A 57,671-nucleotide genomic window follows, 5' to 3' on the forward strand; every position below is an offset into this window, starting at 1 on the left:
CCCCCCAGGTCCGCCACCGCCTCCAGGTGCCCCGCTGCCAGAGGACCCCGACACTGCAGAGGATGGGCGATCGTTGTCGAAGAACGACTGGCCCCTGTCGTCGCCATGCGTTGCTCCGTTCTGTCCGCCTGAACGCGCAATGGCCGTCGAAGTCAGCGATGTCGACAGCAGCAGCGTCATGACGGGCGGTGTCACGGCCGCGAATCTTCCGCAAGTTTTCAGGAACGCCCGCCGGTCGTCATCTTCATTGCCACCTTGGGTCACGATGCGCCCCTCGATTTAAATCGCTTTCATTCATTCGTATTATATATTAAATAGACTTTCAACCAAAACTTTTGTTTGAAAGGTGGAGATTGCGACTGCGCCACCGGCAAATTGCCAGCATTTCCATGGCCTCGGGTTTGCTACCCCCCGGCGCCGGAGCCCCAATCTGGAGTCTCAAATAACATTAATATGCATATATCTGATTTAACTTGGTTAAGGGCAGCGCACCACGGATGATGGCCATGCCACTGCAATTTCACCGGCCCATCGAAAACATGGAGATCTGGAGCGCGAGCGGCGATGGCTTCTCGTTTGTGATCAGCCTGGAGAGCCCTACCGGTCCAGGCTTTCACGGACGCTCCGGGTACTTGGCGAGTTGGCGACCACTCTACGAGAACAATGGCGCGATCAAGATCAGCGGGTCGCCCTTCCGAACATTGGCTGAGGCCGAAGGAGCCTGCCGCAACATGGCCGAGCATCTGCGCGCCGCAACCGATGCTCACCGCCCAGCATGATGCGATGTCCAGCTAACGCGTACGTTCCGGAAGGACATTGCCGCGCTTGACGTCCTCGTCGTTTCGAACCGCCGAATCCTGCTGTAGTAGGCCGGAAGGGGCGAGTTCACGTGCGGCCGCATGTTGCCCGTTTTGCGAAATTGCAAATGCCGCGAGAACTGTTCGATTGCTGATATCGAGCTTCTGGAAGATGTGGTGAAGGTGGACTTTGATCGTACCATCGGTAATGTTCAGGAAACGCCCAATCTCCTTGTTCGACAGCCCCTCCGATACAAGTCTCATGATCTGCCGCTCCCGGTCGGTCAGCTGCGTCGGAGCCTTTTCCTCACCGGTGTGAGACTCCCCACGGACCTCGCCACCTGTGCACGGCGACCGCGATGCTGGTCCCTGGCGTTCCGCAACCCTCCTCAGGGTCGCGACCAGCATCTCCGGCTCAGCATCTCTCGTGAGGACGAGGCAGGCGCGGCCCGCGGCCAGCGTCTGCAACCGTTGATCGCCGGCCTTTTCAGCGAAGAAAATGACCCGGGTACCTTGGCCAGCGGTGTTTGCGATAGCCAGAATGTCCGGTCGACTGATACTGGGCATTGCAATATCGACCAGTGCAATGTCGGGCACCAGAAGTCGGATGGCCCCAATGCAGCTTGCAGTATCGCCGCAGGCGGCCACGATCGCAAAATCGCGCTGCGCCGCAAGGACGCTGCTGATCCCCTGCAACACGATCGGGTGCCGATCCGCGATGACGACTCTGATGCGGCGCATGCTTCCCCTGCCTATTCCTGATACCCCGCGCGGCAGTTTTTATTCCTGCATTCACCTCAAGACACGCGGGAAGCACAACCAATCCGTCTGCCAAAACGCCGCACTGTCAATTCGTCACGGCGCATCGGCAACGCATGATGGCCACACCACTGTAACTCGCTTTGAGAATGCGTGCAGCACCGTAGGATTCCGGTCCTCCATGGAAAATCCGAAGCAGCGAATTCATCTACAAAACAGCGCCTTCTCAGCTGGCTACGATCTGCAAAACTCTCCCGCAGATCTGGCGGTCCAGTATGTGGCTGCCTTGTCAGGATTGGTTAACCGCGATCAAGCTCATCGCCGACCACTTATTACGAACGATATATAGTCACATTCATGATTCAAATCTAACATTCGACAAACTTGACCGGAGCGAGGCAGCTGAAAAGCCTCGACCCATAACACGAAGAGGAGGCCAAAAAGTAATACTATTCATCCAACATCAATATGAGGAATGGAAGTTTTTCAACCATTAATCAGACGTCTCGAACGACAACGGCTCTGCTTCGGCAGTAGCACCGATGAAAACCTGGTCAGCAAAGTTCGGGCGACATTTTCGCCAACCCGGCAAACTTCAATCTGGGGTCACGGGTCATCGCTGGTAATGAGTAGGTGGTCATATGTATTCTTCGGCTGTTTTGCGGCAAACGCATGAATCTCTGATCGTTCAATTCACCGAATTGCAGAATTTACGTAGTCGCGTGTCGATGGCCGAGCAGCGCCTGCTCGGCCCGATGCGAAGGGTCCGCCGGCGGAGACCGGCCGGGAGGCGACCGGCCGGTCGAAGGCACAGGCCCGGCTGGTAGCGCCAGAAGCACCGCACTGCACACTAGAGTCCTGTGCGCGGGCCGATCAGGCTTGCCCGACGGGGCTTTGACCTGATAAGCCCCCCTCCTATTTCAAATCGGAAGTAGTGGGGACGGCTTCCATGGGGAACGACGAGTGGGCATCCACGGCCACAGCCGAGCTGTGGCGGCTTTACGATGAGGTGACGGCTGTTCTTAGTCGGAGAATGATTGCGGAAAAAGCCAAGCTCGAAGAGCGGCTTCGCAGGATCGAGGGAACTTCCGGGACCCCCAACGAGGAACGCGCGCGCCGCCCCTACCCGCCAGTGCTGCCGAAGTATCAAAATCCGAAAAACCCGTCCGAGACCTGGTCCGGTCGTGGCAAGCAACCCCGCTGGCTGAAGGCGCAGCTCCGAGCCGGCAAGAAGCTGAACGATTTGTTGATCAACCGTTCATCCAGCCACAAGCGCCGCCGCACCGGTTGAGCCCCGCGACGGTCGCGACGCCGTAGACACCGCTATGGCGCGGCTGTCCACAGCAACATCTAGCGATCGCGATCCTCTTTATTGTTCGGACTGCCGTCACCGCCGCCGTTGCCGTAGCCGTTGTTGCCATGCACAATATGACCGCCTGAACTGGCTATCGCGGTTGACGTAAGAGAGGTGGACAGCAACAGCGTCATGGCAGGAGGGGTGACGGCGGCAAATTTTCCGCAGCTCTTCAAGAACTCACGACGATCTTCGCCGTCGGTATCGAGATGGGTCATGGGATTATCCTGCAAGAGCCAGCCCTCAATTAAATTGGTACGTCAAACTAGCGGAAGATCAACTTAAATTTGTTAATGCAGTAATTTATTCCTCAGCTTGCCCGTTGATACTTGCCAATAGATCGGCGGCGACCGGAGTTGCGGCGAAAATGAAAATTTGGGCCGGGCGCGGATTGCATTTATTTCGACGTTGAGGGCTGCTGAAGGCGCGCAGGACAGCCAAACGCCTTGGCACCTGTAGGAATATCCATGTTGACCAGTGAATTTGCACCTATGATCGCGCGGTCGCCGATCGTTACACCCATTTGGATCACGGAATTAGGGCCCACATATACTCCATTGCCAATCCAGGTGGGTGCGTAATCGATCGGGTCCCTGCCGAGCGAAATAGAACGATTTACGGTGTTATGTGTGTAGATCTGGACGCCAGCGGAGATGGAGCACCAGTCCCCTATCTGCAAATCTCCCCCCGAGCCATCGAGGATACATCCTGGTCCAATCCAGGTATCTCGTCCGACCTTGACAGACCCCAGAACGAGCACGTTGTCGTACATCGTGGTGCCCTCGCCGAAGCCATACGCTGCGGCGTTATCGTCGCGCTCGGTGAGAAGGTCTCCGACTGGCACCCTCCGATCGAATTGCTTCCTCTTGCGAACTGCGAGAGCCCGCAACAACTCGCGCGCAAATGCGAGCCATTGATCCACACGGTCATCAGACATTCTGGGATCTCGTAGCATCGGAAGCACCACTTGGTTTGAATTGCCAACTGCCCAACATCGGCAATCCTGACGTACGGCTAATTTGATAAGCGACTTTGGAATGCAATTACAACTTCCTCCCGATGCGCCGCGCCAAATGCAGGTATCGGAGGGCGATACAGCTTCGGCACGACGTTCGTCGTCAGGCCGACATTATTTCAACCATTTCAATGGCCTACACTTCTTCGCTCCCGCCACACTTGCACAACCGCGACGAATGGACAGTGAGATCCGCTGTCCGCAGTTGACGCAGCCTTGGCATTTTACCATTCGCGAACGCCCTTCCGTCCAGACCGGCGAACCTGCCTGTTCAATATCGAAGCCCCAAGGTCGCGGCTCGAAGCGGTCGCCGCCGTGGCTGCGCCAAACCGGCCTCAGCTCTAACATCTCGGCGTTGGCAACGAACAAGACTACGTTGTAATCCTTCAGGTTAATTGGGTTCGTTCTGCGCATTTCGAGCTCCCCTCCTGTTGCCGGAGCGCACAAACACCCGGGGCCGTGTGGCATTGCGCGCACGCGCGCATTGGCGCGAACCGATCGGCATGAAAACCGGTCCGGACGCCGATCACTGGGCCTGTTCCGCGTGACCAACCGCCTTGGCCGACTTGCGCGGTCTTGGCCCGCGTCCAGCGGGGCGGCATTGCACAGCCCCCTACCGGCTTGCGTCGGAGAGACGACGTCGCAGCAACCTGTCGCGCCGTGCCTGCGCACGCCGCAGATACCGCTCGACCATTTTGAGGTCGTGAACAAGACCGACACAGGCGTCTCCTCGCCCTGACGCCACCGGGCCTGAAGCTGGATCAGAGCCGCACGCGGTTGCGCACAGTTGAGCCAGCAGTGCATTGGCCACCGCACGCCCTCGCCTGACCGCAAGTTCGGCCTGCCCAATCGATCGCGCTTGCAGCAAATCGATCCAGCCGAAGGTTGCCTCCATGATCGCGCGGGCGAGTTGCTCGGCGCGAGCGAGCCGATCAGCATCGAGCGCCGCTTGCGCGGCGACGCCATGGCGGCGTGCATTCCGGCTCGCGCGCGCCTTTCCCGACGGGGATCTCGGGCCGGTGCTGAGTTTCGCATGGCGCGATTGGCGGCGCGTTGACGTTCACTGGTCATCACTTGGCGGCTGCTCCAAACTCGAACCTTCGAGGGTTCCTGTGTTACAATTGTCCCGTGCCAGCCGAAGCACTTGATCCTGCGCCTGCATCCGGAGATGTAACGCGATGGCCAACAGCGCCTTGTCGCGGCGCGCGGCCTTCGGTGCTTGCAACGCTCGAGCTGGATCATGGTCGGCAAGGAATTGAGCAGCGCTTCAGATTCAATGTCGAATTCGGTCAGGCCGGCTTGCTGGAGGATGACAGCAACTTCGGCCTTGGCGTCCGGCTCCCCACGTGACCAGCGCTCCACCAGGGTCACGTTATCGGCGTCGCACATCGCGGCTGGTGCTGCACACGCTGCGCATAGAGTGCCTCCCGCTGGCGCGTTGCGAGGAAATGGGACGCCGCTCGGCGTAACCTTGGCATCTGCAGGCTGCCATCGGTGAGATCTTCGGCGTACATGTCTTTGACGCGATCGCGCGGCCTGATGGCGGCCTTGATCTGACGATGGTTCCTGTCGAACTCATCGCGCCGCAGCGGCGCTCCAGAGATTTCAAAGTTTGTTTCGCGAGCCCGTCGTGTCATCGTTGCTTCCCAAGGCACAAATGTTGAGTTACTTTGCACGGGCTCGTGGAGCCTTCGCCCGATGGAAGCGGCTCCGCTCTTCCAGAGTGATGCTCCGTTCGTCGGCCTTCAATTTAATCAATCGATCGAGCGCCCAATCGAACATCGCATCACATTCACGTTCGAGGTCAAGCTCGCGAGCGAGGACAGAGGTGAAAATCCCGAGGGTGATGGCGCGGGAATAATCGGTTCTGGTGAGGACAAACCCCAAGAAGACCACACCAAAAATCGCCATTGTGGACGCGATTGTCCCACCCAATCCCCGCCCCGGTGATGAGGGCCTAATCAAGAGAGTACATGCGGCGCTTAGGACGAAAGACGCCATAAGACAGCCAAATGGAAGCGACTGGGCAGGAGGAAGCCGCCAAAATGCCATCCCGTAGGTCAGTACTGGAAATAGCAAAAGCAGCACGACACACATGGCATACCACACCACCGGATAGTGCCACTGTCCGCGCCGATGAGGTTTTCCTTTGGATCGCGTTTGATTGAGAAAGTCGAAGTGTGGACCCACATCCTTTTCCGACGGTGGAATCAGCCACACCCTTCGCAATCCCTCAGTCTCCACCTCAGTGGATCCCCGGAACTCCATTTAATTCTCCCTAACGCTTTAGCTCGTACAAGCGTGCCGCGCCGCAATCTAAATTCATTGATTTCGAGCTCATGCCCCTAGCCGCCCAACCACGGCCCACAGCCTGTCCCTGCCGGGGCTCTGGACCCGAACCCAGCGATAGGGCGTCCGCCACCACGGCTTGATCTGCGGGGTGAGATTGTCGAGAACCACATCGCCGCTCCTGGTCCGCACGAGAAGCACCAAATGGTGCTCTCCGGAGCCGACCACGACTTCGCTCAATAGCAGGACCCGCGCCGGCCAGCCCCGCTGAAGCAGCTCGTGGCGCTTGCTGACTGCGTAATCATTGCAATCGCCGCCAGCGGGGTTGATGATCCAGGTCTCGCCAGCGAGTCCGAGCTCGTTGCGAACCGGCGCTATCGCCGAATTGACCGTGCGATTGATTTCCCTCAGGTCCGCCCATCGCTTCTCAATCAACCGCACCGGCCCGCCGCGGAAGAAGCGCCGCGGGCGACACTCGGTCTCATAGCGCTGGCAAAACACCGTGTAGCTGAAGGGCGGAAGCGTCGGGCGCCCCAGCTCGATATGTGCAAGAGCCGCCTGCGGAGCCGTCGGCATGGTCAACAACGCCGCTCGCCCGCACGGAGCGCCTCCTATCATGACAGCTATGGCTGCCGCGACGACTGGCCCGGAGGTTCGTTGCATCTGCCGATCCCCCGCGAACGCCAAGCTGAGGCCCGGATTCACTGCCCAGCGCGGCGGCCCCAGCCGCGGGGACGATTATCTCTCATATTATAATATTTAATCCTATTTCGATTTAATTCGACCTGCAAGAATAAATAACAATTAAATCGATGCAAAAGTCGCTTGCAAGGACTCGTCGCGCCAGCGGCCCTGCCGAGGGAGAGACGGGAAGAATGAATGGAGCGGGAGGTTGATCGGCGCGGGTGTCCCGGTGGAGTGGCCCGTCAAGCGCCGCACGGAACGTGCTTCGCGCATCCAGGGTCGGGCAACAATTTAGCGCCCCACCATGATTTGTTGATTTAATCATCCACCGAGGTCGTCAAACGGTGCTTCCTCGAGCAGGACAGTTTCATATGCCAGGTGAGCTACTCGTCATCCCTGGGGGCTGAGGCTTCAATACTTGTCTTCGTCGCGGCGATGACCAGTACGTCAGGCGAATGGACGTCTGTCCACGGACAACAGGCATCCGCTGCGGTCGATCCGTCCAAAGCCGCGCGATCTATTGCAGTTGATCAGGAGGTGGGTCGATCTCACCGCGCTCGCCCCACCAAATCTCTTGCGCCGACCAGACATTACCAGAACGCCGCGGTCGAGCCTTCAAACCAGACCGCAGGCTTGGCTTGTGACGCGCACTCGTCGGCCAGCTACGCCCGCTGCGGATGCTTCCAGCCGCCCAGCCGTGCCTTCCTTCAGAGGCTAATCGCAACGCTGGCGCCCACGGATAGGGCGCCAGCCCGAATTCGCGCAGTCGAGCGGTACTATCTTCCTGCGAAGAGTCAGCGCTCCTTGAATGCGCGCTCCGCCTGATCGTGCAGCGGCTTGAGCAGGTAGGATAGTGCTGTGCGACCTGCCGTCTTGATGAAAACCTCGACCGGCATGCCGGGCAACAGCTTGGCCGACCCGAGTTTCGCCAGCTCTTCCGGCTTCAGCAGGACGCGGCCCGTGTAGTAGCTCGTGCCGGCGCGCTGATCCTGGGTGATGTCGGCCGAGACCATGCTGACCTCCCCGTCGATTTCGGGCGTGGTCTTCTGGTTGAACGCCGCGAAGCGCATTGTCGCGGTCTGCCCCATATAGACCTGGTCGATGTCGCGCGGTGCGATCTTGACCTCAACCGCAAGCGAGTCCGCATCGGGCACGATCAGCATGATCTGCTCGCCGGGAGAGATCACACCTCCAACGGTGTGCACGCTCAGCTCGTGGACGCGGCCGGTTTGCGGCGCCCTGATATCGATCCGATTCAATTGATCGACCGCTGCAGTTTTGCGCTCGCTCAGCTCGGAGAGCTTCGATCGCGTTTCGATCAGATCCTTGCCCACTTCCGTCCGCAGGTCCTGGTCGATCTGAATGATCTGGAGTCCGATTTCGGCGATCTTGCCCTTCGACTGAGCAATCATTCCTGCCAGCTGGCTGCGCTCGCCTTCGAGACGAGCGGAATCACGCTCGAGGGAATTGAGCCGCGTGATCGGCACCAGATTTTTTTGCCAGAGACTGCGCACGCCCTCCAGCTCCTGCCGGATAAATTCGACTTCCTTCTGCTTGGCCTCGGTCTGCCCCGTAAGGCCTTTGATCTCGTTTTCCAGCTGCGCGCTTTTCTCCTGCAGCTGCGCTTTTTGGCCGCTCCGCGCCTGACGACGCAGCTCGAAGAGCTTTCGCTCCGCAGTAATCGCACGGCTCGCCTCGGAGTTACTCTCCTTGGCGCGGTCGAGCAGCACCTTGGGAAAGACAGCCTGCTCGGCGCCATCGCGCTCGGCCTCCAGACGAGCCTGCCGCGCGAACAGCTCATCGAGGCTGTTGGTAACGATGGTGGCATTCGCGAGCGTCTGCGTCTCGTCGAGGCGGATCAAAATATCCCCTGCATTAACCCGCGCGCCCTCCCGCACGCGCAACTCTCCCACGATCCCGCCAGTGGAGTGCTGAACCTTCTTGACGCTCGAATCCACCACGACCACGCCTTGGGCGATCACCGCGCCCGACAGTTGGGTCGTTGTCGCCCAGCCGCCGACCCCAAAGGTTACCAAACCAAACATGATCATACCCACGATCATGTAACGCTGGATGGATTGCATCGCCGGCGTCACCTGGCCATTCATCGGCCACCTCCTTGAGCTTCCGCGACGACCTTGAGCGGTGTGGGATTTCGCAACACTCTCTTGAGGACCTCCTCTCTCTTTCCGAAGGACTGCACCTTGCCTTCCCCGAGGCACAAGACATGGTCCACACCTTCCAACGCCTTCGGACGATGCGCAACAACGGCAACAATTCCGCCTCGACGGCGCACGTTCAAGATCGCTTCGGTCAAGGCGTCCTCGCCCTCGGCATCGAGATTGGAAGAGGGTTCATCAAGTACGACCAGGAACGGCTTGCCGTAAAAGGCGCGCGCGAGCCCGATACGCTGCCGCTGCCCTGCCGACAGCGCTAACCCTCCTTCGCCGATCTTCGTGCCGTAGCCGTCTGGAAGCGAGAGGATGAGATCGTGCGCGCCAGCGGCATGCGAAGCTTCCAGAACTGCGGCGGCCGTTGCCTGCGGATCGAACCGTGCAATGTTCATTGCAATGCTGCCGTCGAACAATTCGACGTCCTGAGGCAGATAACCGATGTGCTTGCCGAGGGCGTCCGAAGACCAGTGATCGAGCGAAGCGTTGTCGAGCCGGATCCTGCCTCGAATGCACGGCCACACTCCCACCAGCGCGCGTGCCAACGTCGATTTGCCGGACCCGCTCGGACCGATGATTCCGACGGCTTGCCCGCTCCGCAGCTGGAACGAAACTTCACTGACGGTGGGCCTCTCCGAGTTCGGGGCACCAATATAGAGGTGCTCGGCAGTGAGAGTTTCAACGGGCGCAGGCAATGCCAACCGCTCCTCCTCGCGAGGCAGAAGCTTCAGCAAGTGATCAAGCCTTTGCCCCGATTGCCGCGCGGCGACGAATCCTTTCCAATTCGCGATGGCCATTTCGACGGGCGCCAGTGCTCGCGCGGTGAGGATCGAACCGGCAATGATGATGCCGGCCGTGGATTCCTGATTGATAACGAGGACGGCGCCCACGGCAAGAACCAGCGATTGCAAGATCGCCCGGAAGAGCTTGGAGGCGCCACCGAGTCCGTTTGCGACATCGCTTGCCTGCTCATGGGCCGCGAGGTACTTCGCGTTGACATCCCGCCAACGTAAGCCCGCCTGTTGCCGCATGCCCATGGCCTGCAGGACCTCGGCATTTCGCCGCCCTTCGAGCGCCAGTGCGGTCCGCGAGACGGCGAGACGCGAGGTTGCCTTTGCCGGCCCTCGCGTACGTGTTTCCGTAAGGATCGTAATGCCGACCAGGACCAGCGCGCCGGCCAGCGCAGTCACGCCAATCCAGAAGTGAAACAGGAAGCAGATGCCGAGATAGATCGGCATCCAGGGGAGATCGAAGAGCGCAGTCGGCCCTCCACTCGACAGGAAGCTGCGGACCTGATCGAGATCCCGCACCGGCTGCAAACCATCGCCATCCGCTCTGGTCTTCAAAGGCAAGCGAACAAGCGAGTCGAATATGCGAATGCTGAGCTTTTCATCGAAATACCGGCCGACCCGGGAGCTGATCCTGCTCCTGACGAGATCGAGCCCGCCCTGGAACAGGTAAAGAACCGTGGCCAGAACCATCAAGGCGATTAGCGTCGGTATGCTGCGTCCGGGCAGCACCCGATCATAGACTTGCAGCATGAAGAACGAGCCGGTGAGCATAAGGAGATTGCTCATGCCGCTGAAGGCGGCGAGAGCCCAGAAAATCCGGCGGCAAGACCGCAGGAATGCCGACATCTCTGACTGCGACTCGTCATAGTGATTCACCGGCCGGGGTCGACCAGCGAATATCCGTTGCCGCAGGGCTTCGATCGGACGCTTTGCCCAGCCAATCAGTTGCGGTGTCCCAAAATCGGCGTCTTCCGCCCACTGCCGTCCAGCCGCCCAGAGCTCTGATATGTGAAGAAGTGGAATCCGTACGAGATTCGCGGGCGGGGGGAATACCCCCCGCCGTCCAAAGTCAATCATGGTAGCCGCCCTTAAACCATGCCTTTGTCGGAAGATCCGCAAGAGATCCCCAAGGCCATTGTTGAGTACTACTCGGTGTGGATGCCCATACCTTACGCGAAGTGGAAGTCCTGGTTGGTCAACGATCCGACCTTCATGTTCTTCAGCGTGAGCGTGTCGCCCCCCGTCGCGATGACGACGTCCTGACCCGATTGGGTCGCATGGGAAAGAACACTCGCAAAGCTGTCGAACACGCTCTTGCTGAACTGGATCGTGTCGTGAGCAGGTCCGCTGGCAGTGAAGTCCTTAATGACATCGTTGCCGAAATTCGCAGCAAACGAGAACGTGTCGGCCTTGGTGGTGCCAACGAAGGCGTCATTTCCTGACGTGCTCGTCTGTACGTTGCTGCTCGTCGAGCTCGAAGTCGCAGCGAGGGAAGTGGTGCTCGTGGACGACGTAGCAACGCTCGATGTACCGACCTGCCCATCGCCGTTGAGATCCTGATGGAAGCTCGTCTCGAGCGATTTAAGGCCGGAGTTCGTACCCGACACGGTGCCGCCCGACGTGGAACCGGTCAGGCTGCTTACGTGCGAAACGTAGTTGCCGTTGCTGTCGGTGTTCCACGCCGTATAAAGGCCGGTGCTCGCTTCCTTCCAGACGACCTGATAGCCCGTGGTGGTCTTTTCCGCGGCAATGGGAGCCCAGGTGTGATCTGACCCATCTATGAAATCCACGCCGCCTTGCTTCAGCGTGGGGCCCGTCCCGGTGCTGCCGTTGAGGTAGAACTTGTCGCCACCCTCGACGAGACGTGTCGCTCCAGCCGACTCGATCACCGTGCCAGCAGTGGGCGATGTCGGAGACGTCGGTGTGGACGTGCTGGAACCGATCTGTCCGTCACCGTTCAGATCCTGGTGGAAGGTCGTTTCGAGCGACTTGAGGGCAGAGCTCGTACCAGACACGGTGCCGCCCGACGTGGAGTCGGTCAGGGCGCCGACATGGGAAACGTAGTTGCCGTTATTGTCGGTATTCCAGGCCGTGTACTGACCGGTGCTCGCCTCCTTCCAGACGATCTGGTAGCCCGTCGCCGTCTGCTCCGCACCGATCGGCGCCCAGGTGTGGTCTGAGCCATCTATAAAGTCTACACCGTGATTCTTCAGTGTGGGGCCTGTCCCGGTGCTGGTGTTGAGGTAGAATTTGTCACCACTCTCAACGAGGCGTGTCGCACCGGCCGACTCGATCACCGTGCCAGCAGTAGGCGACGTCGGGCTGGTGGGAGACGTCGGAGCGGTGGGGGACGTCGAGGTGATGCTGGCCGTGACCACGGAGGACGCCGCGCTGGTGTTGCCTGCCACGTCCGTGGCCTTCGCCGTCAGGCTGTGCGCACCGACCGCAAGGGCAGCGGACGTATAGGCCCACACACCGCTGCTGTTTGCCGTCGCGGTCCCGATCTGGGTCGTGCCGTCGAACACCTTTACGGCGCTGCCCGTTTCGGCATTGCCCGACATCACCACCTGATTGGCGCTGTTCACCTTGTTGCCGGCAATGGTCGGCGCAGTCGGCGCCTTGGTATCGACGGTGACCACCACCGCAGCCGACGTCGCGCCGGTCTGACCCGATGAATTGGTCGCCGTTGCGGTGAGCGTATGCTTGGCGTCCGTCAGGACTTTTGTGATGTAGTCCCAATTCCCGCTCGAATCCGCAGTGGTCGAACCGATTTGGGTCGTACCGTCATAGACTTTGACCGCGCTGCCGGCAGCCGCCTTACCCTTCAGCTCGAGAGTGTTGTCGTTCGTGATGCGATCGCCAGCGGTGCCGCTATCGTTCGAGATGGAGTCGATAGTGGGCGCAGTCGGCCCGGTCGGCGATGTCGGTGATGTCGGTGATGTCGGTGATGTCGGTGATGTCGGTGATGTCGGCGCATTTGCGTCCTGAAGGACGGCACCAGTCTTCATGTTGACGTTGTGGATATAGATCGACTTCGAACTGGAGTCGTTGGGACCGCCCCGGACGCCGCCGAATGCCAGTCCCGAAGACGAGCTGGACGGATCGAAGTAGTTGTCGTGGACGGTGAACGTATTCTGGATATCTGCCACCGTGACGCCAGTGAAGGCGTTGACGCTGCCAGTGAATACATTGTTGCCGATTTCGCCGGAAACAATCTCGCCCGGGCTGCTGCCGATGTCAGGCTCCACCATGAAGCCCTGGCTCGCCCCGCCGTTCTGGGTCGTGGTGTTGTACATGATGGTGGCGGCAAACGGCCCATCCATGAACTCGGTGTAGTCGCCGTGCGCACCGGATGCCATTCCGGCGTTCTGAATCAGATTGTACTCAACGATAAGGCCGGCCGACTTGCCGCCATTGTGCATTTGAATCATGTCGCCGCCGGCATTCTTGAGCCAAGAATACTCCACGGTCAGGGTACCTGAACCACGATTTTCAATGAGCCCGCTGACGCTGCCGTTGTTGTTGCCGTCAAGCGTGGAGTACATGACCGTCAAATTCGACGACGAATCCGTCGCCAAGATGGGCTTGAGGCCATTGGCCCCGACCTGGAAGTTGGAATTCAGAATCTTTGTATTTGCGCTCTGGACGACAACGCCCCAGCCACCGTTGAGCGAGAAATCATAGCCGTCGAGCGTAACCTCGCTGCCCGTCACCGTGATGGTGTGGTTCGCCGTATTCACCGATACCCCGGCCATCGAGATTGTCGCCGGATTTTTCAGCGCTAATCCCTGAGGTGTCCCGGCGTAGTAATCCACGCCCGCGACATTCCATCCGGGCCGGTTCGCACCGTAGGAATCGAGCAAGTTCGGAAGCTGCGGCGTTCCAGTTGGAGCATTTGCGAAGCCGTCGTTAATTGCCATCTACCCTGTTCTCCTGATTTAATATCCGATAGGGATGCGCTCAACCATGAAGGTCCCCCAAGCGACATGCCATCTTTAAAAGCCGAGCATCTCGGCCGCGGCGACTTTTGGTCGAGTACGGCGGACTTTTTTTGGACTACATCTAGGCCGTGCTGGGGTGATGTTTGGCTCAGACCGCCATACTCACGCGTTTATTGAATTAAACCCGGTACCGCGACGCAATCCACAGACAAGAACAGCATCATTACCGAGCGCAGAAAACGAAGCGGCCAAATTTGCCAGAGATAGATTGACACTAAGAGGTCCTAGAGAATTTGCATTGCCAATTAATAATCCGGCTCGACATAACCGTCTTAATCGAGGGACATAACCAGAACCATCCAAACAGTAAATCGAAGTAAGGCATTGCGCCAAGCAATGCCACAATATTTTGCCGAGTCTAACCAATCCAGCGAAGCTCTTTGCGGTGGAAGGTTAAAGAACTTTGGTCGCTCCGATCCAGGCCGCGCGGGCTCAGACCCAGCTCTTCGTGCGAGGAGCGCGTATTGCAGTGCCTCTGCCGCTCGATCAACGCGTTTTCCCAAATCCCGGCTCGCGCAAGACTGACAGCCACAAGCCGCCCCTGGAGACCGAAGCTGGAAATCTGCAGCGCCTAGCTGGACTGAGGTAATCGCACAGAAGCGTCGGGTTTCCCGGACTTTCCGTGCGCGCCGTCTATTAGGCCGATGAGCGCAATCTTTGCGGCCAAAGGAGCGCCAATAGCGGCATACCTGGCGGCGTGCAGCAATCCCCATCCAAAGTGAAGCACCCACCGGCGTCCGGCCCATCGGCGTGCGAAGAGGATGCTGTTGCGCGCAGACAGATAGACCGAAAGGAATGACTGCTTTCTGGGATCAATCGCAGAACCGATGGCGGTGCCGCCAACGTGACGTATGATCGCCCGTTCCGCGAAGCCAATCCTGTGCTTACCGCGGCGACGACCCCAGTCTATATCCTCCATATAGAGGAAATAATCTTCGGCCATTAGTCCGACGTCCTCGATAAACGCTCGCGTGACTAACACGCAGGCGCCACTAATCGAATCGATCCGTGAAAGCACCTCAGCTGTGGGAGAAGTGCCGGCCGCCAAATTTCTGCCAACTGCGAGAACCCGGCCTGTCACGGGCGACCATCGAAGCCCGTAGTTGATGATTTTGTCGGGCGCATGATCGAAAACCAGGGTGCCGCCAATCATTCCGAAACCCTGATCTGCTTTGGACATGAACTCCGTCAGGCAGTTATCGTGGACCTCGGTATCGGGATTAAGAACGAGCACAGCTTCCCAGCCCCCCGTGTCGAGCAGGCGTTCGAGCCAGGCATTTATTCCGCCGCCATAACCGAGATTATCTGTCGCGAGTCCAAGTCGAACAATAACTGCCCGGTTCGGAAATCGACATTTGAAGACAGAGCCAAACCGTCCGCCGGGGGCGTCTACGGCATCATCTGCATCTTGAATGCACGGCAGCATCCGCTCCTGATCAATAAGCGCAGCCGCCAACGTTTCGAACGCGTCTTTCCCTCCATTTTCGCAAACAAAGATTTCAAACTCCTGCCAATCGGACGCTGCGAGCGACCTCAAGCAACGCTGAATGTCATCAGGATTGCGATACGCGACAATCAGTACGACAAGCTTTGTGCGATCAGAGGCCATAGCCAAGACATTCCTTGATCTGCTGACGGCGCTGACTGGCGACCTCAGCCCAGACGAAATGCTCTGCACGCTGGGCAGCGGCTTCCGACATTGCTCGTCGAAGCTTGAAGTTGCCAGCCAGCGAACGAATAGTCTCGACCCAACGGGGCGCATCGTAGGGATCGAGCACAAAACCTTCATGGCCGTCTCGCACGAACCGCCCCGCCCCCATCTCCGTCGTGACGACCGGAAGTCCAGCGCCGCTCGCTTCGTATATGACCAAGGGACTACCCTCCTCCAATGAAGGAAATAGGAAGAGATCGGCCGATCGATAAAGCGCGCCAACATCTCTAACATAGTCCAAGAGGATCACGTCATCCCTGGCAAGAAGACTGGCGCACTTCTCCCTAATGGTAGGCTCCATCTCCCCCGCAAGCACGAGCCTACCCTTCACCCCGCTCCTTGCCCAATAATCCAGAAGCAGATGGGCCCCTTTCCGCACGCAAATGGCGCCGACGAACACCGCCGTGACGCCTGCGCTCGGCTCAAGCAACGGCTTCTTTCCGAAAAGCCGTGCCGGCTCCCAGCCGTAACTCGCGTTCAAGAACTTGGATCGTGGCACGCCGTTCTCCAGCAACGAGGCCTCGACCAGCGGGCTGGGACAAAACACGTGATCCACCGCCTGCAGGACTTGAGCCTCACGATCGACCTTCTCGGCCGTGATCCCATGCGCCGGCGCCACTCCAAGCCGCTCGTACGCATGATCAAGGATCCGCTTTGCAGTCCCGGTGTGGCAATTGAACTGTTCACGAAACACAGTGACTCCGCGTCGTTTCAGTTCCTTGATCGTGTCCAGGCTTGCATCCGGCCAAAGATAAGCTGCCGACCTCTTGGATTGAAACTTGTCGATATGAGAGAGAAATACGCCCTCGATCGTACGGCCGACCCAACGTCGCACGCACCCGTACGGGACGTATCGCGCCCAATCCGGCAGCACCTCTATGAGTCGTACCGGTGGCAACGCCCACTGCGCCCGCGGCGTCACGATCGTGACATCGAAATTCTCGCTCGCCATGCCCTTTGCGAGGGAACTGCACGTATAGCCAACTCCCATCCCGTTGAGTGGCAGCGGCATCATCACGCCTAGCGAGATGCTCATTGCGGCGTCGCGCTCAGAAGCTTGATTCCGCCTCTGCTGAACGCGTCCAGGTTCTTCCGCAAGAACTCGGGGAAGTACATCCTCCGGCACATGCTTGTTCCGGTGCGATCCAGGCAGCTTCGCAATCATGACGGAGGCGCCCGATAGAATGGTTGACTGCTAACCCCGGTACGCCACCTTCGCTTAATTCCAGCAAGCCATGATCTCCCCAGCAAACTCTGGGCCAGACGATTCAACTTGCCGATGGAGGTGCGCAGGAGGTTGATGCAGACCGCCTTGAATCGCGGGGCAAAGATATAAACCGTCGACTCCTGCCTCGATAGGTTGGCCAGCAATTCCTTGTAAGTTGCATCGCCGATACCAAAGTCGACCAGCCGCACCGGCCGGCCCGAAGACGCCTGTAGTTCTTCCAATATGCTTAGAATGAGGTGGAGGCCGGGGCCGTACTTCGCGTAGGCCGGATCGTAGGAAACATACTCGCTGAGAAAGACCCCATTGCGCAGCGAGCCGATCCAGAGAGCGACCGGTTGGCCGTCGAGGTAAAGAATGTATCCTTGCAGCCAGCCCTTGCTTGCTTCGAAACAGAGCCGCGATCGGATGACGGGCGTTTCCGAGAAGCCTACGCCCAGCCCCCGTTGATAGGATTTGGCTGCGATGGTCTCCGCGTCCCGCATCAACTGATCCAAGTCGGCAGGTGAACCAAATCGCTCGATCCTGCTTTCCGCAAAATCACAAGCAATACTTTCGGCGCGTTTGCGCTGGTTGTATCGCCCCTTCTTCGGAAGGCCAGCCAGGAACGAACCAGCTTTCTCCGGAATTTCGCACAACCGATGAGCTAGTGGGTTGATCAAGTGATCGGCGCACAACCAGGACGGAAGACCGCGGGCATATTTGACGAGCGGAGAATTGACGTCCGGAGAATGGAATGAGGCCGCATCGGCCTCCCCGGCCGCCAGCGAATTCATGATGCTCTCGAGCAGCATCCGTGCGTTTTGCTCGGAGATTTCTCCCAACCAGCCGCCGTGCACAATCTGCAGGACTCCTAACTCAGGAACTGGAAGAGCAAAATACCCCAGCTTGACCGGCACCTGACTCGCCTCCAATCGACCGACGAGAAGTGCGATGGGAAGCCCTCCATAGTAGAGGACTACAACGTGCGGCCGCTGAACCTGCGGATATATGTCCAGGATAAATTGGAAGAAGTCGATATCTGCGTCTCGAGGGGGATTGCACGAGTTCCAGAACTCCCGAAGCGACTCGATCTCGGAACGTGTTCTGACAACCCTGATCTGGTGGCGCGCAGTGATTTCGTTCATGGTGTTGACTTGATGAACACTCCCTCGGCTCTCATTCCCGACCCTACACGCCACCGATGGAGTCAGGCCGCTACACGAGCTCGGGCGATCAGCGACGGGATATCCCACTTGTCTTGACATCCTGCACAATGGCGCCCGTGAGCATGTTCACGTTGCGCAGATAAATCGACTTGGCGCTGTTGTCGTTGGGGCCGCCGCGGATGGGACCACCAAAAGCCAGTCCCGACGAGGTCCTCGATGGATCGTAATAATTATCGCGCACGATAAACGTGTTCACGATATCGGCGACCGTGACACCAGTGAATGCGTTGACGGCGCCGGTGAACGTGTTGTTGCCGATCTCGCCCGAGATGATCCTGCCGGGGTTGGAGCCAATATCGGGCTCCACCATGAACCCCTGACTCGCTCCTCCACTCTGGGCGGTGGTATTGTACTCGATCGTCACCGTAAACGGCCCGTCAATGAACTCCGTGTAGTCGCCGTGGGCGCCAGGCGCCATACCGGCATTCTGAATGAGATTGTACTGAAGAACGAGGCCTGCCTCCCGGCCACCATTGTGCATTTGAACCATGTCGCCGCCGGCGTTCTTCAGCCAGCAATACTGCACCGTCAGCGTACCTGAACCACGATGTTCAATGAGGCCGCTGACGTTGGGGTCGTTGTGACCATCAATCGTACAGTTGGCGACCCTCACATTGGATGACGATGGCGCCGCAAGGATGGGCTGGTTACGATGGGCGCCGACAAAGAAATTGCAGTTTTGGATCTTTGTATTGTCTCCTTGGACAACGACGCCCCAGCCACCATCGAGAGAGAAGTCATAACCGTCCAGCGTAATGCCGCTTGCCGTTATGGTGATGAGGTGCATCTTGCGATCGACAGTCACCCCGGCCCTCGAGATTGCAGCAGGATCCTTGGGTTCGATCGCCGCTGGATGTCCCACGCAATAGTCGACCCCCGCAACAGGCCAAGAAGGACGAGCGCGATATCGGCTTAGCAGCGATGGATATTGAACATCGCAATGGGGCGCACCGGAGGCCCCATCGCTCTTCTCGCTGTATGCGCGCGGCGCGCCCGTGTCCTCGAGCGCTCCTGCGAGGGAGCAAGCGGTGTGTAGTGCCACCACGGCGGCGGATGAGAAGGCAATCAAGCCCCTAACGGCGATTGTCAAAGGTAACTGCATGGATACCTACCATCGACGCGTAGTCGCCGGAACGTAGACCGGAGGACCATGCCAAGCAGAATACAGCTGGCCGAGGTGTCGCGTTCCCAGAAAATGCTCGTAGAGCGAAGCCCGTATTCCGATATATGCCCCCCAAAGCATCCACATGGTGTTCCAATAGTGCACGGTTAGTCCGACCAGCACGAACGTTATGACCGCAAACGTAAAGCCCGACCGCATCCTGTCCATATACTCATCGAGCGTCGGGCCAACGGTCGTTCGTCCAAACCCGACAAAGAAGGAGGTCACATTGGCCAGCAGCAAGAAGACAACGATCGGAATGCCAAACCGGAGCGCGATGACCAGCCAAACGGCGTCCACCGAAGCGTTGTCGAAGAACTCCAGGCCTTCGCCAATATCGCCAAATCCAAAGCCTATCCAAGGAGCAAAACCGATGTTGTAGAATGCTCGATCCCATGTGGCCTTACGAAAATAGCCCGTCGAGGGATCGAGGGTGAGGTGCGCGATGATCCAGGAAGTCGGATTGTTTGTGGTCAGGTAGATGAACGCGAGCACGGCTCCGATGACCGCTGCGAACGCTTTCCATCGCCATGGCGAGGATTTCAGGAGCCGATCATAGCTGTAGACCGACAAGACCACCATGAACATCAGCATGGGGGCTGAAGACATCGCCAAGAAGCATCCGACGAAAGCAACTCCAACCCAGCAAATCTGAGACATGCGGTGTCTTTCCGCGTACAAAAATATCGCTCCGGCAGCAGTGCAGAATGTCCCATAGGAGATCGCGTGCGGAAAGACCGACGCTCCTCTCATCAGGCCGTTTCTGTACTCCGGCTCGCTATTCAGCCCGAGAAAGCTGTTGACGATGAGCTTTCCCGACATATGGTCGACCATCGCAACTGCGACGATGACCACGACTGCGACCTTCAAGCCGCTGATGAACTCGGCGACCGCCAGGTGCCCGAAGAAGTATGCGCGCGCGACGAAATAGCCGCCCAGGAGTTCGAGCGCCACTGCACCTGCCGACGACAATTCGGCCGAACGGTTGTCTGCTGATACGACCAGCATCCATGCTGACGCCAGCAAGACGAACAGATCGCAGACGACGAACCGCCGTCCCCTCTGCAGCAACAAGAACAAGGCCGGAATCAAGAGCAGAGCGATGATGAGCCGTTCAGGATTGAACTTCGCGCCCGCGAGCAGAAAACTCATATCGCCGGGTAATACTACCCCAAGAACGAACAACCAGGTCGCGAATTTATGCGCGCGTTGCGAAGCCGCACCGGCACTCGCAACTATCCAAGGCTCCTGCTCCACCGGGCCCTTGTCTACCGTAACGTTGGGGAGGCGGTTCCTCAACGAATGTCTCCCCACCTGTTGGACCGGTCGGCTCGCAGCCTGCCCCGGGACGCTCTTCGCCATGCCGACGCCGTCGAATGAAAGATGATCAGCGCCTGAACATTCTCGGAATCTGCCAGACGATGGGCGGGATGAAAGGCTTGATGATCTCGAGGGTCGTTCGGTTTCTGACCTCGCCCGGCCGCATTTTGAAAATCGTCGTGTGGTCTTCGGACATTTCGTCTTCCGGTCGACCATTAGTGTAATAGTAGAGCGCGATCGATCTGCGATACTTTCCTTTGGGACTCGTTAGGGGATCAGGATGTCCGTGATAGGCAGTATCGGTCGTTGAAAATACAACGATTCGATTTGCGATCGGCAGATATGCTTTTTGCCTTGCCTTGACGTCCTTATCCCACAGCTCAAGGGCGCCGCCCCACTCCTGCTTCCAATCGTGGTTCAGATAGACCAGCAGATTGAGCCGGCGGTCCAGCCTGAGCTTCTTGTGCTTGTTGAAGTCGGCGTGAATGGCGAGCCGACCTCCGCGCGGAATCATGTGCAACCCGCCGCCAACGAGGTAAGGATCGGGAATAAGGCCCTCGATGCCCGTGAGGCGCTCCAAAAACTCCAGAAAGAGCCGCGAATTCAGCGAGCTGACGAATTGCTGAATGTAAGGAGGAAAGTCTTCAAAGCGGTCAAGTCCGAGCTTCTGCTCTTCATACGCGCCGGCATCGAGAAAGGTCCGATTCCACGAGCTCTCGAATTCGCCGGGAAACTCCGCGGCGACTTTTTCAATGACCTCGTCATCAAAAAAGGTATCAATTCCGATGTGGGAAAAGGGCTGGTTGTCCCGATACTGCTCGGCCCATGCGTCGGCATGGCGACGCATTTTATCCAACGGAAGGAAGGACTTGGTATCGAGACATTGAGACTCCGCAGACCGCGGCAGCACAGCTGTGGCAACCATTTCTACCTCTTTCCCCGTTCAGCGGGGTAAATGACGTCACTCGAATGCCGCTCTCTCGAGTGGCCGGCCGCATTATTAAATCACAATACATTATGATATTATATGCATCAAGCTAATTAAATAAACCTAATCAGGAACGTTAATGGCCCACCTGAGGAGACACCGGGCTTGCCCCGAGAAGGCGGAATGAATCACGCCGGCGTCAGGCAGCCAATCTCCGACAAAGAAGCAGCCAGCATCCGGTCCAACCCCAATTCCTTAGATATTGCACAGGGGTCCGAGGCCCGCTGCGTCGAATAAGTTGACCTCCGGAATATCGCCTTATGTCGCATGCGCAGGCGACGCATCGGCAGGACGAGCGGATTGCGGGTGATCGTGCCGCACGTGGTCTGGACGGGAAGGCGATCCCGCCATTTCCGCACCATGTAGCGATAGGCTCGAACGTAGTCGCGCCCTAACGATAGCTGTGCCTTGGCGTTGTGGATCAACGGCAGGTCCAGACCGTAACAGGACCTGCCCAGCCTCTCGGCTTCGAGCACGATGTCTGCCCCGTAGAGGTGAAACTCCGGCAGCAAGGGATCGAAGGACACGCCCGAGTCCCGGCGGACAATGATCGCCAATTCATCCACGCTGACCACGCGTACAGGTACCTTCAATTCCCCCCCATGAATCCCTCCAGTTTCGGGAAATAACGGGGCTAGCGAGGCATCCCACGTACGACCAACCACGTCCCCTGCCGCAGTGACGCTGCTCATTCCAGCCACGGCCCACCGGCTGTCTTGCTGCGTGAGCCGTCGGATTTCCCAATCCAGCCGCTCAAACCAGTATTCGGGCAAGAACACGTCGCAATGGGCAAAGATGAGGATATCCTCCTTCGCACTTGCGATCGCCCGGGCATAAGCACTGGAAGCGCTAGGGTGATTCCATAAGACCGTGAGCTTTACGTCGCCCCTGGCAATCGCCGGCGAGCGCCGAAGGTCACGATCGAGGATTTCGGCATCACTCGATCGAGCACAGGTATAGACGTGGAAGCCAGCGACCGGAAACATTGCGAGATCACCATACAATAACAATTAAATAGGCAACTACATTAACTCGGGACAAATCGCAATCAAGCCTTCAACGAATAAAATAAAGTCATTTGCTCGGCGCAGATCCTAGCCCTTTCGCTAATGGAGTCAGCATCGCGCTCTGACAGCTTGGCGGCAGTGGACGGCGAGCGAAACTGCCGCCAAATCCCCTAAACGGTAGCGGGATGCAGAATGCCGACGGGCCGGGCATGGTGCTGCTGTTGCTCCATTCTCATTTCGCGCAAGTTAGGTGAACTCTTCACTCGGAGCCGCGGCACTTTTCCGTCTCATCGCATCTTGGATGAGCGACGCGATCGCTCGCCCCCCTTGCTTTGGGGTATGGCACGTCTCAAATTTTCGTTTCGCCGCGCGTCCCATTTGTTCGCGCAGCGCAGGCGACGAGAGGAATTCGATCACTTTCCTGCTCATTTCCCCAACATCAAATTCGGCCACGCTGAAACCGGCGTCCGGTTCGACAAATCTGCGCGCCGCGCCACTTGCATCGAAGCAGATCGTGGGCGTGTTGCGCCGCGCTGCCTCCAGAACCACAAGGCCAAACGCCTCCTCGCGCGACGTGAGAAGAAAAACGTCGGATGCGGCAAAATATGTATCGACGTCGGCCTTTCGCCCGACGAAGCGCACCTGCGCGCCCGGCGCTTCGCTCTTGAGCCTGCGCTGCATGGTTTTGACTTTGTCCGGGGCGCCGCCCACCCACACGAATTGGACATTTCGCCCACTGACGCCGCCGGCGACTTGGCGAGCGACCTCTATGAAAAGGTCCGTGCCCTTGCGCGCCTCGATCGAGCCGCAACCGCACACGATGCTTACGTCAGGCGAAATGTCCAATTCGTGCGCGAGCCTGAGGCGCGCTTCCTCCGCATCGGGGGAAGCCCCTTCGAGCTCGGGAATGAACGGCTCGACGACCTCGATCCGGTGCGGTGCTATGTCGAAATTCTCGATCAGGCAATCCCTCACGGCGTCGGACACCGCAATGTATCGGGGGCGCCGCCGCTCAAGCGCCGCGAGATTGGTCAATCCGACGCTTCGGATGGCTCCAGCAAGCTCGTGGACGTGACAGAGGACCTCGCAATCCCCGATGGGCAATCGTTCGAGCAACCGCCCAGAAGCGATCGAATTGACATAGACGAGACCGAAGCGGTCCTTGGAAAGATCCTTTTGCAGGCGCGCCAGATGATTTGACTGCGCGAAATGATGCGCATCGAAGCGCCTCATCGCACGATAAAGCAGATCGCCGGGTTCGACGGAGTCGACCTTGCCAAGCATGGCGAATTCCCTGCTGAGGTCGCCCGGGCTCGCAGTCACAGTACGGAAGGAAATGGAATCGTTGCGCCGGAGCCAGCGCTGTATGTTGAGGAGCATGATTGGCGCCCCCGTCCGCGACGCCTCATGGCTGAGGAAGAGAACCTTGTTCGTCATAACCTATCTCTGGCGCTCCCTGTCCGCGCGTAAAACGGGAATGGCGGCTGACTTCTGCAACACCTTTCGCCGTCGCGCCTTCGACTTGCCCATCAAGGACAGGAGTCTTTGGCGTCCCTCCGGCCCAGGCATCCGCAGAAGCCGCCAGGCCGGTGGAAGGTAGCGCATTCGCGAGTCTAGGCTCATGGCCCAGCGCAGAAGCGTCAAGCCGCTTTCGATGCGCCCTTGTCGGATATAACTGATCCCGGTGTCGAAGGCCTGATCGGCGAGCGAGTGCGCCACCTGCCGCTGCAACAACGATATGTCCGGGCGTCGATCGCGACAGGTCTCGAAGAAGCTGTCGAACGCCGCTTTCCTCTGTCCATACTCCGCCAGCATTTCCGCGAGATAGGCGTTCGACATAGCGGAGTCGTGCTTCCGATAGATCGCCTGCACGGCCTCGATTTTGGCGACTTCCGCATGCGCGCCAAACCGGAGCCACATCTCCAGATCGCCGCTGTGAGGAAGTGACGGTCTATAGCCGCCTACAGCCTTCTGGACAGTTGTTCGCGCGATCGCTGTCGCCGTGGCCACGAAGTCGGACGCGGTCCGGCACATCTCCGCGACCAGATCTTGCTTGGTCCATCGCAAGTCTTGGACAAAGTTGACGAACGGCCGAGGAGTGTCCCGACGCCACACCAGGCATTCGCCAAAGGTCAATCCTACTTCCGGACACGAATCCATGATTTTCGCCGCACGTTCGAGCGCTCCCGGCGCGAGGAGATCATCAGCGGAAAGCAGCAGAAAGTAGTCGCCGTTCGCCCAGTCGATTCCCTCGTTGTACGTTGCGATATGTCCCTTGTTACTTGCATGCGCCACAACTCGTACACGCGAATCTCTGTCCGCGAGGCCGCGCGCGATTTCGACCGAAGAATCTGAAGACGCGTCATCGATGATGAGGATACGAACGTCGGCGACGGATTGATCAAGCACGCTTCGTACGCAGTCCGTCAGGAAGCGTCCGTAATTGTAGCAGGGGACAACGACGTCAAACTTAGCCATCGCTTTGATTTCTCTCGTCGTGGCGACCTCTCAAGAATAAGAGGCGACTGCGGCGACCGTCGCCTCACATGTAGCGGCGTTCAACCCGGACTAGCTTGCTACTCTTTCCTGATCATCGGCGTTCGTCTGCGCGTAGAGGGAAGGGGAGTCGCGTACAGCGACCAAGTGTCTGCCGAATGTCAGCCTCGCAATAGCTATCCATGGGCCAGTTCCGCTTTAAGGCACTCTGCGACGCAAAGCTGCTCTGCCTGGCTCATCTGCGCGTAGATCGGCAGCAGGATCGAACGATTCTGGGAGAGTTCTGACTGGCTAAGGTCATGACGCTGCGCCGCCGTCGCATAAGGCAGCTCCCGATGCGAGCACATGATGCCCCGACGGGTGGCGATTCCCTGATCCAGCAGCGATTGCATCGTCGCCCTCTGATCGATGCGATCAGGCAAGCGTACACAGTAGCTCTGCCAGTTGGATCGCGCCCACCCCGGCTCCAAAGGTAACCGCAGCCCCTCTATATTCCCAAGCAGTTCGGCGTAACGGGATGCCAGCCTGCGCCGCCGCGCGATCAGCTGCGGAAGCCGCTCGAGCTGTTTGCGCCCGATCGCAGCCTGCATATCCGTCATTCGATAATTGTAGCCGAGAAGGACGTACTCCTCGAAAATGACGCGCTGCGACCCGTGACGTACAATATCTGGAACGCTCATGCCGTGTTGCCGCAGCAGCCTGAACTTGCGATCAAGCTCGGCATCCGCGGTGGTGAGCATTCCACCCTCGCCTGTCGTGATTACCTTTCGCGGATGAAAGGAAAAGCAGGCAATGTCTCCATGCGGCTTGCCGATCGGCTCCCATTCGCCGTTCATCCGGATCTGCGATCCGGCGGCACAGGCCGCGTCCTCAATCACCGCGATGCCGTGGCGTCGCGCCACCGCGATGAGCGCTGCCATATCACACGGCATGCCCATCTGATGGACCGCGATGATCGCGCGCGTGCGCTCGGTGATGGCTTCGGCCAGCCGAGCGCAATCCAAATTGTAGGTCTCCGGGTCGATATCGACGAAAACCGGAGTGGCGCCCTGGTATCGGATGACGTTCGCGGTCGCAATGAAGGAGTGGCTAACCGTGATCACCTCGTCGCCGGTGCCGATACCCAAAGCTGCCAAAGCAAGCTGCAGGGCAGTCGTACAATTGGCGACGGCACAGGCGTGCGGCGCGCCAACAAGTGCGGCGAACTCACCCTCAAACGCGGCCACCTCCGGGCCTTGCGACACCCAGCCCGACAGCACGACCGCGCGCGCAGCATCGGCTTCTTCATCCGCAAGCAGCGGCGCCGCGATCGGAATCACGATGCCGCCGCCTGCCGCTGGGAGCCGGAAGCAAGTTCGCGTTCGGATCGCCACCATTTCACGAGCTCGGCGAGCCCCTGTTCCAGCGAAACCGTGGTGCGGAACCCCAGCAAACGCTCTGCTTTGCCAGTTGATGCCAGCCGTCGAGGCACCGGATTAACGGAGCGTTCCGGCGCGAATTCGGGTGCCAGGCCGCGGCGTCCCATCACGGAGGCAAGCACAGTAGCCAGCTCCGTCAGGCTGGTTTCCGTGCCGCTCCCGACGTTGAACACCTCATCAGTGATCTTTGCCCTGGCCGCAAGGATATTGGCACGCGCGATGTCGCGGACGTGGACGAAATCCATGGTTTGATGACCGTCACCAAAAATGATCGGAGGTAATCCGGCTTCCAGCCGCTCCATCCAGCGGATCAAGACCTCGGTATACCGGCCGTGGATGTCCATCCGGCCGCCGTAGACGTTGAAATATCTAAGCGCGACGTAGTCGATGCCGTACGCATCGTTGAAGGTACGCAGCAGAGCCTCGTTAAAGGCCTTAGCGGCTCCATAGAGAGTTCGGTTGTTGTACGCATTCTGGCGCTCGGTGGTGGGAAATTCCTCTGCCATGCCGTATACGGATGCCGACGACGCCGCGATGATCTTCTCAACATCGTGCTTGATGCACAACTCCAACAGGTCGTAGGTGGCGTCCACCATGACCTCCTTGGCAAGGCGTGGTTCGGCCGCACAATGAGTGATTCGGAGCGCCGCCTGGTGAAATACAATATCAGCAGCCTTGATCAACGCTTCCATCAGCTTGCGATCGCGTATGTCGCCATGAACCACTCTCACCGGGCCACGTCCGAGCGCGCGCCCGAGATTTTCCGCCCGGCCTCTTATCATGTTGTCGATGGCAACGATCTCGATGCAGCCCTCATCGCAGAGCAGATCAACGATGTGGGAGCCGATGAAACCTGCGCCGCCGGTGACCAGAACGCGTTTTCCCTTGAGATCAATCAAGACGCTCTCCTGCTGTGGGACCATGTCATGTCGCTTTGTGGATGCTCTGCCCGGCCGCCGGCCACACGGCCGGGCCGCAGTGCCGCCGCGTTCCTCAGTGTGGAGACAACCTCGACCACTTGTTCCGGCAGCAACTCCGGATAAATGGGAAGAGAGAGGAAATCGTTCGCTAGCATCTCAGTGACGGGAAGATCACCGGCACGATAGCCGAGTTCCGCATAGGCCGTCTGCTGATGCACCGGAACGGGATAGTGGATCCCGGCCGCGACGCCCGCGTCACGCAACAGCGCCAGCGCTTCATCGCGCCACGGCAATCTGACCGCATAGACGTGATACACGTGACGGGCATAGTGGGGCGGCTGGGGACGCGCGAATGGCAGATCAGACAGCAGTGCATTGTATCGCTCAGCGAGCGACCGACGCGCTTCCGTCCAGCGCTCAATGTAGTCAAGCTTGACGTTCAGTATCGCGCTCTGAATTTCGTCCATGCGATAGTTGTATCCGGGAATGACGTGATTGTATTTCGTCTCCTGCCCCCAATCCCGCAGCAGTGACACGCGGCGTGCCAAGTCAGGCCGATCGGTTACGACGGCCCCACCCTCGCCAAACGCTCCAAGATTCTTGCCGGGGTAAAAGCTGAAGCACCCCAAATCGCCAATCGAGCCTGCGCGACGTCCGCGATATTCCGCGCCATGCGCCTGCGCGGCGTCCTCGATGACGACCAGACCGTGACGACGCGCGATCTCCATGATGGGATCCATGTTGGCCATCAGCCCGTGGAGATGGACCGGCAGGATGGCTTTGGTTCGCGGTGTTATCGCAGCTTCGATCGAGCCGGGATCCATCGTCCATGTTACCGGGTCAACGTCGACAAACACCGGCCTGGCTCCGCTGTAGAGGATCGCTGCGGTTGTCGCGACGAAGGTCATGGATACCGTGATGACTTCGTCACCGGTTCCGACGCCCGCCGCCAGCAAGGCAAGATGAAGTGCCGAGGTTCCGCTGTTCACCGCGCGGCAATGGGCGGTCCGGCAATATTCCGCGAAGCGACCCTCAAAGGCAGTGAGCTCTGGGCCGAGCACAAAGTGCCCGCTGCCGACGACTCTCGCGACCGCGGCGTCGATTTCCGGCTTGATCTGGCTATATTGGGCTTTCAGATCCAGGAAGGGTATCAAGGCTCAAGTCCTCTATTGGACCAACATTATAATACATTAACCCGCATTATTGTATTTAATCAATCATTAAATCTTACCGTTTATGTGGGAATTTAAAATGGTTTACGAAGCGCCTCTGCTGAGCCGCGATCGCCCAAGACCGCCGTTTCAGCCGCAGACAATACCCGAGCGGGCACTCCCGCGACGACAGCGCCAGGCGGAACGTCCCTCGTCACCACCGCACCCGCGCCTACGGAGGCCCCCTCTCCGATCGTCACTCCGCACAGAACCGTAGAGTTCGAGCCGATCGAAGCTCCCCTACCGACGCGAGTGCGCTGCAGCGTCCAGTCCGACGCTTGCTGAGGACGACCATCCGCCGTCGTTGCCTTCGGGTGTTTGTCGTTCGTGAACATCACCCCATGGCCAACGAAGACCTCGTCCTCAATCGTGACGCCCTCGCAGATGAAGCTATGCGAAGAAATTTTGCAGCGCGCACCGATCGTGGCGCCCGCCTGGATTTCGACGAAAGTCCCGATTCTGGTCTCGTCGCCGACCGTGCAGCCATAAAGATTGACCAGTTCCGCATGGAAGATCCTGACATCGCGGCCGAGCTGTACGTCATTCGTAATCGGCATCTTCGTCTCCAGAATAGCCGCAAGGCTTTACAGGGCCGAACGCGACAGTCGCCACCTTGGCGTAATGCGAGCGAGACCCGCTACCGCCTGATGAAGCTGATAGAGCAAGGGGTGCCCAGTCAGTAGCAGCCCCAGCCACCAGCAAAGCGCCGCAGCACACGATGCCAAAGCGAGCCCGGTGAGGGACGTCAGCAATCCAGCTTCCGTCAACGCCGCACAGAGGGCGACGCCGAAGGCAGTTGCCGCCGTAACGAGTCCGCTCTTCATCAGCGCCCGCACTAGATCCTTTAGCCCGAAGCGTAGGTGCCGTCCGATAAAATAAATCGCGACCGCGGCCTGAAAAGGCAGCGTCAAAAGTGCGGATCCGGCGACAGCTTGCACACCGCAGAAGGATGCTCCTAGAATTATAAGAAGCGACGGGGGTAGCGAGATGCAAGAGGAGATCAACGCATCCCGGACACTTCCAACGGCTACGAGTACCGGATAACTTAAGCACGCCGCAAAAACTGCCATGTTCGCGATGCACAGTAGGCGCACGAGCGGCACGATATCCAGCCAGGTCGGGCCGAGCCAGATCGCAATGATCGGCCGGGCCATCAAGGCCACGAATATCAGGAATGGCCATTGCGCGACGGAAAGCAGTTGGATCGCCTCAAGGTAAATGGCCTTCAAGTCCTCCCCGGCTTGACGCCTTGCGACAATCGCCGGCATGATGACGGGGTTCAGGACCTGCGTGACAAGCCTGTCAAAAATCTGCGTCAAATTGATCGCGCGGCTGTACAGACCGACGGACCCAAAGTCGATAATTCTGGCCAGAAATAGCTGGGGCGCCAAATTGTAGAAGACATTCACGACGCTCACCCCACTGGAATAAACGCCAAAGCTGACGATGTCGCGGTAGGCGAAAAGCGAAGGACGTAGCGCGCTGGGGTCTCGATGGCCTACCAGGAGCGCCAGGGTCAGGATCACGTTTCCTGCCAGACCACCCCAGATCGGGGCCATATAGCTCAATCCTGCTATCGCAAGTCCGATCGAGACCAGAGCGACCGCCACACCAGACACAAAGTTGCATAAAGCCAACGTTCCGAACTTCATGTCCCGTCGCAGCAAGGCAGAAATCGTCCCGGAGATCGGCAGTAGCAGAAAATTCAGAGCCGAAACCTCGATGGCTCCCTTGAGGCTATCCTGCGCGAACAACTGCGATAGACCGTCAGCGAGGACGAACAGAAGAGCGGCAATTACGCCCGAAATGCCGAACGTGATGGTGAAGGCCGAGCGCACGTCGTCGAGCGACAAATCGCGCTTCTGAATCAGATAATTTCCGCCTCCGAACTCCTGAAAGGAGGCAGCAATGACCACCGCGATGGCGTTGACGACCGCATAGACCCCGAATTCCGCTGGCGACAACAAACGGGAAAGGACCGCGGTAGCCACAAAGAATAGGACAAGGCTGCCATAGCGGTCGGCCGCCGAAAACAGAATGGAACGTTGGACCGAATTCATCGCGAAGCCGTCGCCCTTCGGCGGTTAGCAATGCCCGCCGGCATCACGATTTAGACCGTGGCCCGGGCGCGCTCCCGGACCTGATGCGGTTGCTTGAGGAGGACTGGTTTCCCCTGCGCGGCTATCGAGCGCGACGCCGCCTCCAGCACCTCAATCACCTGCAATGCGGACAGGCCGCTGGAAATTGGCCGCACGCCATTGTGGACGCAATCGATGAAGTGCTCGACCTCGGTCTGCAGCGCCTCTTTCGTGGAAATGTGAGGAGCCCACATGTCGCCAGCTCGATATCCAATACGGAATTCATGGGCATTTTCAGTCGGAGTATCAAGAGTTATCCCCCTGTCATAGACCTTGATCTTTTCGGTCGGCTCGACATCGTCGTAGACGATCATCTTCTTGCTGCCGCCAATGAACGTCTGGCGCACCTTGACCGGCGACAACCAATTGACGCTCACGTGCGCCACGCAGGCGCTGGCGAAGAACAACGTGATATGCGCCATGTTTTCCGGAGAACCGGCGATGTGACACGAGCCCGTTGCCGACACCGCAACCGGCTCCTCGTCGAGAATATAGTGGATGATCGAAATATCGTGCACCGCCAGATCCCAGATCACATTCACGTCCTTCTGGAACAGGCCGAGGCTCGAGCGCGTGCTGTCATAGTAGTAGATGTCTCCGATCTCCTTCTTCGATAGGAGCTCTCGGATCTTCTGGACCGCCGGCGTGTAGAGAAAGGTGTGATCGACCATCAGCGTCAATCCGCGCCGGTCGGCCTCGTCAATCAGGCGCCGAACCCTATCCGCACTTTGCGCAAGCGGCTTCTCGACCAACACATGCTTGCCGGCCTTAAGTGCAGCCATTGCCAGCTCATAGTGAGTGTGCACTGGTGTAGCGATGGCGATCGCATCGACGGCTGGGTCTTTCAGCAGGTCCTCATAGCAGGACGTCGTCTCCACCCCTGGATAAAGCCGCTTGCTCGCAGCAAGCTTGCTCGAATCGAGATCGCTCACGCACACGACCCGCGCCGATGAATTGCCTGAAAAACTACGAACAAGGTTCGGCCCCCAATAGCCGTACCCCACTACGCCGATTCCCAATTGGCTGCTGTGCATGCTTTCCTCGAATTCCTTCCGCGAATTTCACTCACTGTCGCCTGTCGAGCGAGCGGCAGCATTATGTCCGCGCCGGCATATCCTGCCAGATGCCTCGCGTATCGATCACGTCGAGGTGCCGGCGCTCTGCTAACGGCACCATCTTGAATTCGTCGTGATCGACGAGAAGAATCGCGATCTCGCAACTGCGCAGGGCTTCGTCGATATTCACGAATGCGACACGATGATCGGCCAATTGAGGAGGCAGACGGCGCAGATTCGGCTCAACAATCTTGATCCGTTCACCGTATTTTGCCGCGAGATGCGTGGCTATCTCCATGGCGGGGCTCTCACGCACGTCGTCGACATTGGCCTTGAAGGTAAGTCCACAACAAGCAATGTTCGCATAGGGGTGATCGTCGATCAGTGCCTCTGTACGCTCGATGATCATCTGCGTTTTGGCTTTATTCACCTCCCGGCTTGTTCGCATCACGCGCGCGAGGTCCGGCGCAGAGTCGATGATGAACCAGGGGTCGACCGCAATGCAGTGCCCACCCACTCCAGGTCCGGGCCGCAATACGTTTACGCGAGGGTGGCGGTTGGCGATATCGATCACCTCCCAGACGTTGATGTCGAACCTGTCGCAAATCAGCGAGAGCTCGTTGGCAAATGCTATGTTGGTATCGCGAAAGGCATTTTCCGTCAGCTTGACCAGTTCGGCCGCGCGCGCCGTAGTACCGACGCAAGCGCCGCGAACGAACATTTTGTAGAACCGCTGAGCACGCCGCGTGCAGGTTGGCGTAATCCCGCCGATGCACCGGTCGTTGTTGATAAGCTCGGTCAAGATCCGTCCCGGCAGCACGCGTTCGGGACAGTATGCGACGTAAATCGCGCCATCTTCCTTGCCGTTGACGCCGATGTGCAATTCCGGCCTGCGTTCAAGGATCCGCTTTGCGATGGCTTCAGTAGTACCAATCGGCGATGTCGATTCAAGAATGACAAGATTGCCTGGCGCGAGAAGATCTACGATTGAGTCGACTGCGGCATTCACGCTTGACAAGTCCGGACGGCTGTCGTGATCAATCGGCGTCGGCACTGCGATGATGAACACGTCCGCCGGCTGAGGCTTTCTGGCAGTCGTGAGGGCACCACTCGACACGACCTTGGAAACTAGGCCATCCAAGTCGGGCTCGGCGATGTGAATTCTGCCAGAAGCAACGGTGTCAACGATGCGTTCATTCGTATCGATACCGACCACCTGCAGCCCTCGGCTCGCAACCAGCGCCGCGGTCGGCAGACCGATATAGCCAAGTCCCAGGACATTGATTTTTTGTAATTCATGCATCGAGAAGGACCTTCACGATTCGCTCGCTCGCGTGCCCGTCACCAAACGGATTGTGCGAACGCGACATGGCAGCATAGGTCTGATCATCGTCGAGCAAGCGAAATGTCTCCGCAACGATCCTCTCGTAGTTCGCACCGACCAAACGTGCCGTCCCCGCTTCCACTCCCTCAGGACGCTCGGTCGTGTCGCGCATCACCAGAACCGGCTTTCCGAAAGTGGGGGCTTCCTCCTGTACGCCGCCTGAATCTGTCAGGACCAGATAAGAGAGCGAGAGCAGGCTCACGAAATCCGTGTATTCCTGAGGAGAAATAAGTACGACTCGCGGGTGGTCTGAAAACCGAGACGCAAACAGGTCACGGACATTCGGATTCGGATGCACAGGGAGCACAACAGCCACGTCCTCCCGTTGCAGGATGGTCTCCAGCGCGTTCACGATGTTAAGGACGCCGCCGCCGAAGTTTTCCCTGCGATGGCAGGTCACCAGGATGATGCGCCGATTGCCGTGACGCTTCTTGATGCCATCCCAACGGCACGACAGTCCCGGATCGGATTCGACCATGGCTTTCGCGAGGATGAGGGCGTCCACCACCGTGTTTCCGGTAACGTGAATGCGGTCATCCGAGACATTTTCAGAACGCAACGCGCGCGCCGCGCGCTCTGTCGGAGCAAAATGCTGATCGGCGATCGAGCCGACGATCTTGCGGTTCACCTCCTCAGGCCAAGGCGCGAAGATGTCACCGCTGCGTAGCCCGGCCTCAATGTGCGAGACCGGTATACGGTGATAATAGGATGCCAGTGCACCCGTCATGGCGGTCGCCGTGTCGCCCTGGACGATAACCCTGGTGGGCTTCAATTTTTCGAGGAGTTCGCCGATTTGTCCGAGCAACCGGGCGGTCAGATGATCCAGCGTCTGATTGGTCGTCATGACGTTCAGGTCAAAATCCGGGACCACCTTGGCCAGCTTGAGAACTTGATCAAGCAGTTGCCGGTGCTGTGCGGTCGCACAGATCGTCACGGAAATGTCCTTGCTCTTCTCGGCCTTGAGCAGATTGATGACTGGAAAGAGCTTGATTGCTTCCGGCCGGGTTCCCAGAAGGATGAAAAAATGCTTGCGCACGCCTTACCCTCCGATCCGGCTCGGCCCCGGCGGAACGACGCCGGGCGCACCAAGCGGGTGGTGAAGGGCCTGCCTGACGATGGCCTGCCCCAGGATGCCCGCAAACAGGGTGTTCGTCGTGGCGTATCGCCACCACATCCGCCCAGGCTCCTGATAGATGCGGTACAGCCATTCGAGGCCGAGCCTCTGAATCTGTACCGGCGCACGCCGAACGGTGCCTGCTAGAACATCGAACGCACCACCCACGCCCATGATAAAGGGTACGCCGAGATCATCGCGATGGGCGGCGAGAAAGCGTTCTTTCCGCGGCGTCGGCATGCCAATGAAAAGACAATCGGCCGCGCTGGATCGGATGTCCCGGACAACGTCATTCTCCTGCTCGCGTTTGAAGTAGCCGTCGTGCCAGCCCGCAAAGGCAAGTGAAGGATACCTCTCGCGCGCCACTTGCACTGCTTGTTGTAGTACGACGGGAGTGGCTCCCAGGAAATAGGGCTTAAAGCCCTCGTGCGCACATACCGCAAGCAACTCGGCAAGGAGATCCACCCCCGCGACCCGCGACGTCGCCGGGAGCCCGCGCGCTCGGGCGCCCCAGAGAATCCCCATGCCGTCGATGCCGACAACATCGCTGCTGGCGACATCGGCCGCGAGCACGGAGTCGGAACGCATGTTGACGAATTTGGCAACGTTCAGCGCCACATGCTGCAACCGCTGGCGGCTACGCATGGCCCCGCGCGCCAATTCGACGGTTTCCGCCATTGTCAGGAGGTCGACGGGACATCCCAGAAATGATGCGCGCATTGGAACCTACTCCTCAGAAATCACAATGCAATTTAAGTTGCATTTAACATTATTATATAGATAATACCCATCCGATATTTAATTGCAAGTTTTAAATACGCCACCATTGCCGCGCACCCGCTGAAAATGAAGGCCGCCGCGCAAACGAGCAAGCGACAAGGGCGGCCTAAATTAAATAGGGAATTAACGTATGATCTCGGTCATTATTCCCCACCTCAACCAACCTGACGCGCTGGAAGCCTGCTTGCGTAGCCTGGACGCACAGACCCTGCCTCGACACTCGTACGAGGTCATCGTGGTAGACAACGGCTCGGCAACGCCTCCAACGGACGTCGTTGCTCGACATCCCGGCGTATCTTTGCTGCATGAATCGGAGCCCGGTCCCGGTCCAGCGCGCAATGCCGGCGTGACGATTGCGAGAGGTGAGATGCTCGCCTTCATCGATGCGGATTGCAGGGCGCATCCGGATTGGCTGCACACCATAGTGCAATGGTCGCGCTCGTCGCCGCCTGACACGGTCCTCGGGGGCGACGTTCGCATCTGGACGGCGGAGAATGAGAGTCTTAATGCCGTTGCAGCTTATGAGACCGTCTTCGCTTACCGCTTCAAGCTCTATATCGAGCGCCACGGTTATTCCGGCACAGGCAATATGGCAGTGCTTCGTCGCGATTTCGATCGCGTCGGCCCTTTCGCTGGCATCGACGTTGCGGAAGACATGGAGTGGGGGCAGCGTGCACTACGTGCCGGACTCCGATTTCGGTACATCCCCGACATGATCGTCTTCCATCCAGCCCGGAGCTCCCTTCGGGAGCTCTATGCAAAATGGGATCGACAAATCGCACACTATCGCAACATGGCTGAAGGTAATCCAGCATGGCAATTGCGTTGGACTGCGCAGGCTTTGCTGGTCCTGGCATCACTTGCGCCAGGCGCTGTTACGATACTAACCAGCGACCGCCTACATGGCGGCAGCCCCCGTCTCAAGGCTATCGCCGTTCTGTGTGCTGTCCGAGCACATCGTGCCATGACGATGCTTTCGCACCTGGGCGGGCGGCGAGCAATGGCTTGGAACCGTTAGTTCACGCCAGTTCAGCAGGTTCCACGGCAAAGACCTGGTTGTGCGTCAGTTCCGGCAAGCCGATACGCCGACCGAATGACCACAGAATCCAACCGAGTTCGTAGCTGCGGCACTCAAGCCGAACACCCACGTTCGCGTTGTCGATCAGCGTCCCCCCCTTGTCGCGCCAGACGTTCTTGACCGCGCGCAACACCCGCGGCGCCTTGGTCTTCAATTCATGCTTGCGTACCTGCGAACGGATGGTCAGGCCTAGTTCAGGCACGAGCATGGTCCGGCCTAGCTGGTTGTGACCAAGTACCCAGTTGAATCCCTTGATCAAGGCGTCCCGCGCTTCTCGCCGCCCAAAGCGCTCTGCCCATTCCAGCAGCGCCGGGGCCATTCCATACTGATGGACTGAATAGACTTCGTAGAAATCAAGGACGCGGCCGCTCAGCGCGTCGAAAAACCAGGGCCATTCGCCTTGTGGCCCCTGGACCGCTATGAGATCGCGCACACAAGTATCGGCCATGACAAGCGCAGACGCATCGCCAAGGAATTCGCCATACTGATAGCAGGCGATGGAGAGATAGGTCTGGGTCGCAAATGACGCGAAACGGCGTCGAAAGCCACACGGGGCGTCGAAGAACAGTCCCGACTCACTATGGAAACGCTCCTTCAGGAAGCGAAAGAGCGGGGCGGCGAAGCACGTCCACTCCCTGTTACCTGCCCTTGCCTGAGCGACGACTCCCGTCAGCAGCATGCCCAGATCCTGCGCCCGAAACGTACTCCACCGTGACTCATCCGACAGAGTCCGCTTCAGCTCGCGCGTCACCTGCTCCGGAATCGGAAGGTCGAGCTCGGCGGCAGCCCACAAGGCCATGCCAAAGGCATATTTGCGCACTGGAAGTGCGGTGAGCTGCATGACATTTCGATGGAATATCTCTGGGATATCGATACCGATCGGACGTTCCACGACCCGCGACATCCCAAGCAGGACATTGAGGGTATAAAACAGGTCACTATGCGGTATCGACTCGTTTGGGGAAGCACGTCCGTCGAGGTGATAAATGTGCGACCAACGGCGCTCCCCGGGCAACCAGCAGCGTTCTAGGCCCTTGAGCGCATAGTTTATCAGCGGTGAGTTGAGGGACGGCCTGTTCGCCGCGGCCGGCACTGCCAGATTCACACCAAAATTGGGACCGATCATCATCGCACTACACCATAGTCAATCGGGTCAGTATTCCCGGATGCTTTCATCCAATCCGCGAAGCAAGGGATAGAGGAAATAGGAAATCACCGTCCGCTTTCCGAGCTTTATTTCGGCGGTGACCGCCATACCTGGCATGAACTGAACGCGTTCCGGCGGCAGCCGAAGATGCATGTCGCGCAAATCGATCAGTACGCGATAAAAGGGAGCTGACGGGCGGCGCGCACCTTCGGCCTTCGCGTCTGGCGAGAATGAGTCCTGGCTGATGACCCCAATCTCACCAGTTGCCGTGCCGTACTTCTGGAACGGAAATGCTTCAAACTTGATTCGTACGGACTGCCCGACCGTCAGCTGTCCGATATCCCTGCCTTCGACGTTGACCTCCGCCCGGAGCGTCTCGTCGCGAGGGACCAGTACAAACAATGTCTCGGCCTCGCGAATTACCGAACCAACCGTCCGATTGGCAATTTCAAGTACCACCGCATCAGCCGGTGCGTGCAGCACGATCAATTGCCGGCGAAGCTCCGTCTTCTTGAGCTCCTCCACGGCGCTGTTACGCTTGGGCAACGTCTCCACGAGCTCCTGATAGGAAGTACGGCGAAACTCTGCAGCGAAAACCTTTTGGTCTGCACGGGCCTTGTCCAAACGATGCATGTTGTCGACAATGGCGCCACGAACACGCGCCAGATTGCTTTCAACCTCCAGCCGCGCGTCCCGGGACAGCAGGAAGTTCAGTCTTGAACCGACCTCCTTCGCCATCAACACATTTCGCATGGCCTCAATGGACTGCATGGTCTCCAGCCGCTGGGTCAGAACGAATTCCTCATCCTGGGCCGTCTTCAGATTGGCCTGAGCGGACGCAATCTGCGCGTCGTAGTTCTGGATCTGAAGATCGTAAGCCGTCCTTCTCTGGAGAAATACCTTTCGCTGCAGCGCCTGATCGGCATTCGCGGACTCCTCGAGGACGTACTCAACGCCGTCCAATTCCGCCCGGACCCGGTCGATGGAGGCGTCGAAACCCGCCAGGCGGCTGCGCAGTTGATCAAGGTCGGCCTGAGAAAATGTCGGATCGAGGATCGCAAGGACATCGCCGCGATTAACCGGATCGCCGGCCTTAACGCGAATGTCCCGAATGACCGATGTTTCCAGCGGCTGGACGACCAGGTTGGGACGTGTGGTGACCAGTTTGCCCTGTGCCGTCACAATCATGTCGACACGCGACACGCATGCGAACGCGATCGCGGTCGCGATCAGGGCGACGACACAATAGAGCGTGATTCGTCCTACGCGCGGTGGCGTTCCGTGCTCGATCTCGGCGGCGTCGGACTGAAATTCCGCAACTACGCGAGATGCCGTCGGCGACAGCGATAGCCTTCTCCGGGAAACGGTCGAAGGGCCCGACCTGCCGGACCTCCCTTCCGCCCTGCTTTTCCCGGCGCTGGTCATGCGACCTGTCTCGTCTGCTGATTCCAGAGATGCCTGTAGATGGTGCACTTCGACAGCAGGCCGTCGTGGCGATCCACATCGACGATTCGTCCTCGGTCGATGACTAAAATCTGGCTCGCATCTGACAGCATCGAAAGCCGGTGCGATACGATGATGACGGTACGTCCCTCTGCGATACGACGTAGATTGCGCCGGATGATCGCTTCGCTCTCGGAGTCCAGCGCGCTGGTCGCTTCATCGAGGATCAGGATGCGCGGGTTGACGATCAAGGCGCGGGCGATCGCAAGCCGCTGCTTTTGCCCACCCGACAGGTTCGATGCCTGCTCCTCGAGCATCGTATCGAATCCCCTCGGCAGCCGCTCAATGAACTCGTCGGCGCCGGCGAGCTGGGCCGCCCTGACAACTTCTTCGAACGTCGCGTCACGCTTCACACAAGCTATATTTTCCCGCACGGTGCCCCGGAACAGGAAATTATCCTGGAGCACGACCCCGAGATTCCGCCGCAGGTGGGTAAGATCAATCTCGCGCGAATCATGGCCGTCGATCCGTAGTAATCCCTGCTGCACCGGATACATTCCCGCGATCAGTCGCGTCAGCGTCGTCTTGCCTGAGCCGCTCCGGCCGACAATTCCAAAGACCGAACCGGGAGCGATTGAAAACGAGACGTCGTCCAGCGCCGGCGCTCCCTCGCCATAGCGGAAGGTCACGTTTTCAAACTCGATCTGGCCGACCAAATCGGGACGCAGCCCGTCGCGATGACCGTCCCGTTCCGGCTGCTTATTCATGACCTCGCCCAGCATCTCAACCGCCAGCGCGACCTCCTGATACTCGTGAACCATGGTCACCATCTGAACCAGCGGCCCCGAGACGCGTCCCGCCAGCATGTTGAAGGCGACCAATGCGCCGATTGTCATCTCGCCACTGAAGACGTCCAGCGCGCCCAGGGCCACGATACCAAGCGTCATCATCTTCTCGAGAAAACCGGTCAGTGCCTGGGCGCCCGCCGAGATCTTTTCAACCCCGAAACGCATCGATACCGATCGCGCGCAGCGATCGTCCCATGCCCTGTTCTGGTTGGGCTCCATGGCCAAAGACTTCACCGTGCGCATTCCGTGCACCGTCTCGACCAGAAGAGCATGGCGGCCGGCTTCGGCTTGATAGAGCTGGTAGAGCCGTCGTCGGAACGGTCCCATCAAAATCACAATTACGCTGCCGCTGATGGCGGTAAAGGCCAGGACGACGCATGTCAGCTTAACGCTGTAGAGCGCGAGGACAGGCAGGAAGACGAACAGCGAAAGCGCGTCCAATGCGGTCAGGAACAGTCGACCGGTCAGAAACTCGCGAATTCGCCCGGCCTGCTGCATGTGCTTCACCAGCACACCGGCCGAGATATGCTCGAAGAAGGTTACGGGAAGCCCCAAAAGATGCCGGAACGTTTTGGTCGCAACCCGGATGTCGATCTTGTTCGTGGCATAAAGCAGCAGGTAACGACGCAAGAAGCTGAATATGGCATCGAAGCAGAGCGCGATAATCGCGCCAGCCGAGAGTACGTAGAGCGTCGTGAGACTCTCGTGGACAAGAACCTTGTCGATCACGAGTTGAAAGAAGATTGGAAGCGCGAGGCCGAGCGCATACAGGAAGACGGCGGCGATCGCAACGTCAGAGAACAAGCGCCATTCCCGGACCATTTCGGGTACGAACCAGCGCAATCCAAAGGTCCTAGGGCCCTGTGTTGAACGACTCTCGCGCTTGAACAAGATCGCCTTTCCGAGCCATCGGGCACAAAACCGTTCAGCATCGACAAGCAGCGGCTCGTCCGTCCGTTCAGCCAAGGGATCGAAGACAGCTACGGCATCGCGTTCCGGCCCGGCCTCGACAACAAGAACCCAGTTCTGATTCGAGAGCTGAACAAGAGCCGGATAGGCTTCGCCGAGCCGACACAGCGCCTTCCAATCGAGCTGCGTCGCCTGGGCGCGAAGCCCGGCCTCATGCGCCATGCGCAGCAAGAGGTCGGTCGAGATGCCGGCATCATCGACGGCATAAGCATGCCGCAAACGGTCCGACGGCAGATCGATGCCGTGATGGGTGGCGACCCTCGACAGGCATTCAAGGGCGGTTTGAGCGGCCCAACGCGGCTCGTCCTCAGACGAGAGCGGTGCTGGTTCACACCGCTCGATTTCAACGGAAGTTGGCTGAGACATTTGGAGATCGTGAGCTGTCCGAAACAGATGACGCAGGCTCCACCCGCGCAGGCGCTGCAGTCGGCGCTTTTGGCCGATTGCGCTGGACGACGCCGGCATCCACGAGACCCTGAAGCGCGTTTTGCATTACCTCGACGGAGTTCGCGAACGACTCCGCCGAAAAGATCAGCCTTTGCCGAAACACCTTCTTTGGCGCATTGTTGGCGTCACGTTCGGTGGGCGAGAGACTGACCAAGTCCACCCGCACGATTGCCCCGCCAATTGTGACCTCGTCAATCCCGTCGGTATAGAGCTCCGTATGCATTCCGACTCTCCCTATGCTGCGAGCTGTGGCCTGAAGACGACGTCCACCGCGTAGCTCGTCGCGTTAAAGGTGTTGGTGGGGAAGAGGCTTCCAGATCCGTACGCATAGACGCCGTTCCCCCCGCTGGACGCGGATGATGGGGCTGTCAATGGTCCGTTGGTCACCGAACTGGCAAACAGATTGGGATCTGCCGAGTAATTTCCCGCAGTGTGATAGGCGGCGATATAGGTCGTGCCCGCTGCTATCGTCACCGGCGTACTGAAACTGACCTGCTGCCAGCCGCTCGCCGCCTCGTTGGAAAAGGTGGCGGTGGCCAGCAAAGTCCCAGTGCTGCTCCAGAGATCGGCGACGTGCGTTCCCGTGTTGGATGGCCCCTTGTAGAAGCGCAGACCGACGATGTCGCCCGAGCTGGACGCCAGGAACTTCATGCCCAGCTCCACGGAATTCGGATCATTCACTGTAACCACACTGGGCGTTGGATTCGCGCTGAACAGGCTCACAGTGCTCGCTGACGGCGCATGAACGGTCACGTCCACCCTCGCGCTTGCCGTGCCGCCCCGGCCATCTGCCATGGCGTAGTTGAAGGAAGCCGGCCCGGTGTATCCGTTGGCTGGCGTGAACGTCACAGTGTTGTTCTGAGAACTGAAACCGACTGTACCATTGACGGCCCCACTGACGCCCGTGATCGTTAGAGCATCCCCATTCGGATCGGTATCGTTTGCTAGAAGCGTCGAGCCGGAAATGCTGAGAGGTACGTTTTCGGTCGCATTGAAGCCACTGTCGTTATTGGCGATCGGGGGCTGGTTCGTGCCGCCGCTCGAATTGTTGAACACGACGTCGACCCAGTAATTGGTGGCGTTGAACGTGCTGGTGGGAAACAGATTTCCTGTCCCGTAGGTGTAGACACCATTGTTGCTCGCGGGAGCCGTAAGCGGGCCATTCGATTGAGCCGTGGTAAAGTCGTTGGGCGTATCGGCATAGTGGCCGTTGCTGTGGAAGCTTGCGACATAGGTGGTCCCGGCCGCGATCGATACCGGGCTGCTGAATATGACAGTTTGCCAACCGCTGCTGGTCTCGTTGGAGAAGGTTGCAGTCGCCAGGAGCGTGCCTGTGCTACTCCACAGCGAGCCGGCGTGAGTGCCGGTATCATTCGCACTCTTGTAGTACTTGATGGCGGAAATGGTGCCGGCCGCCGAAGACGTAAACCGCACGCCAAGATTGACTTGTGATGTATCGGAGGTCGACAGCACCGAGGGCGTGTCGGAGTTCGAGAACAAGCTGACCGTCGAGGGCGCGGTGCTCACCGCAACATTGAACGTCTCGCTGGCGGCGAGGCCGCCGAGATCGGTCGCGGTTGCCTTCAAGCTGAGTGTGCCGATATCGCCAGACGCCGGTGTGCCGCTGAAGGTCCGGCTCGATGCGTTGAAACTCAGCCAGGAAGGCAGTGGCGAGCCGTCGGCGGCGGTTGCCGTGTAGGCGAGCGAATCGCCGGAATCGACGTCAGTGAAGGTGCCGGCAGGCAGCGTCAGCGAGAAGGCCGAACCAACCGTTGCCGTTTGGTTGCCGGTCTGGACCGCCAGCACCGGCGCGTCATTGGCGCCGTGAACGGTGATCGTGAGTGTCGTGGACGAGGTGGCACCGGCGGCGTCGCGCATCGTGTAATTGAAGGCGTCAGTCAGCGTGTTGGTCGCTAGCCGCAGGGCCTGCACGGCGGGATCGGTTTCGTTGACGATATAAGTGAAGGCTCCCGTGGCATTGAGCACGAGGCTGCCATGCGCTCCACTCAGAGCCGAGCCCAACGTGCCGGAGGTCGAGCCGAAGCTGACTGCAGTCACCGTCTTGGTGTCGCCGGAATTTGGATCAGTGTCATTGGTCAGTACGCTTCCCGTAGCGGGCGAGCCGCCCGTGCCGTTGGCGAGGCCGCCTTTTTCCGTGGCGTCGCCCGTATCGGCGACCGCTGTCGGCGGCGCGTTCGGCGTCGTCGTCACGGCTATATTGAATGTCTCGCTGGCGGCGAGGCTGCCGAGATCGGTCGCGGTTGCCTTCAAGCTGAGTGTGCCGATATCGCCGGACGCCGGTGTGCCGCTGAAGGTCCGGGTCGATGCGTTGAAACTCAGCCAGCCAGGCAGTGGCGAGCCGTTGGCGGCAGTTGCCGTGTAGCCGAGCGAATCGCCGGAATCGATGTCAGTGAAGGTGCCGGCAGGCAGCGTCAGCGAGAAGGCCGAACCAACCGTCGCCGTTTGGTTGCCGGTCTGGACCGCCAGCACCGGTGCGTCATTGGCGCCGTGAACGGTGATCGCGAGTGTCGTGGACGACGTCGCGCCGGCGGCGTCGCCCATCGTGTAATTGAAGGTGTCGGTCAGCGTGTTGGTCGCAAGCCGCAGGGCCTGCACGGCGGGATCGGCTTCGTTGACGGTATAAGTGAACGCTCCCGTGGCATTGAGCACCAGGCTGCCGTGCGCTCCATTCAGAGCCGAGCCCAGCGTGCCGGAGGTCGATCCGAAGCTGACTGCAGTCACTGCCTTGGTGTCGCTGGCATCCGGATCGGTGTCGTTGGTCAGTACGTTTCCGGTAGCGGGCAAGCCGCCCGTGCCGTTGGCGAGGCCGCCTTTCTCCGTGGCGTCGCCCGTATCAGCGACTGCCGTCGGCGGTCTGTTGGTGCTGGAGGATCCGTTGAAGACCACGTCGACGAAGTAGTTGGTCGACTTGAAGACGTTGGTCGGGAATACGGTTCCGGTTCCGTAGCTATAGATGCCATTTCCCGTGGCGGGGGCGCTCAGCTGGCCATTGGTAATCGACGTTGTGAAATAGCTCTGAGTGTTCGAATAATTGCCGTTGGTGTGGTAGGAAGCGACATATGTCGTGCCCGGGGTAACGGCTATCGGGCTCGAAAAACTTACCTGCTGCCAGCCGCTGGCGGTCTCGCCGCTGAAGGTCGCTGTGCCCAGCAGCGTTCCCGTCGCAGTCCAGAGATGCGCGACGTGGGTACCCGTGTTCAACGAGCCCTTGTAGAAGCGCAGGCCGGTTATCGTCCCGTTGACCGAGGCGCTGAACTTGACGCCCACTTCGACGGAGCTTGTATCACCCGAGTTGGTCACGCTCGGCGTGTCGTTGGTGCCAAACAGGCTCTGGGCAGATATCGGATAGTTGACGTTGAGAAACACCTGCCCCGTTCCACTGGCGCCACCGGAGTCGGTGATCGTGTAAGCGAACTGTGCCGCTCCCGCGTAGTTCGCGATCGGGGTGAACGTCACCGTTTGAGTCTGGACGTTGTAGCTTACGGTGCCATTGGCCGGATTGCTCACGCCGCTGATCGAAAACGATAGGCCGGCGGGATCCGTGTCATTGGCAAGCAGCGCCGATGCCGCGATGTTCAGCGTCCCGTTTTCCGTGACCGTGAACCCACTGTCGTTGTTGGCCTGCGGCAGCTGGCTGTTGTCCCTGAAGACGACATCAACCCAGTAATTGTCTCCCTTTGCCATCGAGATGCTGTTGGGGAAAAGTGGCCCTGTCCCGTAAGCGAAGACGCCGTTCAGGCCGCCGCCCGTCGCTGTCAATGAGCCGTTGGTGTGCCCTGCATTGTCGAAGTAGAAGTCGGTGGTGGAATAGTGACCGGTGTTCGTATGGTATGATGCGATGTAGGTCACCCCGCCCTGTACATGCACCGGGGTCGTGAAGTTGACCTGTTGCCAGCCACTCCCCGTTTCGTTGGTGAATGTTGCGCTTGCAAGCAGCGTCCCGTTCGCCGTCCAGAGATCGCCGAGATGCATTCCCGTGTTCTGGGTGCTCTTATAGAACCGGATGCCGGTGATATCGCCCGAAGCCGCGGCAACGAACTTGACACCCAGTTCCACAGCGCCCGCGTCGGGAGTGTTGACAACGGCCGGCGTGTCCGAGGGACTGAAGATCGTCAGGTTCGACGACGGCGTCACTATGTAAGCAATGCCCGTACCTGGCACTTCGAGGTTCAAGCTATCATCGACCGCCCTGCTCCGGATCTTCAACTGTCCCGGCGCGCCGGCCGCAAATGTATAGGTCCAGGTTACATTCGACGCTCCGACGGTGCTGCTGGCCGGATGCCAGGTGCCGCCGCCGTCGCTTGAAATTTCGACACCACCGATCACCCCCCCGGAGTCGCTTGCCGTCCCGGTCACAGTGATAGATTGGCCTTCCACGACGCTTGCGGAGGAGAGATTTGTGATGGTCGAGGTCGGTCCCGTATGATCGGTCGATTGGGCGGCAATCACCAGACTTGCCTGCAACGTCGCGGGCTGCACGCCCATGTCCGCAAACAGATTGACCATGGCCTGCTGGACGTTCGGATCAGTCGGAGTCGCCGGCGCCAAGTTGTACTGGTCGTGATCCGATGCAAGACCCCAGGACCAGAACACGGTGCCGGCGCTAAAGACGAGAGCACCGCTCACAGGATCACGGAATTCCACCAAGTTGTGGGTTGCGGTACCGCTGCCCGTCGTATTGCCGTAGTCAAGTAGGTATTTTGTGGTTTGGAGAGTGGTCGACGAGACATCCACCAGTCCAGCCGGACGGAAGCCGTTATCCGGCGACGAGTCCCATTCGTAGCCCAACAGGTTCGGGGTCAGCGATGCAGTTTGACCTTGCGCCGTCCCTGCGATCGGCGCGTTACGCCAGAGCCTCAACTGCGTCATTCCATACGGAATCTTGATCGTGCCGTAGGAATCCCCGTCCACCTGAAAGACAGTGCCGGTCAGTGCGTTGGAGGGAATGCCTGACATGCCTCCGGTTGACGCAAAACGCGCGTCCATGAATGTTCCCGTCGCCGTCCCTGTTGGGTCGATCAACTGATTGGCATGAGTGTCCTTGTACGTGATCAAGGTGCGGTTTGCCGTGTGACTGGGATCGATGCTGGCTGCAAGCCTCGTCTGCCAATACACTTCGTTTCCGCTCAGAAACGTCAGATTGACGCCAGCGTGACCGGCGGCCTGGACGTTGGAGACCTGGCTATCGGTCCAGTACTCGTCGTGACCGACCTCCATATAGATCTGATGATTCAACAGCAGCGATCCGTTGGTTGCCGCGTCGATGCCCGAAATGTAGGAGACGTCGTATCCGTTTTGCTCAAGCCAGTAGATCGCCGGATATTCCGCCGAGAACACCATGTCATTGGAGCTGCCCTCGAGCCCCCCATCACGCGTGGTGATAGGACGATTGTAGCTCACGGCGTAAGCGGAACCGTTCACGCCAGGTCCGTTGCCAGTGTAGAGATTGGCCCCGCCCCAAGGGTTATATGCCTCCCAGGTTTGGTCAGCTGTCTGGAACACGATTGCGCTAGTTGACGCATCGCTACGGACGACAAACGGAATTTGGAAAACCTGCGTCCCGTCAATGACATTGGCAACGTAGACGCCTGACACAGCGGTCGTCGGAACGGCCCAGGAATCAGTCACGCTCCAGTTGCCGGCGTCCACGAGACCCGTGGACGCGTCCTTTAACGGGGTCGGTTGCACAACCGAGGTTGCAGCCTGATGCTGCAAGCTCGTAATCAGTCGGGCACCGTTGCCGCCGTAGTAACCAAGCCGGTAGATATCGACATGGTAGTTCGGCGCGCCGGTCTGGTTGTTGATTTTGAACTGAACGGTGCCGCCGATATTGGTACTTATCGCCGTCGTGAAGCCCTGGATTTTCGTTGAGTCTGCGCCAGCGTCGATCTGCCAGATGCTTTGCGGCGTGCCTTGTTTCTGATTTTCCAGCACGATGGGGTTCGTTGCAGCTGGGTCCGCAACAATGGTGCCGCCCTGCCCGTCACTTGCAAACGTCCAGTTCGGGTCATTCCCAGAGAACAGCAACGTGACGTTGCCGGCCCCGTTGCCGAAATCGACTGTGCTGATGTTTGAGCTGCTGTCGTAATGAACCGACGCCGACATCGTTGACGTGAAGGAAAAATCCCTGAGATCAATGAGATTGCCAGCCGAAAGCGGTCGATCCGGCGATGAACTTCCGATCAGACCGTGGAATTGGGCGGAGTGATCGAGGATAAGGCTGCCGGCTTCCGTCTCGAACGACACGGTTATTCCGGAAAATGATCCACTCAAGACTTGCCCAGAGACCGCCCCTCCGATCTCGAGAGTTGCCTTGTCGGAAATCGCGAAGACCCCCGATCCGCGGACGTCTCCCTTAAAATCTGCCGCAGCTGCGCGATCTCCGCCCAAGGATCCGAGCGTGATGTTCCCGTTGTTTGTCGCATGGCCCTCTACGACGAATGAGCTTCCGGCCGCTAGCGAGACCGCCGCCTCTGCATCGACAACCAGCCTGCCTATGTCGATATTGCCCGCGGTTGCAACAACATAGGATCCCGGCGCATCGATGAACGCCGTCGACGAGATATCCGGAACGCCGGCACTCCAGTTCGCAGCAACATTCCAATAGCCGCCGCTCGCATTGATCCAACGAGTCGCGCCGGACGGCTGGGCAGACAATGTTGTCCGCAATGCTGCGGCAGCGTGACCGCGCACACCGCCGATAGCGGTCAGCTGCCAGGAACTTGCACTTTGACTTGTGCCCACACTTACCTCGGCCCCGACATTCGAGCTCCCACTTGGCAGGTCTGCGCGGGGCGGAATCCAGAGCGGCTGCCACACCGGCAGATTGCTGCTCCAGGTCGCAGCCCAGAAGGGCGGTCGCTCCAGGCTTGGGATCGTCGGGTTGAAGTCACTTTCTTCCGAGAGGAGAGGCCTTGCTCCTCGATAGAAGACGCTCGACCTTTGATTCAGCATGGTCAGCCTCTCGAAATCAGCATAACAGAACGCGATTCAATTAATGATTAAATCAACCGCGATTTCAATCCCTTTATTTTAGCATTTAATTTAACGGTGAGACTGCAAGATTTCGTTGAGATACCCGCCATACCCGCTCTTCTGCAGCGACTCGGCCAACGCGAGAAGTTGATCACGATTGATGAAGCCGAGTCTGAAGGCGACCTCCTCAAGACAGGCGATCTTCATTCCCTGCCGCTTTTCCAGGGTCTGCACGAACGTCCCAGCATCGATGAGCGACTCGACCGTGCCGGTATCCAGCCAGGCAAACCCCCGCCCCATGCGTTCGACATGGAGCGCGTCGGCTGAAAGGTAGCGCATTTGCAGATCGGTGATCTCAAGCTCGCCGCGCGGCGACGGTTCAACGCGACGAGCGTAGCGGACAACGCGATTATCGAAAAAGTAAAGACCGGTGATCGCCCAACTCGACGCTGGCTTGCTCGGCTTCTCCTCGATCCGTATCGGACGATTCGCCTCGTCAAATGCCACGACGCCATATCGTTCCGGATCGCGCACATGATACGCGAAGACCGTGGCGCCTTCCTCACGTCCCGCCGCCCGGGCCAGCAGTTCACTCAGACCATCGCCGAAGAAGATATTGTCGCCAAGCACCATCGCCACACGATCGCTTCCGATGAAATCGGCACCAACAATGAAGGCGTCCGCGAGACCGGCAGGACGGGCCTGTTCCGCGTAGCTGAGCCGAATGCCCCATTGGCTGCCGTCCCCCAGCAACCGCTCGAACTGGCACCGGTCTGACGGCGTGGTAATAATCAGAATTTCGCGGATTCCTGCCAACATCAGCGTCGACAGGGGATAATAGATCATCGGCTTGTCATAGATCGGGAGCAACTGCTTGCTGACCACGCGCGTGATCGGATAGAGACGCGTTCCGCTGCCGCCAGCCAGCACGATTCCCTTCAGCATCGGTGTCTCCTTCTCCGACCAGCTGGTCAAGACAGGCTTCGAGTGAATGGCGCCAGGACGCCAGGCGAATTCCGAACACGCGTTCGGCCTTGGATGAATCCAGGCGCGAGTTTCGAGGCCGACGCGCAGCGGTCGGAAACTCTTCAGTCGTGATCGCCTCGAGCGTCGGAATCCGCGCTCCACGACGGGAAAGCTCGTCGAAGATTGCCTTCGCAAAGTCATGCCAGCTTGTCTCGCCTTGACCGGCGAGATGAAAGATGCCGGCCGCGGCCCTGCGATCGACTGTTACTGACCGTTCTGCGATCTGAAGGACAGCCTCCGCGAGGTCGTATGCGTAGGTCGGATTTCCCTGTTGATCCCGGACAACCCTTGCGATGGGCTGCGTCTCGCATAACCGCAACATCGTTCGAACGAAGTTGCTGCCGTAGGGGCTGTAAAGCCACGAGCATCTGATCACGGTCGCGAGCGGATGCGCGGCCAATACAGCAGCTTCGCCGGCAAGCTTCGACGCGCCGTAGACATTTAACGGCGCGGGAATGTCGCTTTCGTCATACGCATCCAGTTTTGCGCCGTCGAACACATAGTCGGTCGAGAGATGGATGAGTGGAATATTCATCTGCCAAGCGACATTTGCCAGCGCTGCCGCACCATCGCGGTTGATGCTGAACACTTTCGCCGCTTCAGATTCGGCCCGATCGACCGCCGTATAAGCGGCCGTATTGATGATTGCAGACGGCGCGATCGATGCGATGAGCTCGTCGATCCCTTCGCGGTTCTCCAGATCGAGTTCTCGGTGCCCGAGAGCCACCGCAGGCAGACCGCGCATTGCAGCGAGATTACGAAGACACTTTGCCAACTGACCGTTCCGCCCGGCAATGAGGATGGGTCGATCTGTCATCTTCACCTCAATGTTGAGTAGCGAGCAGGCCCAGACGCGAGCCGTCATAGACACCGCAGCGAGCACGCTGCCACCATGCACGATTGTCGAGATACCATCCGACTGTTTCGGCCAAGCCATGTTCGAAGGTTCTCGTCGGTTCCCAGCCTAGTTCGCGATGTGCCTTCGACGCGTCGATCGCATAGCGCGCATCATGTCCTGGACGATCCGGCACGAACCTGATGAGAGATCGTCTCGCTCCCGCGCCCGGGGATAACCGATCCACCACGTCACAAATCCTGGTGACCACCTCCAGGTTGGATCGCTGGCCATCTCCGCCGAAATTGTACTTCTCGCCCGGTCTTCCTTCGTACAGAAGTTTTATCAAGCCAGCGGCATGATCATCGACATGAAGCCAGTCGCGAATATTTCTGCCGTCGCCATAGACCGGTAGGGGCTTCCGGTCGAGCGCATTGAGGATCGTCAGCGGGATGAGCTTTTCCGGGAACTGGTACGGCCCGTAATTGTTCGAACAATTCGATACGATGACCGGCAGACCGTAGGTTCGAAACCACGCGAGTGCGAGGTGGTCCGAAGCCGCCTTGCTCGCCGAATACGGCGAACTCGGCCTGTAGGGCGTGTCCTCGCGAAACAAGTCCTCCGGCCCCAATGAGCCATAGACTTCGTCTGTCGATACGTGGATGAAGCGGAACTGCTTCCGCCGCGGAAGCGGCAGACGTTCGTAATAGGTCCTGGCCGCCTCCAACAGCGTGTAGGTACCAACTATATTGGTGCTGACGAAGGCCTCGGGTCCGGTGATCGAACGGTCGACGTGGCTTTCGGCGGCCAGGTGTATGATCGCATCCGGCTCGTAGTCGGCGAACGCGAGACCCATAGCCTCTCGATCGCAGATGTCGGACTGCAGGAATGCATAAGACCCCAGCCCCTCGATGCTCGCCAGCGAAGTCAGGTCGGCTGCGTATGTCAACTTGTCGATGTTGACCACCGCGGCACTGGTCTGCAGCACCAAACGGCGACACACAGCAGAACCGATAAAGCCCGCTCCGCCGGTCACCAGGATACGCATTCCACTCATCTCCACTATTTCATCTCCACTATTCGAAAACGCAAGCAAGCTGGTTGAGCGCAGGAAGGGTCTGGTCCTTTGGCGATATCTGAGCCTCTGACGGCGTGACGGGCCACTTGATCGCTAATGCGGGATCAGCCCAATAGACGCCGCTGTCATGGCTCGGCGCGTAGACTTGGTCGACCTTGTACAAGACGACGGTCTTGGGCTGCAGGGTACAGAAACCATGCGCGAATCCCTTCGGAATGAACAGCTGCTCGCTGCTTTCGCTATCCAACTGGATGGCGATGTGCTTGCCGAAGCTTGGCGATGAACGCCGGAGATCAACGGCAATATCGAGAATAGCCCCGTTCAACACCCGTATGAGCTTCGCCTGGGCGAAGGGCGGTCGCTGGAAATGCAAGCCGCGCACCGTGCCGACCCGATCCGAGCTGGACTGATTATCCTGAACGAAGTCGTGCAGGATTCCTTTCTCAGCAAAAGCCGATCGCTGAAAGGTCTCACAGAAGTAGCCGCGGGCATCGGAAAACCGATCTGTTCGAAGGACTTTGACATCAGGGATCGCTAAAGGTCGCAGTTCCAGCATTGGGCACCCTCCTGCCGACCCTCAATTTCCCCATCGGGGTTCGTTGCGACGGACCATAAGTAAATATTCGCCGGAATTTAATTATCCGCCCGCCGATCCGTCTCGAAACGCTCACATTAATTTTCAATGCAAATACCGGCTAGACCGTAACCCTCAGAAGCACCTTCCATTTTGCCAACGCCGTGCCGAAACGACAGACCCATCATCATTTTCAATTTCAGCCTCGATTAATATATGATTTATTTAATTTGGCAAGCGGAATTTTATATGCATATAATCCCCCACCGCCTTCGCGCCCCTCGGTCTGCGGGCGAGCGGCCCCAACGTGACCCACCGTCGGACAGGTACGTGATGCTCCAGAACAATCTTCGACACACGGATAGCGTACGGCTGCCTGTGACCGGGCTGGCCCAACCCGTTCAAACGGACAGCGGAGGAATCAGCGACGTCATCAATTTCGGCATCGGGCTTCTACGACGCCAATATCTCATGATCCTTGTGACTGCTGCACTCGTGACTGCGGCCAGTCTGCTCTATCTCCGCTTGGTGTCTCCAACCTATACCGCGCAGGTTCAGATCCTGTTGGCCAATCCAAGGGCCCAATTTGTCCAGCAGCAGTCACTCCTTGCCGAGCCGGCTTTCGATCTCACTCAAATCGAGACCCAGCTTCAGCTCCTGAGATCAAAGGCCACTGCGGTCTCGGTCATCGACCAGTTGAAACTGTCGGACGATCCGGACTTTAGTGCGACAGGGCTATCTCTACAGTCGCTCTGGCAGCGAATTCGGTCATGGGCGTCGATTGGATCGAAGAAGGATGGCTCATCGGATACCCATGGTGAACCTTCAGACACTATCGTAGACGCATTTCTCAATCGGCTTTCCGCGGGGCGTATTGGCTACAGCAACGTCATTGAGATCAATTTCAATTCGAGCAACGCAGCCCGAGCCGCGGAGATCGTCAACGCGGTAGCCAATACCTATGTTGCGGACCAGCTCAATGCAAAATTCGATGCTAATCGCAGGGCAACAAGCTGGCTGCAGGACAGGCTGCGCGATCTCGGTGACCAAGCCCTCGCTGCACAACGTGCCGTCGACGTCTACAAGGCCCAGAACAATATCGTCTCTTCGGACGGAAAGCCCATCAACGACCAGCAGGTCACAGAAATCAACAATCGATTGGCTGCCGCACGCGCCCAGACCTCTGATGCCACGGCCAAGTTGGCTCGCTATGAAGCTCTTCTTGCCTCCGATCCGACAAAGCCGTCCTCGATGGGCAATCTGGATGCTATCGGCGCCGATGCGACAAACAGCCAGATCATTACGGGGCTGCGCCAGCAGTATCTGGAACTCCTGAGACGTGAGGCCGAGTTGACGGCCAGGGTTGGTCGCGACCACCTGGCAGTCGTCAATGTTCGGAACCGCGCGCGGGAATTTCGCGTCTCCATTTTCGACGAAGTCAAAAGACTTGCCGAAGTCAGCCGAAGCGAATTCGAATTCGCCAAACAGCGCCAGCAAGAAATCGAAAAGCAACTGTCCAAGGCCGTCTCGCAGTCCCGTTCAGTCAATTCTGCCGAGCTAACCAACAAGGATTTGGAAAGCCGGGCAAAGGGCTTGCGTACCTTGTACGAGACTTTCCTGCAGCGTTACATGGGCTCCGCACAGCAGGAGACATTCCCCATCTCGGAAACGCGCGTACTTTTTCCCGCTTCGCCGCCGCCGAGCAAGAGCAAGCCAAAGACGACGTTGGTGCTGGCGCTCGGCATCGTCGGCGGCCTCGCGCTAGGCATCGGCTTGGGGCTGCTCAGAGACGTCATGGACCGCGTCTTTCGTACCTCCTCACAAGTCGAAACTGTGTTGGAATTGCCTTGCCTATCGTTGGTCCCATTGTTGCCGGCCCGCAAATCCGCGAAGATACCAGTTCGCCCCCAGCCTACCGATGATGATGTTCAACAACGGATAGTTCCGTCTCCAACGGCAATTCATCGCACCGTGGTCGGGATGCCGCTATCTCGGTATACCGAGGCAATTCGCTCCATCAAGCTAGCCATCGACCACAATCCGGCCAAAATCTCCTCCCAGGTCATCGGGATTACCTCGGCCCTGCCGAATGAGGGGAAGACTACGATTGCAGCCTCGCTCGCGCAATTGATCGGCCACACAGGCAAGAAAGCTATCATCGTCGATTGCGACCTCAGGAATCCCTCACTTTCTGCTATCTTTGCGCCTAAGGCTGTCAACGGAATCATCGAAGTTGCAAACGGCAGCCGATCCCTGGCTGACACGATTTGGCGAGATCCCGCGACGAACCTTGCATTTCTACCTGCCGTGCGGCGGGGATCTCTGCTTCACACCAGCGAGATTCTGTGCGCCGACGCAATAAGCAAGCTGTTCGACCGCCTGCGAGCTGACTATGACTACGTCATCGTCGACCTTCCTCCCCTGACCCCGTTAGTTGATGTCCGAGTCACCTCATCTCTAATAGACGGCTATATTCTAATCGTTGAGTGGGGCCGCACCAAAATAGATGTCGTGCAGCACGCACTGCACACGGCACCCAACATTCATGAATCGCTGATTGGGGCAGTTCTCAGCAAGACGGATACCAAGGCAATGGCTCGATATGACGGCCATCGGAGCTATTACTATCATGACAGCCACTATATCCGTTATGGCCTTTCCGGCTCTTGAGGCTGTCTCGTAGCGGCCTGCACGTTCTCCGGCCACCGGAGTGGCCGCACCACACCATGGTGTTTACATGATTATCCGGCTTGTCCTGTTAGCCGAGTTTGTGGCGATCACCGCGGCGCTCGCAATGCCGGAAAGCCTGCAAAGCTTGGGATTGGCATCATTCATACTAGCAACAGCCGCGCTGGTTGTAGCGATCTTTCCATGGCCCGCCTCCCTCGGGCTCACCAAGCTGCTCCGGCCTGGTCCCGTCGTTGTGCTCGCGGCTCCGGCCCTCTGGATGGCGTTACAGGTGGTGCCTATGCCTATGGACACACTCGGAAATCCCATCTGGGCAACTGCTTCGGCGGCCTTAAGCGAGCCCCTCGCCGAAAAAATCACAGTCGATATGGGGGCGACTATGCTCTCGCTGGCGCAGTATTACGCTGTGCTCGCCGCGGCCCTCGTCACTGCGGTCATCACGCTTGACCGATATCGCGCAGCGCAGGTCCTGCATATACTACTGTCGATAGCCACGATTGCCACGGCCATGTGGTTCAGGAAGGAAACTGCCGGTGTCGCCGGGCCCGATGGCTCAACCGTCGCAGTGCTCGGCGTCTTGCTCTCCTGCGCCACGGCAATACGCGCGGCCGATCAGATAGCGCGGCACAGTCGGCCAGGAACAATTGCGCCAGTTCCGCTCCTTGCTCTGTCCGCCGCGACCGTCGCAATGATTATCTGCTTGGCCGCGCTGCTCATTCGGGCCAACTCCACCACCGTCGTCGCTACCCTCCTCGGATCAGCAAGCTTGCTCTCGGTGTTCGTTATTCGCAGGTGGTTCTTGGGCTTGTGGGGCACCGCTGGCGTTTTCGCAACCGCCGCAATATTCTGTATTGCCAGCGTAACGGTTATTCCGTTTAGAACGAACACCGATGTGACGATCGCCTTGTCAACGAGCAGTCAGATCGCGACAGAACGGATGCTACAGGAGGTCAGGCCGGCGGGATCCGGTGCCGGCGCTTCGACGGTCCTTTTGCCGCTTTATCGGGACATTGGAATCGGCGCCCCGCGAGAAAGGCCAACGGCTGCCGCCGCAATGGTTATAGACATGGGCTGGGCGTTCCTTTGCGGCCTTGTAGTAATAGCGATGCTCGGCGCTTGTATTCTGATCAGGCGTTCTCTGTCACGAGCTTACGGCTACGTGTACCCCGCCTTGGGCGCCGGTGCTTCGATTGGACTGACGATACTGGCCTTTGCCGACCATGGAATTCTGGGTTTGGGCGCATCGCTTTTGGTCGCTGCGCTTTTTGGGCTGGCGTTCGGTCAAAGCGTCTCCGGTGCGGGCCGTGAGGCCCTATCCTTGGAGTCGAAAGAGGCTTCGGACTGGACGGCCGGTCCAGCTCCGGCGTCTCGTCCAAGGCTCGCGCCAGCGTTTGTCAGCCTATGGCCGCGCGCTGCTCTGGCCGTGCTTGGAATAGCGCTGATCATACAGACGATATGGATGGTCCTCCCTGGGTGGTATCTCGGAGGTCAGTCTTCTTTGACGGCAGCTGTTTCGGCCGCAGCAGCATGGTCAAACGGGATCTCGAAACCAGTTTCGGCTGCGGCAGCGCATGAAGACCTTTGGATCCGAGGGGAATCACGATCCCGTGGAGATCCGGCTCTCGCCGCGGACGAGCAAAAAACGGAACCTCCGGCAGCATCGAATGCGTTTGCCCGCGCGCTGCGCTCGTCGCCGCTCCGCGGCGACATTTGGCTCATACTCGCGGCGGCGCCGAAACAGGATTCGATCCAAACGGCAGCCATGCTCAAGATGTCGTACTATACTGCGCCGAACGATCTGGATCTGCTTCCGTTAAGGCTATCGGTCGCGCTCGTTACAGATGCTGTAGTACGCGAGCTTGAATTTCGGGACTTGATCAAGCGGGACGTCAGCCTCGTCGTTACGCGTCGACCTACTCTCAAACCAGCGCTTGTGGCCGCGTACCGGTCAGCCTCGGCCGAGGGGAAGATCTATCTCGAGACCCTAATTTCGGAGCTCGATCCGACCTACCTCGACAACATGCGCGCGCGGAATTCCCGACAGGGATCTCGATAGGATCCTCTGAGCAGTGCGACATATTTAAAATGGCCAAACCCAGGATTTTATCTTGATAAATCCGATTAATTAATATATTATTAAATATTAACTTGCGGGTGTCCCGACAATGAATTTCGTGAACCGACATTTCCCCGATCGGGAAGTTACGGATCGTGTCAGTCCCGGGCCGATAGTATCCCGCCAGCACAAATGGCCTCTCCGTTACGACTCGATCGAATACGTGGCGCTCTGTGCGGATATTGCGACCATTGTTTTTGCGAGCGTCGTTTCGACGTGGCTGAGCCAAGCTCAGAGTGGATGGGCTGCAGGCGACTTAAGCAACGCACTTGGCTTGGCGCTAGTCAGCGCAACATGTCTCGTTTGCCTGTTGAAGACGCACGGCCTTTATCGGCCAGCCGAGCTCCTCGTCCTGCGAAGTCAGATGCGCGCCGTCTGGATTGCATGGGCGTCATTGTTGTTCCTGATATGGGCCGGGTACGGTTTTGCAATTGGTTCGGGCTCTTCTCACCAAGCGGGCACACTTTTCGCTGTCCTGGGCCTGGGCTTGCTTATGGCCGAGCGGTGGGGAGTGAGAGCGCTTCTCGGGAAGGGCCTGAGCGGCAGAAAATTCGCCAGCACAAACATTGTTCTGGTCAGCGACCAGCCGCCATCGAAAAACGCCGGACTGCCTGAAACGCTGGCGCTGCATGGTTATTGTGTCCGAGGCCGGTTCAGCTTGCCCCCAATCGGCTTCGGTCCTGCCTGTCGAAGGCGGCTCACGGCTCGCGTGATTGACTACATTCGCAGCTCCGAGCTCGACCAGGTGGTTGTGGAAGCGAACCCGGAACGATGGCCCGAACTTCGGGCCTTCGTTGCCGACTTGCGGGTCTTGCCGCTACCGGTTGTGTTCGTGCCGGTCGGTACGACATCCGAATTGCTTCGACACCCTACGCGAAGCCTTGGAAGTACGGTTTGTGTTGAACTCCAGCGTGGGCCGCTTACGCAGCTGGACTGTGCGACCAAACGAATCATTGATCTTTTCGGCGCCGCGCTCGCCTTGACGATACTTACCCCGCTGCTTGTGCTGGCCGCGCTTGCAATCAAGCTGGACTCGCCCGGCCCCATATTCTTCCGACAGCAACGCTGTGGTTTTAATGGCCGGATCTTCCTGATCCGCAAATTCCGGACGATGCATGTGCTCGAGGACGGGCCGGCGATCCTTCAGGCCCGTCGCCTCGACCGACGGGTGACACGCGTCGGCAAATGGCTGCGACGGACAAGCTTCGATGAACTGCCACAGCTGTTGAATGTGCTCGACGGCAGCATGTCGCTGGTCGGTCCGCGTCCTCATGCCTTGGCTCATGACGGAGAATTTGACAAGCTCGTGCGGAACTACGCCCTGCGCCGCAGGGTTAGGCCAGGACTGACCGGATGGGCCCAAGTCCATGGCTGCCGCGGTCCAACCCCCACAGCCATCACGGTCGAAACACGAGTACAATACGATCT

44 protein-coding genes (1 of these 44 running past the window's edge) are annotated in these 57,671 nt (G+C 58.8%); 7 read left to right on the forward strand and 37 right to left on the reverse strand.

The window, feature by feature from the left end:
* Positions 1 to 279: hypothetical protein (locus AC0L3P_RS25540; RefSeq protein WP_275173840.1), on the reverse strand; the 279-nt coding region annotated here is incomplete at its 3' end.
* A 227-nt stretch (positions 280 to 506) separates the two neighbouring features.
* Between AC0L3P_RS25540 and AC0L3P_RS25545 the strand changes: the two genes are divergently transcribed.
* Positions 507 to 779: a hypothetical protein gene (locus AC0L3P_RS25545; RefSeq protein WP_166517484.1), complete on the forward strand. Its 273-nt coding sequence runs from the start codon at positions 507 to 509 to the stop codon at positions 777 to 779.
* Positions 780 to 791: 12 nt separating this feature from the next.
* Here AC0L3P_RS25545 and AC0L3P_RS25550 read toward each other — a convergent pair whose 3' ends face one another.
* Positions 792 to 1,538 (reverse strand): response regulator transcription factor, encoded by a 747-nt coding sequence (locus AC0L3P_RS25550; RefSeq protein WP_354255580.1) that lies wholly within the window; start codon positions 1,536 to 1,538, stop codon positions 792 to 794.
* Between AC0L3P_RS25550 and AC0L3P_RS25555 the strand changes: the two genes are divergently transcribed.
* Positions 1,528 to 1,905 (forward strand): hypothetical protein, encoded by a 378-nt coding sequence (locus AC0L3P_RS25555; RefSeq protein WP_275173834.1) that lies wholly within the window; start codon positions 1,528 to 1,530, stop codon positions 1,903 to 1,905. The genes AC0L3P_RS25550 and AC0L3P_RS25555 overlap by 11 nt on opposite strands.
* Before the next feature lie 600 nt (positions 1,906 to 2,505).
* Positions 2,506 to 2,847 carry an H-NS histone family protein gene (locus AC0L3P_RS25560; RefSeq protein WP_473306100.1) on the forward strand — a complete coding sequence of 114 codons (342 nt, stop codon included), beginning with the start codon at positions 2,506 to 2,508 and terminating at the stop codon, positions 2,845 to 2,847.
* A gap of 59 nt (positions 2,848 to 2,906) precedes the next feature.
* On the opposite strand, the gene AC0L3P_RS25565 is transcribed toward AC0L3P_RS25560, so the two are convergent.
* The 26 genes from AC0L3P_RS25565 to AC0L3P_RS25690 form a co-directional block, all read right to left on the reverse strand.
* Positions 2,907 to 3,128: a hypothetical protein gene (locus AC0L3P_RS25565; protein ID WP_085358728.1), complete on the reverse strand. Its 222-nt coding sequence runs from the start codon at positions 3,126 to 3,128 to the stop codon at positions 2,907 to 2,909.
* Positions 3,129 to 3,307: 179 nt separating this feature from the next.
* A complete protein-coding gene (locus AC0L3P_RS25570; RefSeq protein WP_473306103.1) occupies positions 3,308 to 3,847 on the reverse strand; it encodes an acyltransferase in 540 nt (179 codons plus the stop codon).
* A gap of 1,445 nt (positions 3,848 to 5,292) precedes the next feature.
* Positions 5,293 to 5,562, reverse strand: a complete 270-nt coding sequence (locus tag AC0L3P_RS25575; protein ID WP_473306105.1) for a hypothetical protein — start codon at positions 5,560 to 5,562, stop codon at positions 5,293 to 5,295.
* Between the two features lie 28 nt (positions 5,563 to 5,590).
* A complete protein-coding gene (locus AC0L3P_RS25580) occupies positions 5,591 to 5,836 on the reverse strand; it encodes a hypothetical protein (protein WP_473306108.1) in 246 nt (81 codons plus the stop codon).
* 426 nt (positions 5,837 to 6,262) lie between these two features.
* Positions 6,263 to 6,877, reverse strand: a complete 615-nt coding sequence (locus AC0L3P_RS25585; protein ID WP_377791139.1) for a transglutaminase-like cysteine peptidase — start codon at positions 6,875 to 6,877, stop codon at positions 6,263 to 6,265.
* Between the two features lie 815 nt (positions 6,878 to 7,692).
* On the reverse strand, positions 7,693 to 9,006 hold the full coding sequence (locus AC0L3P_RS25590) for an HlyD family type I secretion periplasmic adaptor subunit (RefSeq protein ID WP_354060854.1): 1,314 nt from the start codon (positions 9,004 to 9,006) through the stop codon (positions 7,693 to 7,695).
* On the reverse strand, positions 9,003 to 10,706 hold the full coding sequence (locus AC0L3P_RS25595) for a type I secretion system permease/ATPase (protein WP_354128796.1): 1,704 nt from the start codon (positions 10,704 to 10,706) through the stop codon (positions 9,003 to 9,005). Before AC0L3P_RS25595 ends, AC0L3P_RS25590 begins: the two co-directional genes overlap by 4 nt.
* A gap of 323 nt (positions 10,707 to 11,029) precedes the next feature.
* Entirely contained in the window at positions 11,030 to 13,780 is a 2,751-nt protein-coding gene (locus AC0L3P_RS25600; RefSeq protein ID WP_473306111.1) for an Ig-like domain-containing protein, read from the reverse strand.
* A 652-nt stretch (positions 13,781 to 14,432) separates the two neighbouring features.
* On the reverse strand, positions 14,433 to 15,470 hold the full coding sequence (locus tag AC0L3P_RS25605) for a glycosyltransferase family 2 protein (protein WP_354208718.1): 1,038 nt from the start codon (positions 15,468 to 15,470) through the stop codon (positions 14,433 to 14,435).
* Positions 15,460 to 16,737 carry a glycosyltransferase family 4 protein gene (locus tag AC0L3P_RS25610; protein ID WP_473306114.1) on the reverse strand — a complete coding sequence of 426 codons (1,278 nt, stop codon included), beginning with the start codon at positions 16,735 to 16,737 and terminating at the stop codon, positions 15,460 to 15,462. Before AC0L3P_RS25610 ends, AC0L3P_RS25605 begins: the two co-directional genes overlap by 11 nt.
* Positions 16,734 to 17,924 (reverse strand): GNAT family N-acetyltransferase, encoded by a 1,191-nt coding sequence (locus tag AC0L3P_RS25615; protein ID WP_473306116.1) that lies wholly within the window; start codon positions 17,922 to 17,924, stop codon positions 16,734 to 16,736. The genes AC0L3P_RS25610 and AC0L3P_RS25615 overlap by 4 nt, the downstream gene beginning before the upstream one ends.
* A gap of 88 nt (positions 17,925 to 18,012) precedes the next feature.
* On the reverse strand, positions 18,013 to 18,810 hold the full coding sequence (locus tag AC0L3P_RS25620; protein WP_473306118.1) for a hypothetical protein: 798 nt from the start codon (positions 18,808 to 18,810) through the stop codon (positions 18,013 to 18,015).
* Positions 18,811 to 19,113: 303 nt separating this feature from the next.
* On the reverse strand, positions 19,114 to 20,466 hold the full coding sequence (locus AC0L3P_RS25625) for a hypothetical protein (RefSeq protein WP_354208722.1): 1,353 nt from the start codon (positions 20,464 to 20,466) through the stop codon (positions 19,114 to 19,116).
* Between the two features lie 88 nt (positions 20,467 to 20,554).
* Positions 20,555 to 21,412: a 2OG-Fe(II) oxygenase gene (locus tag AC0L3P_RS25630; protein ID WP_354208723.1), complete on the reverse strand. Its 858-nt coding sequence runs from the start codon at positions 21,410 to 21,412 to the stop codon at positions 20,555 to 20,557.
* 191 nt (positions 21,413 to 21,603) lie between these two features.
* Positions 21,604 to 22,461, reverse strand: a complete 858-nt coding sequence (locus AC0L3P_RS25635; RefSeq protein ID WP_354128803.1) for a hypothetical protein — start codon at positions 22,459 to 22,461, stop codon at positions 21,604 to 21,606.
* Positions 22,462 to 22,728: 267 nt separating this feature from the next.
* The gene (locus AC0L3P_RS25640; RefSeq protein WP_473306121.1) at positions 22,729 to 23,919 is read right to left on the reverse strand and encodes a glycosyltransferase family 4 protein; all 1,191 of its coding nucleotides are present in this window, start codon (positions 23,917 to 23,919) and stop codon (positions 22,729 to 22,731) included.
* Positions 23,920 to 23,922: 3 nt separating this feature from the next.
* Positions 23,923 to 24,960: a glycosyltransferase family 2 protein gene (locus tag AC0L3P_RS25645; RefSeq protein ID WP_473306123.1), complete on the reverse strand. Its 1,038-nt coding sequence runs from the start codon at positions 24,958 to 24,960 to the stop codon at positions 23,923 to 23,925.
* A 194-nt stretch (positions 24,961 to 25,154) separates the two neighbouring features.
* The gene (locus AC0L3P_RS25650; protein ID WP_473306126.1) at positions 25,155 to 26,354 is read right to left on the reverse strand and encodes a DegT/DnrJ/EryC1/StrS family aminotransferase; all 1,200 of its coding nucleotides are present in this window, start codon (positions 26,352 to 26,354) and stop codon (positions 25,155 to 25,157) included.
* The gene (locus tag AC0L3P_RS25655; RefSeq protein ID WP_473306128.1) at positions 26,294 to 27,295 is read right to left on the reverse strand and encodes an NAD-dependent epimerase/dehydratase family protein; all 1,002 of its coding nucleotides are present in this window, start codon (positions 27,293 to 27,295) and stop codon (positions 26,294 to 26,296) included. Before AC0L3P_RS25655 ends, AC0L3P_RS25650 begins: the two co-directional genes overlap by 61 nt.
* On the reverse strand, positions 27,292 to 28,470 hold the full coding sequence (locus AC0L3P_RS25660; RefSeq protein ID WP_473306131.1) for a DegT/DnrJ/EryC1/StrS family aminotransferase: 1,179 nt from the start codon (positions 28,468 to 28,470) through the stop codon (positions 27,292 to 27,294). The genes AC0L3P_RS25655 and AC0L3P_RS25660 overlap by 4 nt, the downstream gene beginning before the upstream one ends.
* 92 nt (positions 28,471 to 28,562) lie before the next feature.
* Positions 28,563 to 29,084 (reverse strand): acyltransferase, encoded by a 522-nt coding sequence (locus AC0L3P_RS25665; protein WP_473306134.1) that lies wholly within the window; start codon positions 29,082 to 29,084, stop codon positions 28,563 to 28,565.
* 27 nt (positions 29,085 to 29,111) lie between these two features.
* Complete coding sequence (locus tag AC0L3P_RS25670; protein ID WP_473306137.1) at positions 29,112 to 30,587, reverse strand: oligosaccharide flippase family protein; 1,476 nt, start codon at positions 30,585 to 30,587, stop codon at positions 29,112 to 29,114.
* A gap of 50 nt (positions 30,588 to 30,637) precedes the next feature.
* Positions 30,638 to 31,699, reverse strand: a complete 1,062-nt coding sequence (locus AC0L3P_RS25675; RefSeq protein ID WP_354128810.1) for a Gfo/Idh/MocA family protein — start codon at positions 31,697 to 31,699, stop codon at positions 30,638 to 30,640.
* A 61-nt stretch (positions 31,700 to 31,760) separates the two neighbouring features.
* A complete protein-coding gene (gene wecC, locus AC0L3P_RS25680; protein WP_473306140.1) occupies positions 31,761 to 33,023 on the reverse strand; it encodes a UDP-N-acetyl-D-mannosamine dehydrogenase in 1,263 nt (420 codons plus the stop codon).
* A complete protein-coding gene (gene wecB, locus AC0L3P_RS25685; protein WP_354060816.1) occupies positions 33,016 to 34,140 on the reverse strand; it encodes a non-hydrolyzing UDP-N-acetylglucosamine 2-epimerase in 1,125 nt (374 codons plus the stop codon). Before wecB ends, wecC begins: the two co-directional genes overlap by 8 nt.
* Positions 34,141 to 34,143: 3 nt before the next feature.
* Positions 34,144 to 34,938, reverse strand: coding sequence for a WecB/TagA/CpsF family glycosyltransferase (locus tag AC0L3P_RS25690; RefSeq protein WP_473306143.1), 795 nt, complete (start codon positions 34,936 to 34,938; stop codon positions 34,144 to 34,146).
* A 190-nt stretch (positions 34,939 to 35,128) separates the two neighbouring features.
* Here AC0L3P_RS25690 and AC0L3P_RS25695 point away from each other — a divergent pair, with 190 nt between their 5' ends.
* Positions 35,129 to 36,016 (forward strand): glycosyltransferase family 2 protein, encoded by an 888-nt coding sequence (locus AC0L3P_RS25695; protein ID WP_473306145.1) that lies wholly within the window; start codon positions 35,129 to 35,131, stop codon positions 36,014 to 36,016.
* A 1-nt stretch (position 36,017) separates the two neighbouring features.
* On the opposite strand, the gene AC0L3P_RS25700 is transcribed toward AC0L3P_RS25695, so the two are convergent.
* The 9 genes from AC0L3P_RS25700 to rfbC form a co-directional block, all read right to left on the reverse strand.
* The gene (locus AC0L3P_RS25700) at positions 36,018 to 37,205 is read right to left on the reverse strand and encodes a hypothetical protein (RefSeq protein WP_473306147.1); all 1,188 of its coding nucleotides are present in this window, start codon (positions 37,203 to 37,205) and stop codon (positions 36,018 to 36,020) included.
* Positions 37,206 to 37,229: 24 nt separating this feature from the next.
* Positions 37,230 to 38,648: an HlyD family type I secretion periplasmic adaptor subunit gene (locus tag AC0L3P_RS25705; protein WP_473306149.1), complete on the reverse strand. Its 1,419-nt coding sequence runs from the start codon at positions 38,646 to 38,648 to the stop codon at positions 37,230 to 37,232.
* Positions 38,645 to 40,849 carry a peptidase domain-containing ABC transporter gene (locus AC0L3P_RS25710; RefSeq protein ID WP_473306151.1) on the reverse strand — a complete coding sequence of 735 codons (2,205 nt, stop codon included), beginning with the start codon at positions 40,847 to 40,849 and terminating at the stop codon, positions 38,645 to 38,647. The genes AC0L3P_RS25705 and AC0L3P_RS25710 overlap by 4 nt, the downstream gene beginning before the upstream one ends.
* On the reverse strand, positions 40,827 to 41,153 hold the full coding sequence (locus AC0L3P_RS25715; protein ID WP_247816360.1) for a hypothetical protein: 327 nt from the start codon (positions 41,151 to 41,153) through the stop codon (positions 40,827 to 40,829). The genes AC0L3P_RS25710 and AC0L3P_RS25715 overlap by 23 nt, the downstream gene beginning before the upstream one ends.
* 11 nt (positions 41,154 to 41,164) lie before the next feature.
* The gene (locus AC0L3P_RS25720) at positions 41,165 to 47,905 is read right to left on the reverse strand and encodes a DUF4082 domain-containing protein (protein WP_473306154.1); all 6,741 of its coding nucleotides are present in this window, start codon (positions 47,903 to 47,905) and stop codon (positions 41,165 to 41,167) included.
* 90 nt (positions 47,906 to 47,995) lie between these two features.
* Entirely contained in the window at positions 47,996 to 48,871 is an 876-nt protein-coding gene (gene rfbA, locus AC0L3P_RS25725) for a glucose-1-phosphate thymidylyltransferase RfbA (protein WP_473306156.1), read from the reverse strand.
* A complete protein-coding gene (gene rfbD / locus AC0L3P_RS25730; RefSeq protein ID WP_354208741.1) occupies positions 48,780 to 49,769 on the reverse strand; it encodes a dTDP-4-dehydrorhamnose reductase in 990 nt (329 codons plus the stop codon). Before rfbD ends, rfbA begins: the two co-directional genes overlap by 92 nt.
* 7 nt (positions 49,770 to 49,776) lie before the next feature.
* Positions 49,777 to 50,835 (reverse strand): dTDP-glucose 4,6-dehydratase, encoded by a 1,059-nt coding sequence (gene rfbB, locus AC0L3P_RS25735; protein ID WP_247816364.1) that lies wholly within the window; start codon positions 50,833 to 50,835, stop codon positions 49,777 to 49,779.
* A gap of 28 nt (positions 50,836 to 50,863) precedes the next feature.
* Positions 50,864 to 51,421, reverse strand: coding sequence for a dTDP-4-dehydrorhamnose 3,5-epimerase (gene rfbC, locus AC0L3P_RS25740; RefSeq protein WP_354128821.1), 558 nt, complete (start codon positions 51,419 to 51,421; stop codon positions 50,864 to 50,866).
* Positions 51,422 to 51,772: 351 nt separating this feature from the next.
* Here rfbC and AC0L3P_RS25745 point away from each other — a divergent pair, with 351 nt between their 5' ends.
* The 3 genes from AC0L3P_RS25745 to AC0L3P_RS25755 all read left to right on the forward strand — a co-directional run.
* Positions 51,773 to 54,109: an AAA family ATPase gene (locus AC0L3P_RS25745; RefSeq protein WP_473306218.1), complete on the forward strand. Its 2,337-nt coding sequence runs from the start codon at positions 51,773 to 51,775 to the stop codon at positions 54,107 to 54,109.
* A gap of 67 nt (positions 54,110 to 54,176) precedes the next feature.
* A complete protein-coding gene (locus tag AC0L3P_RS25750; RefSeq protein ID WP_473306159.1) occupies positions 54,177 to 56,183 on the forward strand; it encodes a hypothetical protein in 2,007 nt (668 codons plus the stop codon).
* 109 nt (positions 56,184 to 56,292) lie between these two features.
* Positions 56,293 to 57,671, forward strand: the 5' portion of a protein-coding gene (locus AC0L3P_RS25755; protein ID WP_473306161.1) for an exopolysaccharide biosynthesis polyprenyl glycosylphosphotransferase. 91 nt of this gene lie beyond the right edge of the window; the window shows 1,379 of its 1,470 coding nt (coding positions 1-1,379); its start codon is at positions 56,293 to 56,295; its stop codon lies off the right edge, out of view.

Source organism: Bradyrhizobium sp. WSM4874 (genome assembly GCF_055811835.1).

What these genes read in the sequence shown, in the direction of transcription:
- AC0L3P_RS25545 (WP_166517484.1), top strand. Translation starts at nt 507, where the DNA reads ATGCCACTGCAATTTCACCGGCCCATCGAAAACATGGAGATCTGGAGC.
- AC0L3P_RS25670 (WP_473306137.1), bottom strand. Translation starts at nt 30,587, where the DNA reads ATGAATTCGGTCCAACGTTCCATTCTGTTTTCGGCGGCCGACCGCTAT.
- AC0L3P_RS25560 (WP_473306100.1), top strand. Translation starts at nt 2,506, where the DNA reads ATGGGGAACGACGAGTGGGCATCCACGGCCACAGCCGAGCTGTGGCGG.
- AC0L3P_RS25580 (WP_473306108.1), bottom strand. Translation starts at nt 5,836, where the DNA reads ATGGCGATTTTTGGTGTGGTCTTCTTGGGGTTTGTCCTCACCAGAACC.
- rfbA (WP_473306156.1), bottom strand. Translation starts at nt 48,871, where the DNA reads ATGCTGAAGGGAATCGTGCTGGCTGGCGGCAGCGGAACGCGTCTCTAT.
- AC0L3P_RS25565 (WP_085358728.1), bottom strand. Translation starts at nt 3,128, where the DNA reads ATGACCCATCTCGATACCGACGGCGAAGATCGTCGTGAGTTCTTGAAG.
- AC0L3P_RS25720 (WP_473306154.1), bottom strand. Translation starts at nt 47,905, where the DNA reads ATGCTGAATCAAAGGTCGAGCGTCTTCTATCGAGGAGCAAGGCCTCTC.
- AC0L3P_RS25650 (WP_473306126.1), bottom strand. Translation starts at nt 26,354, where the DNA reads ATGGTGGCGATCCGAACGCGAACTTGCTTCCGGCTCCCAGCGGCAGGC.
- wecC (WP_473306140.1), bottom strand. Translation starts at nt 33,023, where the DNA reads ATGCATGAATTACAAAAAATCAATGTCCTGGGACTTGGCTATATCGGT.
- AC0L3P_RS25615 (WP_473306116.1), bottom strand. Translation starts at nt 17,924, where the DNA reads ATGAACGAAATCACTGCGCGCCACCAGATCAGGGTTGTCAGAACACGT.
- AC0L3P_RS25635 (WP_354128803.1), bottom strand. Translation starts at nt 22,461, where the DNA reads ATGTTTCCGGTCGCTGGCTTCCACGTCTATACCTGTGCTCGATCGAGT.
- rfbB (WP_247816364.1), bottom strand. Translation starts at nt 50,835, where the DNA reads ATGCGTATCCTGGTGACCGGCGGAGCGGGCTTTATCGGTTCTGCTGTG.
- AC0L3P_RS25675 (WP_354128810.1), bottom strand. Translation starts at nt 31,699, where the DNA reads ATGCACAGCAGCCAATTGGGAATCGGCGTAGTGGGGTACGGCTATTGG.
- AC0L3P_RS25605 (WP_354208718.1), bottom strand. Translation starts at nt 15,470, where the DNA reads ATGGCCTCTGATCGCACAAAGCTTGTCGTACTGATTGTCGCGTATCGC.
- AC0L3P_RS25610 (WP_473306114.1), bottom strand. Translation starts at nt 16,737, where the DNA reads ATGATTGCGAAGCTGCCTGGATCGCACCGGAACAAGCATGTGCCGGAG.
- AC0L3P_RS25640 (WP_473306121.1), bottom strand. Translation starts at nt 23,919, where the DNA reads ATGACGAACAAGGTTCTCTTCCTCAGCCATGAGGCGTCGCGGACGGGG.
- AC0L3P_RS25710 (WP_473306151.1), bottom strand. Translation starts at nt 40,849, where the DNA reads ATGTCTCAGCCAACTTCCGTTGAAATCGAGCGGTGTGAACCAGCACCG.
- AC0L3P_RS25700 (WP_473306147.1), bottom strand. Translation starts at nt 37,205, where the DNA reads ATGATGATCGGTCCCAATTTTGGTGTGAATCTGGCAGTGCCGGCCGCG.
- AC0L3P_RS25645 (WP_473306123.1), bottom strand. Translation starts at nt 24,960, where the DNA reads ATGGCTAAGTTTGACGTCGTTGTCCCCTGCTACAATTACGGACGCTTC.
- AC0L3P_RS25600 (WP_473306111.1), bottom strand. Translation starts at nt 13,780, where the DNA reads ATGGCAATTAACGACGGCTTCGCAAATGCTCCAACTGGAACGCCGCAG.
- AC0L3P_RS25575 (WP_473306105.1), bottom strand. Translation starts at nt 5,562, where the DNA reads ATGACACGACGGGCTCGCGAAACAAACTTTGAAATCTCTGGAGCGCCG.
- rfbD (WP_354208741.1), bottom strand. Translation starts at nt 49,769, where the DNA reads ATGACAGATCGACCCATCCTCATTGCCGGGCGGAACGGTCAGTTGGCA.
- AC0L3P_RS25745 (WP_473306218.1), top strand. Translation starts at nt 51,773, where the DNA reads ATGCTCCAGAACAATCTTCGACACACGGATAGCGTACGGCTGCCTGTG.
- AC0L3P_RS25570 (WP_473306103.1), bottom strand. Translation starts at nt 3,847, where the DNA reads ATGTCTGATGACCGTGTGGATCAATGGCTCGCATTTGCGCGCGAGTTG.
- AC0L3P_RS25555 (WP_275173834.1), top strand. Translation starts at nt 1,528, where the DNA reads ATGCGGCGCATGCTTCCCCTGCCTATTCCTGATACCCCGCGCGGCAGT.
- AC0L3P_RS25550 (WP_354255580.1), bottom strand. Translation starts at nt 1,538, where the DNA reads ATGCGCCGCATCAGAGTCGTCATCGCGGATCGGCACCCGATCGTGTTG.
- AC0L3P_RS25695 (WP_473306145.1), top strand. Translation starts at nt 35,129, where the DNA reads ATGATCTCGGTCATTATTCCCCACCTCAACCAACCTGACGCGCTGGAA.
- AC0L3P_RS25630 (WP_354208723.1), bottom strand. Translation starts at nt 21,412, where the DNA reads ATGGTTGCCACAGCTGTGCTGCCGCGGTCTGCGGAGTCTCAATGTCTC.
- AC0L3P_RS25715 (WP_247816360.1), bottom strand. Translation starts at nt 41,153, where the DNA reads ATGCATACGGAGCTCTATACCGACGGGATTGACGAGGTCACAATTGGC.
- AC0L3P_RS25585 (WP_377791139.1), bottom strand. Translation starts at nt 6,877, where the DNA reads ATGCAACGAACCTCCGGGCCAGTCGTCGCGGCAGCCATAGCTGTCATG.
- AC0L3P_RS25595 (WP_354128796.1), bottom strand. Translation starts at nt 10,706, where the DNA reads ATGTCGGCATTCCTGCGGTCTTGCCGCCGGATTTTCTGGGCTCTCGCC.
- rfbC (WP_354128821.1), bottom strand. Translation starts at nt 51,421, where the DNA reads ATGCTGGAACTGCGACCTTTAGCGATCCCTGATGTCAAAGTCCTTCGA.
- AC0L3P_RS25690 (WP_473306143.1), bottom strand. Translation starts at nt 34,938, where the DNA reads ATGCGCGCATCATTTCTGGGATGTCCCGTCGACCTCCTGACAATGGCG.
- AC0L3P_RS25665 (WP_473306134.1), bottom strand. Translation starts at nt 29,084, where the DNA reads ATGCCGATTACGAATGACGTACAGCTCGGCCGCGATGTCAGGATCTTC.
- AC0L3P_RS25750 (WP_473306159.1), top strand. Translation starts at nt 54,177, where the DNA reads ATGATTATCCGGCTTGTCCTGTTAGCCGAGTTTGTGGCGATCACCGCG.
- AC0L3P_RS25705 (WP_473306149.1), bottom strand. Translation starts at nt 38,648, where the DNA reads ATGACCAGCGCCGGGAAAAGCAGGGCGGAAGGGAGGTCCGGCAGGTCG.
- AC0L3P_RS25590 (WP_354060854.1), bottom strand. Translation starts at nt 9,006, where the DNA reads ATGAATGGCCAGGTGACGCCGGCGATGCAATCCATCCAGCGTTACATG.